Below are 57,671 nucleotides of genomic sequence, written 5' to 3'. Positions count from 1 at the left end.
TGGGGTACTTCAGGTAATGATGTTTTTGCTGTAGGCAATGTAGGCACCATACTCCATTATAATGGGAGTGCCTGGAATACGATGTCTAGTGGTATTAGCGAGGCATTGCAGGGAGTTTGGGGCAGTTCTAGTAATAATGTTATTGCCGTAGGTGTTTACACCCCCATCCTTAATTACAACGGGAGTAGTTGGATTGAAGTTACTTCAAGCCATTCAGAGGCTTTATACAGTGTCATAGGTAGTTCAAGTACTGATATGCTTGCTGTAGGGAATACCGGAACTGTGCTGTACTATAACGGAAACAATTGGGATTTTGTTACAAGATTAACTGATAAACATTTACATGGAGTTTGGGGAAGTTCATCAGGAGAAATTTTTGCTGTAGGTCAGTATGGTACAATCCTTAAACTCAGCTTATTAATGCCTTGTGTTACTACTAACAATCCAAGCAATATAACATCAACCACGTGTACTTTGAACGGCAATCTAAGTTCGCTTGGCACAGCTTCAAGCTGCAACGTCACATTCCAATGGGGAACAAATCCGGGTTCTTACACGGCAGAAACAGATAATCAAACTAAAACCTCAACTGGTACTTTCTCTGCAGATCTGTCAAACCTAACCCCCAATACGACATATTATTTCAGAGCTAGGGCAGTTGGAGATGATACTAGCTACGGTGAAGAAAAGAGCTTTAGAACATACGAATTGCCACCTCCATTCCTTTTTAAATGGGGCTCTTATGGGAATAATGATAGCCAGTTCAATCAACAGCAATGCCTTGCCATTGATACTACAGGGAATATTTACGTTGCTGATTTTGATAACAACCGGATTCAAAAGTTCAATAGCTCGGGACAATTTCAGACAAAATGGGGTTCGTACGGAATTGGAGATGGGCAATTTTATCACCCGGTTGGCATTGTCACTGATTCTAATAACTATATATATGTTGTTGACTGCGGTAACGATCGTGTGCAGAAGTTCAATAACTCTGGTGAATATATATCTCAGTGGGGAGGTACGGGTGATGCCAATGGCCAATTCAATCACCCTACAGGTATAGCAGTTGACTCAACAGGGGCTATTTACGTGGCGGATGCTGAAAATCATCGAATCCAGAAGTTTAACAGTTCAGGCCAATTCCTCACCAAATGGGGAACTGATGGCAGTGGCGACGGTGATTTTAACCATCCGTATGGTGTAGCAATTGATTCATCAAATAACGTATACGTTGTTGATGAGTTAATTAATCATCGTGTTCAGAAGTTTACTAGTGAAGGGGTATTCCTTAGGAAGTGGGGAATATTTGGAAATGGTGATAGTCAGTTTAAAGAACCGTGTGGGATAACTGTAGATGCAGACGACAAAATTTATATTGCCGATTATGCTAATCATCGCATCCAAAAATTCAACACCTCTGGGCTATTACTTTCAAAATGGGGAACTGAGGGTAGTGCCGATGGTCAGTTTGAATATCCTGTTGATGTAAAAATCTCTCCATCCGGAAATATATACGTGAGTGACGAGAATAACTGCCGGATACAGGTATTTGGTTATCTCGGGTTACCCCAAATACAGGTTAGTCCAACTATCATAAACTTCGATCCCTTAGTAGTAGGTTCATCAAGCGATCCGCAAATAATAACAATTACTGATAACAGTACAGCAGATTTATTAATTGGTGAAATTACTTTATCAGGGACAAACTCTGATCAATTCACGATAGTTAGTGATAATGCTTCTAATGAGACAATAATCCCAGGTAACTCAAGAATGGTGGCCCTGAAATTTAATCCAACTTCCACTGGTATTAAGTCTGCAATGCTCTCGATACAATCAAATGATCCAGATGAGCCTATTATTCAGGTGAATTTAACAGGAACCGCCTCTATATGGCGTACAATGATAAGTGGGACTTCAGACCCATTAAACAGCATATGGGGCAGTGCAGCAAACGATATTTATGTAGTGGGAAGTTATAATAGCACGGTTCTTCACTATAACGGTGAGAACTGGAGTTCAATATCAGGTCTCACTTTCCACGGATTTACACTCACTTTTTATGATATTTGGGGCAGTTCTGCAAATGACGTCTATATAGTGGCTAATAGCGGACACATGTTCCATTATGATGGTAGTGTCTGGACTTATATACCCAGAATGAATACAGAACATCTCTTCGGCATCTGGGGGAGTTCACCTAGCGATGTTTTCGTAGTGGGTAATAGCGGCACAATCTTACATTACAATGGCATATCTTGGAGCACTATGAACAGCGGAACTACGGCAGGCCTTCATGGCATATGGGGTGACTCTCCCAATAATGTTTTTGCAGTGGGGCCAAGCAGTATTATCCTGCACTATAATGGTACATCTTGGAGCCAAATGCCCAGTGGTACAGCAACAGCTGCTCTTAACGCTATTTGGGGCAGTTCAAGTAACGATATTTATGCAGTTGGCTCAAGTGGTGGAACGTTAGTCCATTTTGATGGCACCAACTGGAACTTAATGGACTGCGGTGCAACAACTACTCTTAACGATATTTGGGGTAGTTCCAGTAACGATATCTTTACTGTGGGGCATACTGGCACTATTATTCATAAAAATGGCAATACTTGGAGTCCAATGGCTAGTGGCACTGCAAATCATCTTAATGGCGTTTGGGGAAGTTGTGATAACGATGTTTTCGCAGTGGGGCAGAATGGCACTATTCTTCATTATGGGAGCGGTTGTTCAAATATTGTTGTGAGTCCATCCTTGATAATCTATAACCCAGTACAGGTAGGCACCGTAAGCAGTCAGCAGGCTACTACAGTTTCCAATACTGGTAAGGCTGACCTAATAGTGAGAACTATCACGCTATCGGGAATAAATGCCAATCAATTTAGTATTGTCAGTGATAATGCCTCAAACCAAACAATTGCCCCTGGGGAATCAAAAAGTCTAGGCGTTGTGTTTAGCCCAGATAAAATGGGAGAAAAAACGGCTATCTTGTCTATACCATCGAGCTCCCCCACTGATAATCCTGCAATGGTTACCCTCGTTGGATTGGCTACTAAGCAGCCACCTATTCCTGTGCCTTCAAGCACTGGAAAGGGAATGGTTACCTTTGATGTTGTTGAAGGAGCACTCATTATCGGTTTGACTCAAATTGCAGAAATTACCCTACCTGTTAACGGCAAACCCCCTTTGAATTTTACGTATGGTTTCTTTGATTTCAATGTGCTTGGTGTAGACCCTGGTGGCTCAGTAACAATAACAATCACATTCCCTGACAATATTCCAACCAATTGCCAGTACTGGAAATATAATAACGGGTGGGTCAATGTCACTTCTCTTGTAGGGGATAATGATGGTGATAATGTAATTACCTTGACGTTAACTGACGGTGGATTTGAAGATGCGGATGGATTGGTTAATGGCAGAATTCGTGACCCTGGTGGAATAGGATTTCCAGTTCAACAGACTTCTCCTGCACCAGCACAGCAAATCGATACTCCAACAATGATATCAACTACACCACACGGCGGATCAATGCCAACTGCTATACCGCTCTCACCTGCAATGCAATTGCCCAATGTCTATGTATCACAGGCAGCGATATCAGCATCTGAAGTTACTCCCGAAAACCCTGTATACGTAACTGCATATGTTGTGAACAAGGGCGGCGTTAGCAGGAATGTTGTCATTAAACTTGTGGTAAATGGGGAGGAAGAGAGCAGGCAGAGCCTTACCGTTGCCAGTGGTAATACCGTACCAGTTGCCTTTACTATTCAGAAAAGCCAGCCAGGAATCTATAATGTGACCGTAAATAATATATCTGCTGGCAGTTTTACAGTATCGGATAATTCGATAATTCTGTATTTCAGCATAGCCTGTCTTTTATTGGCTTTTGTGTTGGGTGTAATACTGATTTATAGGAAGTTTGCCATCTAACAAATGTTGTTAATCCCATATAGAGAAGAAGGGTGGAGGAATTATCTAAATGAAAATGCACACTGCCAATTATATTATTGATAGTCAGTTGCAATGGGCGGCTAAGGAGAAAATTACTCTGGAAGGCTACACAAAGAGGGTGGATGATAATCTTTTTAACCATGAACTTCATCCCGAAACCAGGAAGGAGTACCAAAGAGGAAAAGGGCATGAACTCGATGGTAAACAAGCACACATGAAAGCTCTTCACTCGTCTTCTGCCCTCGTAGTAAATGTATTCGATTATTGGCGACGTCAAAATAGGATTCAGGATATCGCGAGTTGCTGTGGTGCAGAAGGTGTTGTTACTAGTATGGAATTCGAAAAAACTCAACCTATAAAAGGAATGGAAAGAACACCGCCCCATTTGGATATTGAATTTATTGGCCCACTTCCACTGGCTATTGAGTCAAAATTCACCGAGACTTATCATAAGAAAACTCGAAGAGATAATGAGGATACCCACCTCGATATCTACCTTGATCATCATGCTATATGGTATAAGCTAACAAAAGTAAAAGCTTTAGCTGAGAGCATCTGTCGACGATCAGGGGCTAGAACTGATTTCGAATACCTCGATGTTCCACAACTCATTAAACATATATTGGGATTGAAGAGTAATTATCCCGACCGGTTTTCTCTTTTGTATCTTTGGTACAAGATAAACTCAAATGAGACCAAGCGGCATGAAGAAGAGCTGAAAAGATTCTCGGTTAGTATTATGGGTGAAATCGACTTCCAGACAATGACATACCAGGATTTATTCGATAGTATTAGGTGCTTACCAGATGTAGATCCATCTTACTTTGAGTATTTGAGGCAACGGTATTTCTCGGTTAAATACCCAGCTATCGACTAATCCGTATTTCAGTGTCTTTGGAATGTACTACCATTGAACAAACATCGGCATGACTACGTGGTCGTAGTTGTCCACGCCAACGGGTCTAATCACGCCTGGATTGGAGGGAGTGGTGACCTCCAGAGATACCTGCGCCTGCTTGACCACCGACAGCACGTCCGCAAGGTAGCGGGCATTGAAGGCTATTTTAGCCGCCTCCCCGTCCACCAGCGCGTCTATCTCGCCCACATTGTCGCCGATTTCATCGGCGCGCGCGGAGATGGTTATCTTGCCCGCCTCCACCGTGGCGCCGGGAGTAACGATGACCCTGGCGATACCGCTGCCGTCTCGGGCGAAGATGGCGGCCATCTTGATGGCGCGCAGGAACTCGGCCACATCGATGCGCGCCTTGGTGCCATATGTCTGGGGTATGAGCTGGGAATAATTGGGGAAGGTGCCCTGGATCAACTGCGAGACCATCTCAATGCCCTTGAGCTTGAAGAGCACCTGGCTTTTCTGCGCATTGAGCGTAATTTCTATCTCCTGGTCATCGGCGCCCATCAGGCGGTTAAGCTCGTGATAGGCCTTGGCCGGTATGATCATGGCCACCTTCTCTTTCACCGGCTCGGACAGCGCGGTGCGGTGGACAGCCAGCCTGAATCCGTCGGCGGCGGCCATGGTCAGCTTGCTGCCCTCGAACTCCGTCTGCACACCGGTAAGTACGGGACGCGACTCCTCCGTAGCGGCGGCGAAAGCAACCTGGCTGATGGCCTGCTTGAGATCCTCGGCCTTGACCTTCGTGCTGAAGCCGTCGCCCACCTGGGGGATCGGTGGGAAATCGGCTGCATCCAGCCCGTTGATCCTGGCCTCGTAACGGCCGCTCTTGAGCTCAAGCGTATGGTGCTTGAGGTTAAGATTGATTACATCGCTGGGCAGAGAAGCTACGAATTCGGTCAATACGCGCGCAGGAATGGTGATGGAACCCTCGTTCTCTATCTTTGCACCAATCCAGCAGCTGATGGCTATCTCAAGGTTGGTGGCAGCCAGCTTGAGCTGCTTTTCATCGGTGGATATAAGTACATTCTGGGTAATGGGCAGAGTCGTCCTTGATGCTACCGCCCTGCCTATGATGCCGAGGCCTTTATTCAGATTTTCCTGCAGACACGACAGCTTCATAGAATTCCCCCCGTAATCAATTTGACCTCAGTATACATTTCCCATTTTTCTAAGTCAATGGTAAAAATAATATATACTGTGTTCCAGACATTGTAAACAACGATATATAGTGGTATAAATACTTTCGATTTCTCGCCGGGCAAGGAGGTTTGTATGTATCCGCTACAGGGATTGAAGGTACTCGACTTTTCACATTCGGGTGACGGCCCGACCTGCGGCTTGATGCTGGCGCAGGCAGGCGCCGATGTGATAAAGATAGAATCCCACCAGGGTGATCCTTTCCGACAGGGCCCGACTGTCATAGCCTTTTATAACATTAACCGCAACAAGCGCAGCCTTGCGCTCAACCTGCAAACACCCGAGGGCAGGGAGATCGCCCTCAAGCTCGCCTCTAAAGCAGATATAATAATCGAGAGCTTCACACCGGGCACGGCGGAGAAGCTGGGCATCGGCTACAGCGAAATAAATAAGATTAATCCCCGCGTCATCTACTGCTCGGTCTCCGGATTCGGCCAGACCGGGCCCTACCGGCAGAAGCCGGCCTACGACCCTGTCATCCACGCCATGTCCGGCCTGATGTCGATTACAGGCGAAGCGGACGGCCCTCCGGTGCGTATACCATCCAATATTATCGGGCTCCCCACGGCGTTCCTGGCCGCCCACGGTGTGCTGCTGGCAGTCATAGCGAGGGAGAAAACGGGCAGGGGACAATTGATAGACGCATCCTTTTTCGACACCGCCGTCTATTTCATGTCTTCTTTCATCTCCGGCTACGCATTGACGGGATTTGTTATGCCCAGGATGGGCTCGGCCAATCCCGCCTTCGCTCCCTATCAGTGTTTTCAGTCGGCGGACAGATATGTTTTCGTAGGCGTTACCAACGATAAATTCTGGCAGGCCTTCTGCCAGGCGCTGGACCTGGATGACCTGGCACAACGTCCTGAATATTCAAGCGCGAACAGCAGGCTGGCGCACCGCGAGGAATTGGCGAACCAAATTGCCCTGTCCTTACGTAAATTGCCCTCCAGTGAAATAATCCGGAAGCTGGAGGCGGCCGGCGTTCCCTGCGCGACCTTGCGCGAGATACCGGAAGTGCTTGACGATCCGCAGGTGGCTGCCAGGCACATTTTTTTCGACATGGATTACCCGGGCGTTGGCAAAGTAAAGCTTGCCAATCTGCCGGCCTGGCCTTCGGATATTGAGCGAATAGAGGCTGTCAGAGCTCCGCTGCTGGGGGAACATACCGTTGAGATACTCGAGGAGCTCGGATATGACAGGGCCGGGATTGACGCACTTGAGCAGAAGGGGGTAATCTTAAAGAACTAATATCATGGATATCATACCTGCAATCGACCTCAAAGGTGGGAAATGCGTGCGTCTCTACCAGGGCGATTACAGCAAGGAGACGGTATTCTCGGTCGATCCGGTAGCCACGGCCCTCAGATGGCAGGAACAGGGCGCCGGCAGGCTGCACCTGGTTGACCTGGACGGCGCAGCAGCCGGTGAGGTCCGCAATACTAAGGCCATTGAGGACATCGTGAAAAATACCAGCCTCGAGGTGGAGCTGGGCGGCGGGATCAGACGGGTGGACGTGGTGGAACAGCTCATCAAGCTGGGCGTAAAACGCGTTATTCTGGGTACGGTGGCCGTCGAACAGATCGAACTTACCAAACGCATTATTAAGAGGTTCGGTGAAGCAATCGTGGTCGGTATCGACGCCCGCGATTCGTATGTGACCACCCACGGCTGGATGAAGATCTCCACCATGACTGTACTGGACCTCAGCCAGGCTATGGCCGCCATCGGCGCCAGACGTATCATCTATACTGATGTAAAACGTGACGGCACGCTCACCGAGCCTAATTACGAAGCAACGGCCGAGCTGGTGAGCAAACTGAAGATACCGGTCGTAGCCTCGGGCGGCATCTCGTCCATCGAACATATCAGGAAGCTGGCGGCGCTGGGCGCAGAGGGCGTCATTATCGGCAAGGCGCTCTATACGGGCGATATCGATCTCAAGGAAGCCCTGGCCGTATCCTGATCCGATATATCAGGCAGCAGCTTTTACAAGAGGAGCATTTTCTATGTTGAAATTCGACGAAAAGGGACTTATACCTGTTATCGTGCAGGACGTTAAGGACGGCACGGTGCTCATGCTGGGCTACGCCAGCAAAGAATCACTCAAACTGACCCTGCGAAAGGGCGAGATGGTCTTCTATAGCCGCAGCCGGAAGGAGATCTGGCACAAGGGCGGCACCTCGGGCAACGTGTTGAAAGTGAAATCAATCTCCAGGGACTGCGACTCGGATACCCTGCTGGTCAGGGCCGAGCCGGCCGGTCCCACCTGCCACACAGGTGAGCGCAGCTGTTTCTTCACAGGATTCAGCAAAGAGGACCTGGAGTAGAGTAGAGGAGTGAAGTAATCTTGTGCGTGATTACGGGTACACAGGATTGCCGCGCCCTGCGGGCTCGCAATGACGGGGGAAAATGCGGCTTACAATGAAATTACTCAGCGTGTGCGGCTCTCCCAGGAACGGCAACACCGAGTGGATGCTGAAACAGCTTCACGGCCTGGCCTTGGCGGAAGGCGCGGAATCGGAACTCCTGCTGCTGCGCAAGCTCGATATAAAAATGTGCAACGGCTGCCTGTCCTGCGAAGCCGGCGGTAAAAACAGAAAGGGGCTCTGCGCTATCAAGGACGACATGCAGGACATATATCCGAAGCTGATGCAGGCCGACGCCATCGTATTCGGCACGCCTGTCTATTTCGAGATGGTCTCAGGGCTGCTCAAGAACTTTATGGACAGGACCTGCCCCATCTGGCCCAGGCTGGAAGAAAAGCGCTTTGCCGGTGTAGCCGTTGCGGAAGAGGGTATCGGCACGGCCATCGATAACCTTAAAACCTATGCGGCCGTCTGCGGCATGAACTGGGCGGGCAGCGTTACGGCCCTGGCTAAAAAACCACGCGAAGTCGGCAAAATCGAGTTTATTGGCGAGCAGTTGCAGAAACTGTATCTGGCTTTAAAAGCGGGCGGGTTTGAAAACCCGCCCCTACATTATCCCCGGTAGCATACCTTCAGGTGCGGGCGCACGGTACAGTTGACATCCAGCCTCAAAATTTATAATATTGTTATATTATTATTACCTTAATCACAGGAGGCGGGAGCAATGGAAAATTCAAACAGGGTCGCGATCATTACAGGTGGAGGGAGGGGCATCGGGAAAGGCATCGCCCTGCATTTCGCAAAAAATGGCATAGATGTCGCGGTGCTGGGGCGCGGATATGACAAGCTTGAGCAGACTGTGGGTGAGATAAAAGCGCTCGGCGGCAACGGGCTTGCCATCAAGGCGGACGTCGGATTACTGCAAGATGTAGAATCGGCCTTCGATAAAGTGATCGAGAGGTTCGGGAAGATCGATATACTGGTCAATAACGCGGGCGTAGCGCAGCCGACCAACCCCATCACCGAGCTGGACCTGGCCTACCTTGACAACATAATCAACACGGATTTCAAAGGGGTTTACTACTGCAGCCGCAGGGCTGCCATGGAAATGAAGCCGCGCAAGAGCGGCTGCATTATCAATATCTCTTCCGTACACGGACTTGTATCGTTGCCCTGCATAGTATACGGACCGATGAAAGCGGCTGTTAACATGTTCACGCACATACTTGCCCGCGAGCTGGCCGGCTATATGATCAGGGTGAACTGCATCGCGCCGGGCTATGTTCAGACACAGATGGCTTCCGACCAGGGCGATCGAAACATCGAGCTATTCCTCAAAAACATCCCCATGCACGTACCCTTGATGGTTGAGGATATAGCTGAGCTTGCCTATTTCCTGGTCTCCGACAAGTCCCGCTACATCACAGGCGCTATCATAGCCGCTGATGCCGGCGTGACCAGCGACGGCGGGTGGCACGGATACGGCAGATAGCCGGCCTCTCCAGCTATCTACCCTTGAAATCGGGCTTCCTTTTCTCTTTAAACGCCCGGTTGCCCTCTGCCGCGTCCTCCGACTGATAGCATTTCTTGATCAGCCGGTCTATCTCCTGTTCGACATCCCTGTCCAGCTTCTGGTAATCGAAAAGCTGGTTGATTACGTATTTCGTACCCTGTACGGCCAGCGGCGCCTTTTCGGCGATCTCCTGCGCCAGCGCGTTTACCGTCAGGTCCAGCTCGGCACGTGAAACCAGCGCGTGAAGCAGGCCGATCTCTTTGGCCCTGGCAGCCGGCACGAAACGAGCGGTTAAAAACAGCTCCTTGGTATAGGGCACTCCGATCAGGTTGATCAGGCGCTGAATGGATTGGGGGTAATATACCCAGCCGAATTTTACGGGTGGAATGCCCATCCTGGCATTGTCCGAGGCAATTCTGAAATCGCAGGTTGTCGTAATGTCGCAGCCCGCGCCCAGTGCGTCCGCATGTATCCTGGCTATAATGGGTATGGGACAATTGAGCAGGCTGTTCAACGCATCCGCCAGCGCTTTATCGGCGACCTCCCTCCGGCTGTTAACAAACGTCAGATCCATACCGGCACTGAAGGCCATATCGCCGGCGCCCGTCAGAATGATGGCCCTCGTCTTGCCTTCTTTCACAAGCTCACTCAGACCGCTGGTGATTCCGCTCAGGACCTCGTAATTAAGGGCATTTCTTTTATCAGGCCTGTTGATAGTGATAGTGCAGATATAATCCTTACGTTCGATTATTAGCTCACCGGTCATTTCTTACTCCTTCTTTCTGAACTGTCGTGTATCTTTTTGTTGGAAAGCGAGGGGAGGCCCGTTTTTAAAATCCTGCTCAGTGCTGCGTAGGGGCTCATCTCGCCTTTTTCGATTTTTTCCCCGATCTTCTTAATCCCGGCGTCCTCCAGTAACTTTGCTTTAATTTCCTCCAGGACTTTCTGTTCCAGCATAGACTGGAATTGCTGCAGGCGCTGCCGTCCGCGCCTCTCCTCCAGCAATCCGCTGCTCTCAAGCATATGCCTGTGCTGCAGGATTTTATCCAGAAGCTCTTCTATCCCCTCGCCCTGATCCGCCCGGCACTTTAAAACCGGAATCTGCCATTGCTCCCGCTTTTTATTCAAATCAAGCGTTATATTCAGATTGTTGACCAGTTCATCGGCAGCGGCAAGGTCAGACTTGTTGACCACGAAGATATCGGCGATCTCCATTATGCCGGCCTTCATAGCCTGAATACTGTCCCCCGCGCCGGGCACCAGGACTACGGCAATTGTATCTACATGGCCGATGATATCCATCTCGCCCTGCCCCACGCCGACTGTCTCAAGCAGTATATAGTCCTTGCCGGCGGAGTCGACCAGGTCGATGATCTCACCGATCGCGCCGGTTAATCCGCCTTTCACACCCCTGGTGGCCAGGCTGCGTATGAACACCCCTGCATCGGTGTAATGTTTCTGCATGCGCACGCGGTCACCCAGTATCGCCCCTCCCTTGAAAGGACTGGTCGGATCCACGGCGAGAACCGCTACACTGAATCCCTTCTCCCTTAAAAGTGTTGTGAGACCGCTGATCAGCGTGCTTTTGCCGGCCCCGGGAGGCCCGGTGATGCCGATTCGATATGCCCTTCCGGTCTGTGAGGACAGCGATTTCATGATCTCGGGGACCTGAGGGCTGTCCCTTTCGATGAGGCTGATCAGCCTGGCCAGCGTCAGATCGTCCCCGGGCATGATTTCCCGCGTACCCTTCTCTCTCAAATGGTCATACCCTCCGATGTCCTGCTCCACACGCACCTATCCTCCCGACACATAGCCGTGGGGATCGAACATCCTGAGTAACGCAAGTTCCCGTTCGGCGGGATAGGCCAAGGAAGCAACTGATGAAGCTTTAATTACCTTCCAGCCGCAGTTATCCTGGATTTCATCCTGCTTACTCGCCGTATTATTACTGTCAGGCCCGATTATACAGCCCGTCAGCACAAATTTCCCGTCGGCGCCTTTCCGGAAAACACCCATATCTGTAATGAGAGTACTGACCCTGTCGCCCGGTGAAGTCAGGTAATCCAGCTTCTCGACGCAGCGCTTCTTCGATTGCGCCGTCACCACCATTACCTCTGCGGCGCCGCTGGTATTGTCGTTGTTTCCGCCCGACCCGCTGATATAAGTATCTGCGCCAACCCGCGTAGTGTTGATATTTCCTTTTTCATCGATTTGAGCGGCGCCTATTATGCTGAGGCACATTGCGCCCTCACCCGAAATAATGAATCCATACATCTCGCTGGTGTCGATCAGCATCGCTGCGGAAGTCACGTGGCGGACACTCAACGAGTTCGGATCGCCCGGCGCAGGCTGATATCCAAACACCCCCGAACCGAGTATCAGCTTTATATCGATACCGTCCTTCTTGAGCCGGTAATAGGCCAGCCATGCGGCAAGTCCCGGTATCCCGATACCGGCCAGTAGAACCTGATACCCGGCCTCTTTTACCCGCTCGGCGATTACTCTCGACGCGGCGATGATCATCGACTCCGTGCGTCCGGCATCCTTACCCGAATCCCGGGAGGGCTGGCCGCCTTCCCGATATGTCGTATCGAGTGCGCGCTTAAGGCCGAAGATACGTTCAAGGCCAAGCCGGTGTGTGTATTCTTCATGATCGCCGGCATCGTATATCCACTGTTTCAACCAGGCGTCCAGAGAATCAGGTTCCTTACTCACTTTTCTCTGCTCGAGCATGAAGTCGTAGTCTTCGCCGTAGCTGTCAACGCCCTCGATGCAGGAGAAATGACCTTGCGGATGAGCTCCCAGCGGACACAGCGAAACCGATTTCACGAGGTATCCCGGGATGCCGACCAGATGGGCGTGACGGCGTATGAAATCGGTGTCGACTATTTTTTCGGCCGTTACGATCACGCCCCCCTTTGCGGCCCTGGGTCCCCACAGCGTGTCCTGTGAAACAGGCGACAGGATGGTATTGCCGTATTTATCCGCAGCCAGGGCATGGACAATGGCTATATCCGTGTTCAACGCTTTAACCGCGCCGATCCTCCTGCTGCTGTCGAAGGGATCGGTTATCTCCGTGAAGCAATTGCTGTTTTCCGCTGCCATACTGCTTCCGGTGATGGACCTGGTGGGCATGAACCCCACTCCCAGCGCGCCCGCCATCAGCCTCTGCTGCATGGAATAGAGAGTCCAGTTTTCAATCGCCACCTTCCCTTCGCGGTACGCCCTCTGAATTACATGGCTGGGCGCAGGGTTGGGAGCGGCATAGGAACAACTGGTTGAGAGAAGCTTCTTGACCAGGCCGCAATGGACGAGGTTTATCGACAGGTCCCATGTCATGGTCATAACAAGAGTGAAGCCGGGGCTGCTACCTCTGTACTGCCGTATGATCTCGCAGACCGCCGCGTTGGCGTTCCAGCCGAGAAAGACGGACATGCCCGCTTTCAGGTTCTTTTCCAGCGCTTCGCGCAGGCTGACGACTTTATCCCGGCCGACCGGCGGCGAGGCGAACATCTGCTTGAAATATTCCTCGTCTTTCATCGCAAAACCAATTTTCTTAAACGATATATCATATCAGGTATACTTTACTTCACGGTCAAGTATTTTGGCCCGCGCTGCAAGTGAAGGAGAGCCGCTACTTCTTCAAAATATGGATGTTTACACAGCCCAGTCCTGTATTGTGTGCCATGGCCACTTTGGGATTGTTTGGTATCTGCAGGGCGCCGCCTTCGCCTCTCAACTGGCGGACGAGCTCTCCAATCTCGGCGACTCCGGTGGCTCCCAGGGGATGTCCCCTGGCTATCAGGCCGCCGTCGGTATTGACGGCTACCTGACCGTCAATCCTGGTTTTACCTTCCAGGAACCATTTCCCGCCTTCCCCTTCCTTGCAGTATCCCAGCGATTCGATGCAGATTGCGCCACCGCCGGCGAAGGGCGCATGGCACTGGACGACCTTGATGTCTCGTGGCCCTATACCGCTCTTCTCGTAGGCCTCCGTGCTCACCCTGCTGGTCAGTTTGCCCCCCTTGAAGTCGCCGCCGATGTGCGGTCCGGGCCCGCCCACCAGATCGTTATAATCCGGCGTACCGGCAACGCTCACAGCAACGGTGATAGCCCTGCTCGCTCCGTACTGTTTGGCCTTTTTCTTGCTGCAAATTATGGCCGCCGCCGCCCCATCGCTGATAGGGCAGCTCATCAGGAGAGTAAGCGGAGAGCAGATCATGGGCGAAGCCAGCACATCGGCCGTGGTGTATTTTTTCTGGTTGTGCGCATACTGGTTGAGCGACCCGTACTCAAAGCACTGGGCCGCCTCGGCCGCCAGCATCTCAGGAGTATCGCCGTACGTAAGCATTCTTCTTTTTATGGCCATGGCGATGCGGGCCGGCGTTACATCGAGCCCCATATAATGGAGATGATACTCCTTGTCCTGCTCGGGCACGCCGCCCGGGATCAGCCCCTTCCCCATTTTTTCATAGCCTGCCACCAGGACGACGTCATACCTGCCCGAGGCCACAGAGTAAAAGGCCTCCCTGAATGCGGCTGATCCGCTGGCGCAGGCCTGCTGCATCTGGCTGATGGGGATGCCGGTCCAGCCGAAACTCTGTACGATCATCCTGGCATCCGGGAAATGCCCCAGTTCGCTGCCTATGTATGCAGCCTGAATGTCCTTGAACGGGATGCCCGAGTCCTTAAGCGCAGCCTCAATGGGCACCTCAGCCATCTCCATAACAGACTTATTCGGCCACCTGCCGAAACGAAGAGTGCCCACTCCCATAACTACTACTTCATTCATAATGCCGTTTCCTCCGTCAAACTGAGCCGATTTAAGACTTAATAGTTAAGCAGCGGGCTTGAATTTGAAGGCTATGACGTCGTTGCCCGCTTCATCCTGCTTGACCTTGTCCATATAGACTTCCACCTCCATCCCGAAGTCCACCGCCTTAAAATCGCATTTATCGAGTATTGTGAATATATGGACGCCTTCCGGCATCTCGACTTCCGCCTCCATATAGGGCGGCTCTATAATTGTATATATGCTCTTCCTGTCTACCTGGCTGAAGGTAAAGACCTTGCCGCGGTCGCTCAGATTAAATACCTCTACATCGCCGGAACCGCATTTCCCGCAGTATTTCCTTTTGGGGAAGAAGGTCAGCTTGCAACTTTTACAGCGGCTGGCAACAAGGTGATATTTGCCGTCGCTGCCCATTTCGAACAGGCCTTCCTGCAAAGGAATAGTCTTTTTCTCTGCACCCGCTACATTTTCGCTCATTTTATACTCCCGCTTAAACGCGTAAGCTATTTCTTTTCTATCGGCGGCAGGTTGTTCTCTTTACGTGTCAGGTTAACGAGTTCGAAGTACCCGTCATACAGGCTGCGGTGCTGCACTCCTATCTCTTTGATCATCCTGCTGCAATCTATCTTATACATATGCCCGAAGGGACCGCTGTCATCAAAGGTGATCTTCATATCGGGGATAATCTTTCGGCCTATCTCCGCCATTTCGCCGTACGAGACATAGTGGCCGCCGACATGGTAGACCTCATGCGGCAGTTTCGGCGCAAACAGTATCCTGGCCACCATTTCAGCTATATCATCGACGTGAGCCAGAACGATGTACTGCTTGGCCGGATAGGGGAAAGGTATCTCGTTGCCCAGCGCTCCAGCCGTACCTATCAGGTTTACTCCCCGGGCGCCGATTCGCACGCCCGGCCCGTATACGCCGGGTATCCTTATAGTGACAATATCTGTCTTGAGCAGCCTGTTGTATTCATGTGCCAGGTGCTCGCACAAAAACTTGCCGATTCCATAACCCCTGTTGGGCCTGGCAGGGGAGTCCTCGTTCACTGGCTCGGGGCCGTCCCAGGGTATTCCGTGATACTGTATGGAACTGGGGTAAACAAATTTCTTTACACCGGCCAGGCGGGCAGCCTCAAAAATATGGAAAGTGCCGGTGTTCATGATCATCATCTGCTTATACAGGTCGCCGGCCTTCTCGGGGCGCTCGCTGACACCACGCTCCTCCGCCGAGAAGAACACCATATGCGCCACCCTGTCGACCTTGTACTTGCTCAGGACGTCGGAGATATTAGCGAAGTTTACTATATCGCCTTCGACCATCGTGATCTTGCCGGCCAGCTCACCCAGCCTTCCCGGCGTGAGCTTGGGCTCCATGCAAACCACTTCTTCACCGCGCTCCACCAGGTTTTTGATAACGCGGGCGCCGATAAAGCCCTTTCCACCTGTCACTAATATGGTCATCTCTCATTCTCCTTTGAATTTCTATAGCTTGAAAAGTTTTCTGGCGTTTTCGCCCAGTACCATATCTACTTCGGCTTTGGTGAATTCATATCCCAGGCTCTTCGCTTTCTCCGGCAACTCCTTGAAGTAGTTGACCCAGCCCGGCAGGAAACCCAGCGAACGGTAGCGTTTGCCCGAGGGATGGTCGCTGGCGAACAGTATATGGTCTGCGCCCAGGTTGTCCCTCATGCAGGCCAGGATCGGCACGAAATCATCCATATTCACAGCGCCGAAATTCCAGTTTGATAGCTCCAGGTAGCAGTTGGGGTGACCCTTGGCCACTTGTATGGCAGCCTCCCACCACTTGGGATAACCGGCATGGGCAATCACCACTTTTAATCCCTTATAAGCTTTAAGGAGCCCCGCGATGTGGCCGGGGTGGTTGTGGTTGGGTAAGGTGAAATCTGCGCCGGCCATATTGATGCCTTCGCCTGCGCGCGTATGGATCACTACCGGTATGTCCAGATCGGCGCATACTTTGGCCAGCGGTTTCGCCTCGTCGCTGTTCACCAGCAGGCTTTTGGTCGTGAACTCGCCGCATCCCTTCAAGCCGCATTCCTTAATCGCTTTGGTCATGATCTTGGCACAGTCCGGCCTGCGGGGATCAACATAAGCGCAGACGTAAAGCCTGCCTTTGTATTTTTTCTGGAATTCGCCAAAAAGCACCACCTGCTCTTCGTATGGAACGGCGGGTTCCTCACCGGTCCAGTATGTGCCGAAATCGGTCATCATGATGATGCTGGCATCCACGCCGGCCTTATCCATATTAGCTATATAGTCCGTGCCGTCCGGATCTGTGACTCCCTCCTCGATCTTGGGAAGGATCATCTCGGGCTTGCGTCCCGCCTCCTTCTTGGCCCACTCCTCGGCCGTATTACGGTGGAACGCCGTCGGCATGAATCCTTTGAACCAGAAATGGGTGTGAGCATCAACAATCATATTATGCTGTCCTCCATCATTATTAAGCTACGATTTGCGCTTCTCTAAAGGCAGTGATCTCCCGGGCTGAATAGCCCAGCGCCTGCAGGATTTTTTCCGTATGCTGACCCAGCGTGGGAGGAGGTCCCTGTACCTTTAAAGGAGTGTCCAGCAGCTTCCATGGTATCCCCGTGACCTTTATCTTGCCGGCGGACGGATGTTCAAGCTCTTCGACCATGTTAACTGCTTCAACCTGTGGTTCGCTGAACACGTCCTGCAGATTCTTGAATACCGCGCAGTAGCCGGACAGGCCTTCGACTATTTTTTTTATCTCTGCGGAAGTCATATTTTCAAGGGCTGATTCTATCACGGGCTTGAACTCCTGGGCATCGCGACCGATACCTACCATACGCATCCCCTTTTCCTTGAAATAGGGGTCTTCCAGCAGCGCTTCCAGTCCAACCTGCCTGCAGAAAGATTCCCAGGCGGATTGTATCTTGTCGGCCGCGATCGGCATACCGAACATAAGCGCACGGTCCCTGGTCCTGTATCCCGTCTCGGCATGATCATACGGGCCGGTGAAATGCCAGCCGCCGGGGAAATCCAGGTTGTAATGAGCCGTTATAACATATCCATACATCATAATCATATTCAAGAACATGGAACTGTCTATCTTCTGGCCGACGCCTGTTTTCTTCCTGCTGAACAGGGCGGAGAGTATGCCTATAAATGACCACATGCCGGTTGTGGTTGTCGCCATGTCCGCTCCCAGGCGCACCGGCGCCTCACCCATCTCACCCAGGAACCACTGGTAACCCGCCATGCCCTGTATCTCCAGCTCAGAGGCAGGCATCCCCGCATAGGGGCCGACGGGACCGAAGGGGGAAATCGCACAATAGACGAGCCCCGGATTTTCCGCGGATAGTTGAGCATATCCTATTCCCAGCTCTTCAGCTTTGCCTGGCCCGAAACTTTCGATCAGGACGTCTGCATCTTTGGCCAGCTTGCGCACTATCTCACGCCCCCGGGCTTCCTGCAGATTCAGCGCAATGCTTTTCTTGCCGCGGTTCAATGACAGGAAGAGAACGCTTTCACCGTTTTTCTTCTCTCCCAGGTGACGCGACCAATCACCGCCGATAGGCTCCACCTTGATAACCTCGGCCCCGCCATCGCTCAATTGCATGGCACAGAACGGGCCCGCGATTTCCTCGCTTAAATCCAGTACTTTAATTCCCTTCAGAGGTGTCATCGCTCAGATCCTCCCTCTACTTAACTTGTTTGCCTTTAGTTTGTTTATTCGACCCGGAAACCTCCACCAGGATTTCCCTCCTGTTCTTATCGGGCTTAACCGGCGCCGTGATTTTGATAGGTTTGAGTGGATTGCTGAACTTGAGAGGGAAGTTGGTGAACAGAGTCGGCCCCCAGGGGGTTTTCAGCTTCAAAATCATCTTGTTTTCCCTAAGATGAGGATCGTTGTAGATTTCATCCACCGAGTTAATCGGGCCGATGGGAACGCCGCTGCGCCGCATCAGCATCAACCACCATCTGGCAGGCTCCCGGGCAAATTTTTCCTCCAGTATGGGTATAAGCTCCTCTCTGTTTTTAACACGGTCCTCATTGGTAGCATATTTAGGATCTTTTTCAAGGTCGGCCAGCCCCAGCGCTTTGCATAACCTCGGCCAGTATTCTTCACGATGCACACTGACATTGACATATTTATTGTCGTATGTCCGGAAAGCCTGTGAAGGCACGATATTGGGATTGGCCGTCCCCATAGGCGATGGGCTTTTTCCGGTTGCGAAAAACTCCGCGATACGGGTCGTCTGGAGGGCCAGCACTGCTTCAAACTGCGACATCTCGATTTTCTGGCCGCGCCCGGTGACCTGGCGTGCCATTAATGCCAGCAACACCACTTGTACGATGTTAAGGCTGGTGGTATAGTCCACCGATGCGACATATCGAAACATCTCGCCCTGGCTACCCGGTGATCCATTCAGGCTGGCGAAACCTGAAGCGAGCTGCATCATAGGATCGTTGCTGGGCATATTTGCATACGGGCCTTTGGTCCCGTAGCTGGAGCTCGCACAGTAAATAATATTCGGATTCACTTTGCGAACGCTTTCGTAATCGAATTGCAGCTTTGCCATCGCGCCGGGCGGATGGTTTTCGATTAACACATCCGCGGTTGCGGCGATTTTAAGGCCGAGTTCCCGTTCGTCCTCTTTTTTAAGGTCGATGATGATATTGCGCTCGTTGAAATGAGCGGAGATATAGGTGGTGCCGGCGCCGCTCAACATGGTACCGACATGGTAAAGCCCGTCATACTTGGGCGGTTCGAAGCGGATCACATCCGCACCGAGGCTGCCTAACAGACAGCAAGCTATTGGCCCCACTCCCCAACCACCGACGTCCAATACTCTGATTCCGTTTAACATGGCTGCTACCTCCAGAAATGACGCTGCTGATCACTCGACGGCCTTGGTTTCTCTCAACTTTTGGATTTGGGCCACGGAGTAGCCCATCTCTGCTAATATCTCATCGGTATGTTCACCGGGCATGGGAGAGTATGTTTTGAACTGGGCGGGTGTATCGGATAATTTGAGCGGGTTGCCCAGCTGCTTTATCTTCCCCAGCACGGGATGCTCTTTCTCCATTATCATCTGCCTGCTCCTCAGTTGAGGATCGTCCATCGCCTCTTCTATGTAGAGCACCGGGCCGAAGAACACCTGCCTCTGTTTGGCCCATTCCCACCACTCATCTCGCGTTTTGGTCAGAAAGAGTTCCCTCATTATCTTGAACATCTCCTGACGGTCGGCATCATCTTTCGGCCATTGCCTGGCTATCAGGTCCGGCCGCCCTATGGCCTCGCAGAAGTTTTTCCAGAAAGGCGTTTCGATAAACTGGATGGTGATATACTCATTGTCTTTCGTAAGATAGGTGGAACAGTGCGGTTCGCCGCCGGTCTGAGGTGTGCAGCCCCGCCTCCTTTTTTCTCCTGAAACCATATACATCGTAGCATCAAACGAGATCAATGAGAAAACGCTGTCCAGGTAGGCGATATCCACCAGCTGCCCTTTACCCGTCCTCTCCCTGGCCTGCAGGGCAATGAGTATTCCTATCAGTGGATGCAATCCCGCGCCGGCAAAATCGGCAACCATGTTGCTGGGCCAGCAGGGCGGCCCATCTTTGGGGCCGATCAGGCTGAGAGCGCCTGAGATGGCCATGAAATTGGCATCATGCCCTACGATGTCCCTGTATGGGCCCGTTTGCCCGTATCCGCTGACCGCACAGAATATCAGCCGTGGATTAATCTCCTTCAAGGTGTCATACCCGATGCCCAGCTTCTCCATTGTGCCCGGCCTCGAATTTTCCACCAGGACATCCATCTTTTTGATCAACTTATAAATGACCTCTTTCCCCTGCTCCGATTTCAGGTTGAGCTTGACGCTGCGCTTGTTCCTGTCGATAAAGGTATATGCAGACATCGTTTGCGCAGCCGCTTCCATAGGAAGTGCCAGAACGTACCCGACGGGATCGACCTTGATCACGTCTGCGCCGAAATCACCCATATGCATGGCCGCAAAAGCAGGGGGATAGCCACGGCACAGGTCCAGTACCTTTATACCATCCAGTGCTTGAATCACAGCAATTCTCCTTTCACTAAAATTAAGCCTTTGCCGGTTTCTTCAACCCGTACCTTTCGTAATATTTGGCGGGGATCTTGTCCGGGTCCTTGTATATCATGTAGCGGCAGGGGTCCTTGCCAAACTCCCTGGGCGGCTCAATGATCCAGATGGGGTATCCTGTCTCCTCTATGGGCACTATATCCTGCAGCGCGCAGTGAACACAGTACACCGGGACATCGGTCATACCAAACGTCATTTTTTGGGCTTTCTTCACTTTGGCCAAATTCTTGGGAGGGTTATAGCTATTGTTTAAGATAGCCCTGCCACCGCTACCGCAGGGCGTCATCATAACCGTAACTTTCTCATCGTCTTCCTCTATCTTCAGCTTGGTCAGGTGCCCGCGGAAACCGGCGGCCAGCATCTGCACCTGGCGTTTAACGTTTTCCGCGCGGTATATCTGAGCCAGGATCGCAAAATCCTTGAAAACCTCATGCAGCACCTCATAGAGGGCCTCGTCACCCATACGGTTATAGACATAGCTCATCAGGGTGGCGATCCAATCCCGGAACCCTTCGTGCATGGAGTAGAATTCCTTGTACTGGCGACGGCTCAGTTTCTTGGCCTTCTGCAGATCACCCGCATCTATCGCTTTCTCAACCAGATCCGCTGTTTCAGTACCCAGCTCCTCGAGCTCAGCTTCGGTGAATAATCTATCGGCCATTGTCGTCTCTCCTTTATTTAACCTTTTCACAGTTTACTTCGCACAACTACCGAAAAGCGGCTTTTATTCAGTGACCCCTGCAAGTATTATTGACCCGGCTTGTATTAATTTAATATAATAATGTTATATTGTAATATTATTAATACATTGATGGCAAAATTCTATACCACATTCCTGGATTTGTCAATGTGGAAAACGGAGCTATGTGAATATGAGCAATAAAAGAAAATGGGTCGAGGACACGCTCAACCCGGCTTTAAAATCGGGTAAATCCCGCCAGGCCTCATATAAATCCAGCTCGGGCAGCGAGCTGGAGGTGCTTTACACGCCCGAGGATCTGGGCGGCTTCGATTATGAGCGTGATCTGGGCTATCCGGGGCAATACCCGTACACCAGGGGTATACATCCTGCAATGTACTGCGGCAGGTTATGGACGATGCGCCAGTATTCGGGATTCGGCAGTGCCCGGGACACTAACCAGCGCTTCCACCATCTTTTCAAACAGGGACAGTCCGGCCTCAGCATCGCTTTCGACCTGCCGACACAGCTCGGCTACGACTCGGACAGCCTTTATGCGCGCGGAGAGGTGGGCAGAGTGGGCGTCGCCGTGGACTCCCTGCGCGATATGGAGGTGCTGTTTGAAGGTATCGAACTTGATCAAATCAGCACATCCATGACGGTCAATGCCACCTGTGCGCCGCTGCTGGCCATGTATATATGTCTGGCTCAGAGGGGGGGTATCGACCTGGACAAACTGGACGGGACGGTACAGAATGATATTCTTAAGGAATATATCGCCCGCAACACTTATATCTTCCCGCCGGAGCCGTCGCTGAGACTGGTGGCCGACATTGCCGAGTATTGCAGTAAAAACCTCCCTCGCTGGAACTTTATCAGCATCTCCGGCTACCACATACGCGAAGCAGGCTCGACTGCCGCCCAGGAGATCGGCCTGACCATGGCCAATGCTATCGAGTATGTTAATACCCTGGTTAACCGGGGTTTGGACGTCGATTCGTTTGCTCCACGCCTTTCCTGGCATTTTCAGATACATAATGATTTTTTTGAGGAAGTCGCCAAGCTGCGCGCGCTGCGGCGTATGTGGGCCAGGATCATGAAGGAGAGGTTCGGCGCCAAAGATCCCCGCTCTTTGATGTTCCGCACCCATGTTCAGACGGGGGGAGTAACTCTTACGGCGCAGCAACCCCTCAATAATATCTCGAGGGCAACCATACAGGCGCTGGCGGCAGTGCTGGGCGGCGTCCAATCGATGGCAGTCGCGAGCTATGACGAGGCTATCTGCATCCCGACCGAGGAAGCGTCAACCCAATCTTTGCGCATACAGCAGATCATTGCCAGTGAGAGCGGAATTGCCGATGTTGTAGACCCGATGGGCGGCAGCTACTACCTGGAGTGCCTGACCGGCAGGCTTGAGAACGAAGCCAATAACATCATTGAGCAAATAGAGAAAATGGGCGGTGCGGCTGGCGCTATCAAAGCCGGTTACCAGACAGCTCTTATTCAGGAGGCCGCCTACAACTACCAGAAAGAGGTTGAAGAGGGCCGTCGCATCGTGGTCGGCGTTAATAAGTACCTGTCGCAAACGCCCGAGATATCACTGCACAGGGTTGGCGCTGCGGTTGAATTGGTTCAGAAAAAAAGCCTGGCCCAGCTCAAGAACAAACGGGACAACGAAGAAGTCACGCATTGCCTGGACCGGCTGCAAAAATCGGCCGAAGGCAAGGACAACATAATGCCTGCGCTGATCAATTGTGCGGCTGCCTACGTTACGCTGGGCGAGATGTGCGATGTGCTGCGCAAGGTATTCGGTACGCAGAAGGAATCCAATCTGTTTTAATAAAGGGACATGCAGCCTGAAAAATAAGGCGCCGGGGTTTTATAAAACCCCGACGCCTTCACTATTAATCCAACGCGCTTATGAATTTGGCCTTCAGGTCCAACCGGTGTTTTCATGTGGGCAGGCAGCCACAAAGCAATTTCAGGGAATGCTGTGACCACAATAACTCCGATTAAAAGTATTATCACGAAAGGTAAAGAGCCTCGGGCAATCTGACCCAGGGTCGATCCCGGAGCAAGCATTTGAATTGTGAAAAGGTTCATCCCTACCGGCGGTGTTATCAGGCCGGTCTCCAGAAGCAGCGTAACCGCAACGCACAACCAGACAGGATCGAACCCCAGCCCCACCATAATGGGGAAGATCACGGGCGCGGTGAGCACCATCATCGATATCGCGTCGATGAACATGCCCAGTACAAGCAACAGAACAGCGAGTATCGCCCAGATACCAAGCGGCGGCAGAGGTACATTTGTAACCGCCACGGTGAGCTCCTGGGTGGCGCCCCAGGTGTACAGGGCAAACGAGAATATTTGCGCGCCTATGATGATGAAGAGCAGAGGACTGCCAACGCGCGCCACATAAGATGCGCTGCCAAATATTGTCTTCCAGTTGAAATTGTGATTGATGGCAAGAAGTATCAGCGCAAAGAATACCCCGATGGCGGCCAGTTCAGTGGGGGTAGCCCAGCCTAAATACAGGCCGGCAAATACAACTACCGCCAGCAGCAGGATGGGCATCACATCAAGCAACGATTGGGATGCCACTTTGAGCGTGATCTTGACGATGCTGCTTCTGCGCGGTGCAATAGCCGGATTGATCAGAGCATTAACACCGATATATGTCATGAAGAGGAAACTCATGATCAGGCCGGGAATCACCCCTGCAATGAAGCACTCCGCCACCGACGTTGATGTCAGTCCGCAGTATATAATCATGGAAATGCTGGGAGGTATGAGTATTCCCAGTGTGCCGCCGGCGGCGATGGAACCGAATGTCATCTTTTTCTCGTAGCCCAGCTTGTCCAGCTCGGGTATCGCCACTGATGCCGCCGTCGCCGCCGTTGCAACGCTGGAGCCGCTGATGGCAGCCAGGATGGTGCATGCCAGAATATTGGTATGCAGCAATCCTCCGGGAATTTTACGCATCCAGAGGCCCATACCGCTGTAGAATCGAGTGCTTGCGCCCGATCTGATTATCATGTCACCCATAAGGATGTACAGCGGCGCCGAGACCAGGATAAAACTCGTAGCATTGGCCCACACGGTAAAAGCTGCTCCTTTGAGCAAATTGGGGTCAAACAGGAGAATGGCCACGATACCGGTCATTCCCAGCGCTGCAGCTATGGGAACACCGATCATTACGAGGATGAGTATGGTTGCAAACATGATCAGGCTGATAATCATTTGCTTTCCGCTCCAGAGGATTTGATAGGAGCCGGGACTGCAATACCATCGCTTCTCATGAACAGCATTTTATAGATCTCGAATATCGATGTAATAACAAAGAAACCTACTCCGATGACCAGTGTAGACTGCGGGATCCAGAGTGGCGTATGACTTAAATCAATGCTGACAGCTTTCAGGTCATATGAATCCCTGGCCAGCCCGTAACATATGTAAGTCAATGCTATTCCATAGCAAAGCATGATGATTAAAAAAGCCAGATCAAAGTAGTACTTTACTTTGGGAGGGAATCGGGTAAATATGACATCGACTTTGATATGCCCCCGCCTCCTGACCAGCATACCCAGTGGAAGCGCCAGACAAATAGCCATCATATATCCTGAATAATCCTGGCTTATGTATATACTGGTTTCGAATACCTTTCTCACCACGATTTCAATGAAAACGATGACAAACATGATCAATACACCTATTGAGGCTATCCAGAGACCCGCAACGGACAGCCGCTCAATTATCGTATCGATCGCAGATGCTATTTTCGTCATGGCTCATACACTCCCACTGGATATGCCGGTTAGTCCGACAGAACTACCGTTGGTTAGTATCTTTCCGAAGCCCCCATAGCTTCGAGGCACATGTTGAGTACGTCGTTGCCCTGCGGGCCTACCCGCTTGAGCCAGTTGGGCCATACATTTTCCTTACACAGGTTGCGGATGTACTGGTAATCTTCTTCATTGTCTTCGTTGAAGGTCATCTGGTTACCAAACAGTTCGTACAGCTTATAAGAGTCTTCTATGTTGGCTACGTTCAATTCCGCGCAGGCGGCGGCTATTTCCTCAGCCATGATCTGTTGCAGGTCGGGCGGCAGAGAATCCCAGGCCTTCTTATTTATTGTGAATGAATTGGCTGTTATTCTCGTATTTGACAGGTACACGTATTTAATAGCTTCGTACCATCCCCCGGCCAGCATAGCCTGCGGCGCAGATATCAATCCGTCGCACATACCCCTCTCTAATGCTGTAAATACCTCAGCGGCGGTTACCAGTGTGACGGAAGCGCCGAGGGCCCTGACCATGTCCGCTCCTTCGGCGGAAAACTCGCGTATTTGCATACCCTTGAAATCAGCCGGCTTTTTGACTTCCTTGGTCAGCCAGAAGGGCTGCGGTCCCCAGTGATAAACGCCGAGCGATACGGCATTAAAGTCCTGCATGGTCTTGTCCAGAACCGCGGCCTTTACCTTTGGGTTGCTCCAGACCTTTCCATACAGTGAGTATAATTCAGGCAGATCAACTTTATGCGGAGCCATATATTGAAGCTCGGGAGCGCCCAGCATCGGCGCATCGCCGGTACAATATCCGAATAGCACTTCGCAACCCTGAGCCAGTCCATCGCGCGCCACGCGCAGAGCGTCGCTCCCTTTGTATGGGGTCTCAACCCAGTTGACCCAGTCGATCTTGAGCCTGCCGTTGCTGCGCTTCTCTATATTTTCAAGATGTGGAAGAAATACCGTGTTGTTAATATGTATTGCCGCGGCCGGCACGGCCTGTACATATTTCCAGTGATATGTCTTTTCAGGAGTCTGAGATGCCGGCGATTGCCCCGGCTGAGCAGGTTGAGTGCATGAGACGATCAGTACAGTCAGAACAATAATTATGGTTAATAACAAAGTGCCTTTTTTTATCATGTTCCCTCCTTAAATCTCGTTAATTCAACCGCTGTAGTGTTTGATTTTTCGTACCTGAAAAAATAAATTACTGACTTTTCCGATTAACTCACCTCCTTGCGGTGTATAAGCAAAAGCTCAAGAAATTTTAAAATCCCCTGATACTACGGGTTAACCCACCGTGGTATATCCTCCGCTGATGCTCAGCGTCTGGCCGGTGATGAAAACCGCTGCGTCGGAGGCAAAGAAGGCGACGGCATTTCCAACGTCGGCAGGCGTTCCGAACCGCCCCAGCCCTTTGCCCATCGGATAAAGCTTTATAGCCTTCTCCCTGATACCTTTGATCATATCCTTGGCCTGCTCCTCGGTCATTCCCATCTTAACCATCATGCCTATCCTGCGATTGTCAAGGCCGGGATGGGGCACGGCGCCGAGGGCCAGGCAGTTGACGTTGATGCAGCTCTTACCCACCTCTTTGGACAGCGCCTTGCTGAAACCCATTACGCCGGCCTTGCTGGCCGAATAGGCCGCCTGCCTGGGCTCGCCGATCCTGCCTGCGTCGGAGATTATATTGATGATCTTGCCATACTTCTGACCGATCATGCCGTCAAGCACGGCCCGCGTGCAGTTCATGACACCGTATATATTTACATCGACATAGCGCTTCCAGAGAGCGCGGTCCACCTTGTCGAAGGTATTATCCATCGAGGAGGGGGAATCTCCCTCGGGCAAAGGAGCCGGGACACCGGCGTTGTTTACCAGGATGTCAATGCGTCCGAATTTATCCAGCGCCTTTTTGACCATTTGCGTGACCGAGTCGTAATCCGTCACGTCGGCCTGCAGCGCAATGGCTTCTCCACCAGCAGAGACTATATCTCTGGCAACCCTGTCGGCGCGGTCCTGGAAAAAGTCGTTCACCACGACTTTGGCCCCTTCCTTTGCCAGAGTGGCAGCTATCCCTTCGCCGACGCCCTGTCCGGCGCCGGTTACGATCGCCACCTTACCTTTAAGACCGAGATCCATTAGAGTCCTCCTCTAGTATTAATTTGGATTTACAGACCGAAAGCAAACCACCCGCCGTCCGCGGAGACGCCCGCATCGGCCGAAACGATGGCGCCGGTGATATGCCTGGCGTCATCAGAGATCAGGTAGTAAGCGAGTTTACCGATATCTTCGGGATACAGCGCCTTATGCATGGGGACGTTCTTCAGAAACGCCTCGAGATCGCCGGCGGACAGCCCCTGCGTCTTCTCCGTGATGACCACTCCCGGCCGGATGCAGTTGACCCGGATGGGAACGGCGGCCAGCTCGCGCGACAGGACTATGGTGAATTGCGATATGGCGGCCTTCATGGCGCCATACAGCGTGCCGGGCAGGGATACCAGCCCTTCGGTCGCGCCGATATTAAGGATATTGCCGCTTTTCTGCGCCTTCATCTCTTTGGCCGCTCTGCGGGCGCAATAGAAGGCACCCATGAAATCGATAGTGATTATATCCTCGGCCAGCTTCATGTCGAGATCGGTTATCGATCCCATCGGCTCGGTGATGGCGGCGTTGTTTACCAGTATGTCGACCTTGCCGAACTTCTCAATCACCTTATCGAACAGGCGCTCCACCTGATCCTGTACCGCTATATCGGTCTGAAAGCACAATATCTCAGCTTTGGAGGATTTCAGCTCCGCCGCCGTCTTTTCCAGCTTTTTCAAATTCCTGCCGGCTATTGCCACATCGATGCCGTTCTGCGTAAATACTTTAGCAATACCCTTGCCGATGCCGCTTCCTCCACCGGTGATCACAGCTACCTTATTTGACCTTGCCATTAACTTGCACCTCCCATTTAATATAAGACCTCATGCCACCTGTATGATCAACCGACGGCAGCCTTCATCCATGGTTCGACGCCCGGTAATGTGATGTTGAATCCCGTCGTGGCGGCAGTGATGCCCGAGTCGGCCGCAATTATGGAGCCGGTGATATACCTGGCGTCATCGGATGCCAGGAAATAAGCCAGTTTGCCCACGTCATCGGGGACCAGCGCTTTATGCATGGGGATATGCACCAGAAACACCTCGACATCGCGGTCGGAGAGCTCCTCCATCATCTCCGTAAGCACCAGCCCCGGGCAGATGCAGTTAACACGGATAGGGATGTCCGCCAGCTCGCTGGCCAGCAGCTTGGTGAACCTGTGCACAGCGGCCTTCATAGGCCCGTAGGCTATGCCCGGTAAAGAGATCAGCCCCTCTACCGAGCCGATATTGATGATGTTGCCGCTTTTCTGCTTCTTCATCTCCTTGACCGCCCGGCGGGCGCAGTAATAAACACCCCTGAAGTTGATGCCGACGATATCGTCCACCAGCTTCATATCGATATCGGTGATGGGCGCCATCGGCTCGGCGATGCCCGCGTTGTTGACCAGAATATCGACCTTGCCAAATTTCTCCAGCGTCTTGTCGAACAGGCGCTCAACCTGCGCCTGGATTGATACGTCGGTCTGAACGCACAATATCTCCGCTTTGGGTGATTTGAGCTCACCGGCCGTTTTCTCAAGCTTTTCAAAGTTCCTGCCGGCTATAACCACATCGATGCCGTTTTGAGTGAATATCCTGGCAATGCCCTTTCCGATGCCCCGTCCTCCCCCGGTGATAACAGCCACCTTGTTTGACCTCGCCATAGTCCTTTTTACCTCCCTTATACTAAATAATGAATCGGCACTAATTAATCGATATCAAGCAGCCTGCAATCCCAAATACACGAACAAAACGATAGTAATGTTGTATTGTATTATTGTTATATCATATTTACTTTAGATCATCATATAATAACAGCGCAGACTTGTCAATGATCTTTTGTGTAGGGAGATGGAAGGGCCGGGCGGGCGCGGCACTATTGCAGGTGGAGGCGCTTCAAGCGTCCGTCAGGTGCGGATGAAGGACGGCAGATGCTCGTTCATCAGGGGATCGCTGGGCCCGGAATGGCGGGATTGTGCCTGCTTTGAAAACTCTGTGTTAAGCCACTCGTAACCCTTGCCCTTCTTATGTCTCAGCAGCATATTGGTGTACATGTAACGATCGGCTCTGAACGTGGCTACTAAATATTCGATGGCCCTGCCGCTCTTTTCATATACCACTCTTCTCAATATCAGGCAGGGGTCCCCTTCGCGGGCCTCCAGGATAGCACCGATATAGCTGTCTACAGTATCAGCTTCAATGGTTTGAACGGCTTTTTTTATGACTATTTTCAGGTCGGTCTCCATCAGGTGGGTGAGCGTCTTGTTCTTTAACGCTTTTTGATTCAGCTTTTCGCCTATATCCAGGGGAAGGTAATTGAGCAGATGATACAGCGGCTTCTCGTTGGCCAGCCTGACCCGCTCTATGCGGATGATCTCTTCACCCTCGGGAATGCCCAGGTAATCGGTGATGGTCTTGTTGGCCAGCAGCCTGGAAAACCCGACGACCCGGGTCATGATCTTGATGCGCTTGGAGTCATGGGAGCTGATATCGACCAGGTCATTGCCCGTGCCCGACAGCTTGGGCAATTCGGCCCTCTCTATTTTCTCCGCCACGAACGTGCCCTTGCCCTGCTTCCTGACGATCAAACGGTCCTTTTCCAGCGACGCCAGCGCCTGGCGCACGGTAATGCGGCTGATATTGTATTGCTGAACCAGCAGATCCTCGGTGGGGAAAGGAGCACCGGCCGCTATCTCACCCGACAGTATTTTTTTACGCAGTATGGTATCAAGCTGATAATACAGTGGTACACCTTTCTCTCTCGTTAACATACCGCTTCCTCAATTGCTATTATCATATCATTACTACAACATTATACAGGAATCGCCAGAACAATTGTTATAACAATCATATGGGCGCAGGCTATTTACAAATTATTATTATAACATTATAATAATATAAAGAATTTTGCAACTTGCGTTGTTAAAGGAGCAGGGTAATGAGTGATGCAGTTACGGTAACGGAGTCCCTGGCGAAATTGGCTGCCTCGCTGAAGTACGAAGATCTTCCCAAAGACCTGGTTGACAGGGTGAAAATACTTGTTTTTCATGCGCTGGCCTGTACTTTCGCCGGCCGCAACCAGGATTTAATCGCGCCCGCCCCCAATTACCTCAGGAAGCTGAAGCTGGGCGGCAAAGCTTCAACTTTCGTAGACGGCATCAAAGGGCCGCCCTGGGAGGTGGCCCTGGTGAACTCGGTGATCGGACAGAGCACGGGCCAGGAAGACATGCACGCGGACTCATCCTGCCATTGCGGCTCGATGATCATACCCACGGCGTTCGCTGTGGGCGAGGAGCTGGGCAGCAACGGAAAGGACGTTATTACCGCCATCGTGCTTGGCTACGACGTCATCGGGCGCATCGGCATGAGTATGCTTTCACCCGATTTCTCCAAGAAATTCCGCCCCAGCGGGATGTTCGGTCCCTACGGCGCATGCATCGCAGCGGCTAAACTGTATAAGCTGAACGAGGAACAGATGGTCAACGGTCTGGGACTGGCGGGCACGCTGTCCTGCGGCAATATGCAATGGGCGATGGAGGGCACTCACGAGATCGTCTATCAAAACGGATTCGCCTGCCGCAACGGTATCTCGGCCGCTCTGCTGGGCAAAGAGGGGGCGAAAGCGTCACGGCAGGTGCTGGAAGGCTTTTTAGGCGCCTGGAACACCTACGGTAAACAGCCCCTGGGTGAGAGAATCACCGAAGGGCTGGGAAAATCGTTTGAAATAATGAAGGTGTTCTGCAAACCCGCCCCTGCCTGCGCCTACACCCAACCATCCGCCGCCCTGGCCCTCAGGATGGTAAACAAATATGATATCGATCCACAGGCAATCGAGAAAATAAATATCAAAACATTCCCCATGGGCAAGATGTTCCCCGGGCTCGATTACCAGGGCCCCTTCACAGACATCGCGCAGTCCAAGATGAGCCAGCAGTACTCGGTAGCCGCAGTCTTCATCTTCAAGGAGCTGGTACAATCTAACTATGAGAAATACTCGGATCCCCGCGTTAATAAGCTGACCGCCCTTGCCACAGTGGATGTCGACGACGCCATCACAGGCGCCTATCCCAAGAAACAGGGATGCGAGATCACCGTAACGCTCAAGGGGGGCAAGGTTATCCATGAGAAGATGGAAGACCTGGAGGTAATGAACGACGAGCGTGTGATTGCCAATTTCGAGATGCAGGCCACCCGCACACTGTCGAAAAAACAGGCCGCGGAGCTTAAAAACGCCATATCCAGCCTGGATAAGCTCGATAATATCGCTGGCCTGGTAAAACTTTGTATTAAGAAATAGGATGAATCATGGAGAAGGACAAGAAGATACGTGTACTGGTGGCCAAGCTGGGTCTGGACGGCCATGATCGCGGCGCCAAAGTGGTAGCAAGGGCGCTGAGGGACGCCGGCATGGAGGTGATCTATACCGGCATACGCCAGACACCGGGTATGATCGTCGCCACCGCCATTCAGGAGGACGTCGACGTCGTGGGGCTGAGCTCCCTCTCCGGAGCGCATATGGAGCTGTTTCCGGAGATTATCAAAGGCCTGGCTGAAAAAGGCAAAAAAAATAGCCTCTTTATCTGCGGGGGCATCATACCGGATGAGGACATACCGAAGCTAAAGAGAATCGGGGTGCAGGCGGTCTTCGGCCCCGGCACATCGACCAGAGACATCATCAATTATATAGAAGAACGTTTCAGGAACTGAGGAGGTACAGGATGGGCAAAGCATCACCGTACTGCAAGGTCACGTGTCTGGATTACGGCGAGGAGCAGGGATTCACGAACCTGTTTTACGCGGACAAACCCTCGGAGCAGTTCGTTTTCCCCATACCCGGTTTTTATCTCGAAACCGACACGGGAAGCAAAATACTGTTCGACACCGGCTGCAGCCCCGACTTCAAGCAGACGTGGGGACTGCTGAACGAATTCATGCCGTATGTCAGGCCGAGCTTCATGCTTGATCAACTGAAAAAGGTGGGGGTTGCGCCGCAGGATATCGATTACGTCATCATGTCGCATCTTCATTACGATCACGCGGGGGGGCTGTCCTCCTTCAGGGGTACAAAGGCCAAAATAGTGGTGCAGAAAACGGAGGCTCAGGTTGCCATGTCGGCGGTTTACACCAACCGCTCCGATGTGGCCTATGCAGGCTATATCAGCACCGATTTTCAGTTCTCGGATCTGAACTGGATGGTCATCGACGGCGACTATGACCTGCTGCCCGGCGTGCACCTGCTCTTCCTGCCCGGTCATGCCCCGGGTGAGATGGGCGCCCGGATCGAGACGAAAAAGAACGGCGATCTGATCATAGCCAGCGATGCGGTTTACACCGCCGAGAGCTTCGGCCCGCCGGCCAGGCTGCCCGGCGCCGCCATTAACCTGGATGATTACGTAAAAAGCGTTGAGAAAATCAGGCGCCTTGCCGGCCTGTACGAGGCAAAGGTCATCTTCGGCCACGATTCGGCCCAGAAACTGGCCATGTTCCCCGAATGGTGGGACTGAGCCAGCCTAACGCGTTTTTCTGGCGGCCATATAGATATCAGCCTCGATCATATTATTGTCTTTGAAAAAGTGGTGGGTGAAATACAGGTTGCCGTCGTTATCAAGCGATGGCTCGCCGGCAAATTGTGAGACAATCAATTCCGGCTTCTGCCACTGGCTGTCGGCTTTTTTCGCCCTGTAAATGGCGGGGGTGCCCATGTATGTGCGTGTAAACCACAGCTCATTACCATCCTGCGTCAGAAAGGGCCACCCGTCGGTTCCGCCCGAATTCACTTCGGACACGTTGACCGGCTGCTGCCACCGGCCATCTTTTAGAGAGGTGAGCCAGATATCATAGCCGCCCTGGCCGCCGGCGCGGGGCGAATGGAAATACATGGTTTTGCCGTCAGCCGTGATGTGCATCTCACCGATTTCGTATTCCAGGTTCAACTTCTCGCCCGCATTGGTAAAGCCGCTCCATTTACCATCTTTGAACGTCGCCGTCCACATGTCTACGCCGCGCAAATTCCCCTGGCGCGCGGATGCAAACCACATTTTATCACCCTGCACGAATGCCGCCCCATCCAGCGAAAGCTGGTTATTATCCTGCAGCACAACACGCTCCGCCTGCTGCCAGGCTCCCGCATTCTTCCGCGAAACCCAGATACCGGTCACACCGTCCAGCAGCTGCTTCTCCGGCGGTATCCCCACATCCGGCGTGAAGAAGAAATAAAGCGTCCTGCCGTCAGGCAGGATAAAAGCCGAGTCCTCGGCGCCGGCTGTGTTGACGGCGTCGGCCAGCGGCAGCGGCTGATCGAACTCGTCGGAATGCAGGATTGGCGGATGGGCATCGGTGGACGGTGATACTTTCACCGCACCTGCCGGAATAACCTCGGCGCGTGTCCGCATAACGGACGCGGCCTGCTCCTGTTGAGCACCGCATGCCGGGAAAACGCACACCAGCAAGATTGCACAGAGCACTACATACATTGTCCTCATCTAAACATACCTCCCATATTTACCTTGCCCGATTTGTCGTATATTCACCGTAGGGGCGTTACTTTAGCTGCGCCCGCACCCGGGCGGGCTTTTAAGCCCGCCCCTACAACTATTCCTGCGCAGCCCTTTCGGCGGCCTTTTTAGCCCTGAAACGCTCATTCATGCTAAGCAGCTGTTTGCGCAGGCGTATATTCTTGGGAGTGACCTCCACCAGTTCGTCGGCGTTGATGAAGTCCATCGACTCCTCCAGGCTCATTTTAAGCGGAGGAGTCAGCCTTACGGCGATATCGGCTGTAGAGGCGCGGATATTGGTCTGCTTCTTCTCCTTGCAGACGTTGACGGCCAGGTCGGTGGGGCGGGAGTTCATGCCTACAATCATACCTTCGTAAACCGGTGTGCCCGGATCGATGAATGTGATGCCGCGCTCCTGGGCGTTGTTCAGGCCGTAGGTCACCGACACCCCGTCCTCGGCGGCTACCAGCGCGCCGCTGCGGGTGGAGGATATCTCCCCTGCATACGGCTCGTAGCCCAGAAAAAGCGTGTTCATAACCCCTTCGCCTCGGGTGGCCGTTAGGTAGGCGCTGCGGAAGCCGATCAGGCCGCGAGTAGGAATGCGGTACTCCATGCGCAGGTTGCCGCGCCCGTCGTTGTGCATATCGGTCATCCTGCCCAGCCGTTTGCTGAGCATCTCGGTGAGCACGCCGATATAGTCCTCGCGCGTATCCAGTGTAAGCTGTTCAATCGGTTCGTGCAGCTTGCCTGCAATCTCACGTGTGATGGCCTCGGGACGCGATATCTCAAACTCGTAATCCTGGCGGCGCATGGTCTCCACCAGTATGGCTAAATGCAACTCGCCCCTGCCCGATACCAGGAACAGGTCGGGGCTGTCGGTATCCTCCACGCGCAGGCTGATATTGACTTCCAGCTCGCGATAGAGGCGTTCGCGCAATTGCCTGGAGGTGCAATACTTGCCCTCGCGGCCGGCGAATGGGGAGCCGTTGACGCCGAATGTCATCTTTACAGTCGGCTCGCCGATCTCGATGCGGGGCAGCGCCTCAGGGTGCTCCGGGTCGGCTACGGTATCGCCGATGCTGACCTCATCGAGGCCGGTAATGGATATTATCTCCCCGGCCGAGGCCTCCTCGACCGGCAGGCGGGTAAGCCCCATGAAGGTAAACACATCGTCTATTTCGTATTTGCGCGGGTCACTGTCAGCGCCGATGACCGCCAGCCCATCCTTCGGCCGGACGCTGCCCCTCAGTATGCGTCCTATCGCGTAACGTCCTTTATAGCTGTCGTAATCAAGGTTGGATACCAGCATGCGAAAGGGACCTTCGTCAACAGCCGGCGGAGGCACCTGTTTGAGTATGGCCTCGAAAAGCGGCACCATGTCGGTACCCTCCACTGCCGGATCGGCTGTGCATGTCCCGTTGCGGGCGCTGGCATACAGAACGGGGAAATCGAGCTGGCCGGCGTCGGTGGCGATCTCCAGAAACAGGTCCTGTGTCAGGCTGACCACCTCGGCTATGCGGGCGTTCTCGCGGTCGATCTTGTTGATAACCACGATGGGCTTGAGACCTTTCTCAAAGGCCTGCCGCAGCACGAAGCGGGTCTGGGGCATGGGCCCCTCCACCGAGTCAACCAGCAGCAGGCATCCGTCCGCCATGTTGACCACGCGCTCCACCTCGCCGCTGAAATCGGCATGGCCGGGCGTGTCGATGATATTGATCTTAACGCCGCGGTACATCACCGCTGTATTTTTAGCCAGTATGGTGATGCCCTTCTCGCGCTCGAGGGCATTGCGGTCCATAATCAGCTCGCCAACCTGCTGGTTTTCGCGGAACACCTTGCTCTGTTTGAGCAGAGCGTCCACCAGGCTGGTCTTGCCATGGTCGACATGCGCAATAATAGCTATATTTCTTATATCTTCACGGAATTTCGGGGACAAGTCGGTCTCCTGTGATGTAGTTATTTACGGAGCCTGGTGAGAGGCGTGCGGATGATACTGTATGTCATGTAAATCCTATATAATATTAGCACATCCGAAGCATGTGCACATCGTCAGATACGGCTAAAGCTAAAGATATGATTGAAACAAGGGACAGGCTGGACACGCGCATCGCCGTTATGCTGGCCGGCATGCGGCTGATCAATAAGGAATTCTACAGCATTAAAATATCTCCTGACGCCAACCGCCGAACAGTGGAGCGGGACAGCCGACTGGTCGCCGGGCGCAGCGAAAAAGTATTCAGCGTGACCGATGCAAGCGTGCATGATGGACTGCCTGTCAGGATTTACAGGCCGTCGAACCAGGCCGGTCTCCCTCTGATACTCTATATCCACGGCGGCGGCTGGGTGGTGGGCAGCATCGCAACTCACGACAGCATCTGCCGCAAGCTAGCCAACCGCTCAGGGGCTGTCGTGGTCTCAGTGGGTTACCGGCTGGCGCCGGAGAACAAATTCCCGGCAGGTCTTGAGGATGTCTATGCCGCCCTGCAGTGGGCTTATGAAAAGGCGGGCTCCTTTGGCGGCGACCCCGGCCGCCTGGCCGTGGCAGGAGACAGCGCCGGGGGAAACCTGGCCGCTGCGGTATGCCTGGTAGCCCGCGACCGGGGCGGACCACGCCTGCGCTTCCAGGCTCTGGCCTACCCTGCGGTTGATGCCTCGAACCGGGATAGGGAATCCTACCATCTCAACGGCAAGGGCTACTACCTGACCAAACAGATCATCGAACAGGTCATCCCTCTCTATATCAACAAGCTCGAGGATGTTTTTGACCCTTACGTCTCCCCGCTGCTGGCAAAGGATGTCACAGGCTTGCCGCCCGCGCTGGTGATCACCGCCCGGTTCGATCCGCTGATGAGCGAAGGAGAAGCTTACGCGACCCGTTTATCGGATTCAAACATTCACTGCAAATTACACAGATACGACGGCATGATACATGGATTTATGTCCTTCACCGGACTGCTGCCGCATGCGGGGCAGGCCATTGACGAGATGGCCAACGCCCTGTCTAAAGCGTTACAATAGACTGTTTTCCCGGCCGGTCCGGGCATCAAAACCAGGAGGATTCACATGCGTAAAGTGGTGATCGCAGGCGCCGGCATGACCAGATTCACCGGCAAGCAGCCGAGGACGGCCATAGAGCTTTTCGGTGACGCCGCCACGGAGGCAATTAACGAGTGCGGCATTAAACCCAAACAGGTGCAGGCCCTCTTCATGGGCAATTTCATGGGCGATTTCGAGGAAGGGCAGGCGCATGTTCAGGCCTTTGCGGCCGATTACCTGGGCCTGGCCGGCATACCGGCCAACAGGTACGAGAACGCCTGCGCATCGGCCTCGGCCGCAATACGCGACGCCTTCATCTGGGTGGCCTCAGGGCAGTACGATATCGTGCTGGCCGGCGGAGCCGAGTGCGCTACTAAAATGGGCACACCACTGGCCACGCGCACCTTCGCCATGGCCAGCGACAGCCGCTACGAATACGCCGCGGGGGTGACCTTTCCCGGCGTCTTCGCCATGCTTGCTCACCTCTATGCAAAACGCTACAACATACCGCTGGATACGCTCAAAAACCAGCTTTACCAGGTATCGATCAATTCGCACTACTACGGGGCGCGTAATCCCAGGGCGCAGTTTCAGAAGGAGCTGACCCTTGAGGATGCACGGAAAAGTCCTGTAATAGCATCCCCGCTGCAACTATCAGACTGCTGCCCCTTCACAGACGGCGCGGCCGCTCTGGTGATCACCTCGGAGGAGGCGGCCAGGAAGCTGACTAAAAAGCCGGTGCTGATCGCCGGTGTGGGGCAGGCGTCCGCCGGCAACCTGCTCAGCCAGAAGGAATTCCTGCCGCGTATAAGGTCCCGTGAGCTGGCGGCGCAGCAATCCTATAAAATGGCCGGCCTGGGGCCGAAGGATATCGGCGTGGTCGAGCTGCACGACTGCTTCAGCATCGCTGCGCTGATCGCGCTGGAAGGATTGGGCTTCTTCCCCTATGGAACGTCCGGACTGGCGGTGGAAAAGGGCGAGACCAAAATCGGGGGCAAGATAGCGCTTAATCCCTCGGGTGGGCTCAAGGCCAAAGGACACCCGGTGGGCGCAACGGGCGCCGCCCAGGCCTTCGAAATCGTAAGACAGCTTCGCGGTGAGTGCGGCGAGCGACAGGTGGAGGGGGCTAAAGTTGGTATGACCGACACGCTGGGTGGGGACGGCGGCACGCTGTGCAATATGATACTCAGGCGCGGCTGGTAATATAAACATAAGGGAGCAATGAAGTGGAAGCTAAACTCACTTTCAAAGAATATAACGAGAACCTCAAACAGGGCAGGCTGAGCGGACTTAAATGCGGCGGCTGCGGGGAGGTGTCGGCGCAGCCCAGGCTGATCTGCGCCAAATGCGGAGGCAGCCAGCTGGAAACCATGGAATTGAAGGGGAGCGGCGCCGTACAGACCTTCACAGTCAACTACGTGGCCGCCGAGGGACGGGAGCCGGAGGTGCCCTACATCGTGGTGATCGTAGAGCTGGACGAAGGGCCCTGGATCATGGGGAACATAGTTGGAATCAAGCCGGAGGAGGCCGGCATGGATATCATGGGCCGGAAAGTAACCATGGATGGATCGGCTGTTTTCGCCGGTGACAGGTACTCCTCGGGCGATATCGCCCGGCCGGTTTTCAAGCTGGTATCTTAAACAGGCGCATCCATAAGTGGCGTCGCTGCGTGATCATGTTAATTCTCAGTGTATATCACGTTTCATGATCTGTGCTATTTGTAAGACTGATATGCAGTAATTGATTAGACAGGCATTGACAGCTGGTGTAAAATGTGCTACTTAATAAATTAAATATATGAATGATCTACTTAGTATATCTGATATGTCTATTACATATTCGTTCATATTTTACCCTTTATTGAAGTTTGCCTTCATGCCTCCGAATCAATTAAAATATTGACTTTGAGCGTTATAAATAACGTATAAAGGAGTGATAAACAATGGGTAAGCTGGACGATCTATTCAATAAGTCCAAGCACCTCATAGATGTAGAGCCCTCTGATGCTCATTTTTGCCCGAAATTAGCTGTTAAGTATAGCAATAGGGGGAGGGGGAATCCACGTATAGCAGAAGGCCATTTCTATTCCGACGCTTCTGTGGAAGACGTTAAGAAAGCTATGCGCAAATTAAGGATCAATTAAGGAAATTAATAAGAGGTTGTGCAGAAAAGAAAGGCGTATGTGACATACGCCTTTCTTAACATAGGGCAAGCGTCAATTATCTGGGAGGGTAGATTTTGAGTCAATCAATCAGTTTTAGTGCTAGCGAGTCTGAAAAGTTGGAGAAAATATTCAAACATTACACGATATTGAAAGGTGGACTTATCTTCTTAGATCAAGTTGAACCTACTGGCTTATCATATGTACAACCTTATAATGAAATTCGCCATTCTGTTGATCACCTTTCAAGGGTTATATTATATAAATTAGGGATCCATGCACCAACAGATACCACAGATTATATCTCCAAACAGCTTGATAAAGCGTATGCTCATATGTATCGAGCTATGTACGACACATTGGATTTATTAGGACTTACTATCAAGGAATCGATATCGGTCAAGTTGGATCCTTTTTCAGTTAACACAAAACATACAGTTATGCCTGAGTTTTATACTAAAATACTTCCACGCCTGTATACAATTACAGAAAAGGAAATAGTGAGTTTACGTGAAACAAAGGATGTTGGCGATGATAATGAAGACAATGTCGTAGCTTTGAACGATTTAGTCGCAGAAATGGGGGGTATGTTAACCTATGTTAATAACCATATGCCTTCATTAAGCCAATATGAAGCAGGACAACACAAATCAGTGATAAAAGAGCGATGGTGGCAATTATTACTTGCTCTTATAGGTGGTGGGGTTCTAACTTGGCTAATTCCAAATATATGGAACGCTTTTCAGTATATTCCTCCTAAATAATCTTGGTTTATCAGTGTCAATCATGACTTACAAATCGATGTGGCACTACCCATATATATTTTCAATATAGTTGTGAATCAATTTTCCTTAAATACTCCGCGTATTTATTCAGCGCTGAATAGGCCCTGATGGCCTGCGTAAACGAGGAGTAACATGTCGTGCCGGTCTCCCGGGTTAGACGGGACGCCGTCTCCGTAATAATCTCTGCTTTTATAGGCAGGATGATTGTCACGGCCGTCGGCTTGTCGAATCGCTCTTTAAGCGTCATCATCTCACGGTAATAAGTGTCGAAGTGGTCCATGGCCCCGCGGGTGAGACCGTCGGTAATAACTTTGCCGCCGCTTCCGGCCCTGATATATTTCCATATCGATTGCAGCCCGCCGACCACTCCCAGCACTATCAGGCCGTCGATTGCCGGGCTCTCCAGCAGAGCCTGTACCATCTCGGCGGCATGACCCGTTACGCCGGCGACCGTATCCACGGGGTTGCCGTGCGACCACGTCGGCGGAAGGAAGGAGTCCAGTTTATCCAGCGTAGCCCGGTCAAGCCTGGCGACATCAAGCCCGCGCTGCGTGCAGGCATCTGCGGCCATCACGCCCCAACCCCCTCCCGGGGCTATGATCCCGACCCGGTTGCCGCGCGGCAGCGGCTGATTGTTGAATGCGCAGGCTGCATCCACCATCTCTTCCATATCTTCCACCCTGAGAGCGCCAGCCTGGCGCAGTAGGCCATTAATAATGCTGTCATCGCCCGCCAGTGCAGCTGTGTGCGACAGCGCGGCGCGCGCACCGGCTGCTGTGTTGCCCGCCTTCAAAACGATCAGGGGCTTACGCGCCGTTAGCTTCTTTGCTGCCTGCAGAAACCGTCTTCCATCCCTGATACCCTCGATATAGGCCAGCACGACCGAAGCTCTCTCGTCCCCGGCCAGGTATTCCAGGTAGTCCCCCACATTCAGCACAGCTTCGTTGCCGGCGCTGATAAGATGGCTTGTGCCCAGGCCGTGATCGTCCAGCCGGCTGGCTATCATGTCCGCCACGCTGCCGCTCTGCGCCACGATGGCCACCGAACCCCGGGTGGGATAGAACGGCATCATGTGGCAATAGAGATCAATATGCGTGCTGACCAGCCCCACACAGTTGGGACCGGCCAGCGCCAGTCCAGCCCGGCGCGCCATTTCGCTGATCTCGGATTCCAGTTCCGCCCCCCGCCCTCCGACCTCTGAGAAGCCGGAGGTGATCACGATGGCCGCCCTCACGCCTTTCTGAATACAGTCCTGCAGGACCTGTTTCACGCCGGCAGTAGGCACCGTGACGACGGCCAGATCGACCTCACCCGGTATGTCCGCCACTGATGAAAAGGCTTCCAACCCCAGCACGCTGCTCTCACGCGGATTGACAGGATAAATCCGACCTTTAAAACCATTGTGAACAATGTTGAAGAGCACGCGGTAACCGAACTTGTCCGGGCTGGCCGAGGCCCCGGCTACAGCAACAGAACGGGGATAAAGCAGATTTTTAATATTATCGGGCTGCATGGCATTACTCCTGCAAACGGAACGTGTTCGAGCGCAGCCGGCAATCTACGAGCCTGAATCTTTCCTCAGGATGTACTCCCGGACCACCTTGAGCGAGGCCTCCACAGCTTCCGGCTCGATATACTTGCTGAAATCGTTATGTGTGTGATACACCCAGTTCTGGTCGTAATCCTTGACCATAAAGCTCATAGCGCATAAATTAGTAGCCTCGATGCCGACCTCGCCGAAGGCCGCGGCATCGGTGCTGCCGCCGCCGGGCGACATGCGCGAGATGAAGGCTTTGTAGCCTTTCTCCCCGGCGATATCCACGCACTGCTGCGCCATCTCTTTCGACAGTGGGACTGTCGAATTCAGGTCGGCGTCGAAGAAGTTGAGACTGTTGAGCTTGTATATCGTATCCATGTTGAGCGCGTAGGTCTTTGTTTTCTTGAGCTCCTCCAGATGGCGTTTGATCCAGGCGCGCGCGCCGCGCAATCCGCACTCTTCGGCATCGAAGGATAGTATGATCAGCCGGGTGTGCTTGAGCGGATTGTTTCCCGCTCTCTTGTCATCGCCGAAAAGCCGGCCGATGCCGGCGGCAATGGCTACGGCTATCATGTTGTCGCCCGCTCCCGGCGCCACCTGGCCGGTGGTGAAAAACAGGAAGGGAATCTCGAATATGCCCAGTATGAGCAGCACCAGCGCCACCCACTGAGGGAGAATAATGCCGAAACAAAGTAGCACGCCGGCTGCCAGCGTCACCAGCAGGCCGACGAACAGCAGCAAGACCCCGCCCGCCAGCAGCGGTGAATAGAGCTTGGGCAGGCGATCCAGTATCTGGAAAACGTATGCGGCATCGTGATGGGCCGAGACGATGACCTGCTGCCTGACCTCGCCCGACGGCTCGATCGAGCCGTAGACGTTATAGCCTTTAGCTTTGGGGAACAACGGGTCCAGCAGGTGCCAGTACCTGACAAACTGCCCGTAGAAGACGAAGATGCCCAGCGCCAGGCCGGCAAAGGAAATCCAGACCAGGGAGGGGACGAAATACCACAGCAGCATGCAGGCGAAATAAAGCACGACCATGCCGGGTATATACTTGAGAAAACTGAGCGGGTGCGTGGTGATCTCCTCGATTTTAACCGAGCCGGGATCGCAGACTTTCTCGAACTCCCTGGCTATCCTGCGTCCGGCCTTATGGCAGGACTCGGTGCCGGTCAGGCGATTAGGATATCCCTCCACCACCTCGTCGGTGAAGGTAAAGGCATCCTTTACCTGCTGCGGACCTATCTCCGGCAGTTTATTGGTATCACCCATATTTCAACCTCCCTGTTTATTAAAAGCAGTTCAGAATCCAACCCAGGTGGTTATCTTGTCCACCGGCTCGCGCGGTGTGACCATGTCATTGACGGGAAAACCTGGATCGGCATAGCCGATAGTAATGCCGGCTACCAGCCTCTTGCTGTCGGGTATCTTGGCGAATTTCCGCCAGACCTGATCGTATAAAATACCCTGGTCGGCGATACAGGTCGCCAGGCCGTACTTCATGGCGGCCAATGCAATTGTCTGGCAGACCCCGCCGATCCCCAGCATATCCAGGTGATAATGCATCTCCTTATCGGCGCATATCACGATCTGGCAGGGGGATTCGAAGAATCGGATTCCGCGCAGCATCCATTTATGCCGTGCCTCCTTGTCCTCGCGCTTGATGCCGACGATCTTGAATATCTCGATAGCCAGGTCAACCTGGCGCTGGCGGTATATACCCTCGTATGGGTTGCGCAGCATATCGTTGGTGGGAATGGTATGCTCGTTGAACAGCCTGCCGCACTCCTCGCGAATCTCATCCAGCACCTTGCCGGTAGCTACCATGAACTCCCAGGGTTGTGTGTTCATGCCGGATGGCGTGCGAACGGCGGCCTCCAGCACCTTGTGTAGGATCTCTTTGGGCACCGGGTCCTTCTTAAATCCGCGTATGCTCCTGCGATTGTTGATGGCATCGATAACGTCCAAAGCATGCCTCCTTCCGATTGACAGTCCGGTTATTCTACTATGTTTGCAGAGTAAAATTCCAAAAAAGCGGGAAATAATGAACTCAAAATGTTAATATACCGTGAAATGAAAGTCATCGGTGTTGTGGGCGACATAGGCTCGGGCAAGGACGAGGTGCTCAAGCACCTGCGCAACAGGTACGGCGTGCCATATATCTCCACCGGCGATATAGTCCGGCAGATGGCACAACAAGAGGGAGTGGTGGGCACCAGGGAAAACCTCGCAGCCATTTCCAGGCGCTGCTTTACCGAGATGGGAAGAGGTTGTTTCGTGCGCATGGTGGGGCAGGAGATACAAAAACGGGGCTGGAAGGTGGCGGGCATCAGCGGCGTGAGGTCGCCGGAGGACGTGGCCGTCATGAAGGAAATGTTCGGCGACGGTTTTATATTGGTCAGGGTGGATATCAAGGATCCTGCTATACGCTTTGAGCGCGTCAGGTTGCGCGGCGAAAGTCGTGATCCGCTGACACTGGAGGCCTTCCAGGAGCAGGACAGGAATGAGGAGAATGAGTTCCAGATCAGCAGGGCGGAGGCCCTGGCGGATTATTGCCTGGACAATTCAGGCACGCTGGAGGAACTCCGGCGGCAGATCGATGATCTTGTCTTCTCAAAAAGGCTGCCCGTGGAATAAAATCCAGGTTGTTTTTCCCCCTGAAAGAAATAATTTGCTATGCTATATAAATTATACACGCCTGCCCTGAAGGCCGGCCTATCCCCGGCACAACACAGCGAAGTATATTAACTGGAAGGTGCGACCCTATGAGTAGAATTGGAAGCCTGATGGCCCTGATTATTGCAGCCTCCCTGGTACTTACGTCCTGCGGCGATCCCAGCGCTGAATATCTCAGGCAGGGAGATACATACTACGACCGCGGCCAGTTCGTGGAAGCCATCGCCGAATATACCAGGGCCATCGAAAGCAATCCCAATCTGGTAGCAGCCTATACGCACCGCGGCGCTGTATACAACGCCAGGGCGGAATGGGACCTGGCTATCGCCGACCTCAGCAAAGCCATACAGCTCGATCCCAGCCGGGCGGACAACTACCAGAACCGCGCTTTCGCCTACCTGGCCAAAGAGAAATACGAGCAGGCCATCGCCGACCTGGATAAGACTGTTTCGCTCGATCCCAAGGCCGTCATGGCCTTCACCAACCTGAGCTGGCTGTATGTGCAGAACCACCAGTGGGATAAGGCTATAGAGTCTGCCGGCAAGGCTATTGAGCTTAATCCCAAGTTGTACGACGCTTATTTCAACCGCGGAGCAGCCTACTATGCCAGAGGCGATATGATGAATGCCCTTTCCGATATGGATGCCGCCCTGGCTATCAACCACAACCTGGCGCCCGCCTATAATTACCGCGGCAAAGTGAACGTAAATAACGCCGATTTCACGCAGGCCATAACCGATTTCAACAGGGCCATCGGGCTGGACCCCGATATGGCCGACGCCTACAAGATGCGCGGGCTTGTCTATGTAGTACTTCAACAGCCGCAGAATGCTATGGCGGATTTGAACAAGGCCGTGGAGCTGGACGACAGCGATCCGATGGCCTACTTGTACCGGGGCCATCTGAATAACGCCAATGAGGATTACGATAAGGCCCTGGATGACCTGAACCGCGCCCTGGTGCTGGCATCGAGTTCGAAGACGCCGTTGGTAACGGGGGACCCGTTCCACGTAGATATCTCCAGCATGTACCTGGAAAGAGCGATATCCAAACGTGGAAAGCAATTACTTAACGATGCGGTGGAGGACGCTCAGAAAGCAGTTGAGCTCGACCCTGAATCAGCCCTTAAACATGCGACCCTGGGCGAAATACTTGTTACAAATGCCGACATAGAAAACGGGCTTGCGTCCATAAACAAAGCGATTGAAATCGATCCCACCATCCCCGAGAACTATATCAACCGCGCCGCAGCTTATGACATACTGGCCCAGCAGACTAAAAATCCTGGTTACTATACCCTGCTGGCAGCAGATCTGGAGAAGGTAATAGAGCTTTCCAAAGACCCGCTACAGGTCGAAGATGCCCGGGCCAGCATCAGATATATGCAGGGCAAGGGGTATATTCCGTAGGGGTGTTACGTAGGGGCGTTGCTTTAGCTGCGCCCAATTCGGGCGGGTTTAAAAACCCGCCCCTACATTGTCTCTTTGAAAAAGCCCGCGACCTTCTCCGCCATCAATCCCTCATAGCCTCCCCAGAAATGGTCGGGCCCTTTGATAATCTCGCACTTTTTAGGCTCCGCCGCCTCTTTTCCATACGCTTCGACATCACCGCACGGCACCATGTCATCCAGGCTGCCGCCCAGCATAAGCTTGGGCTTCAGGCAGCCTTTGAACAACGAGACAGGTGGGCTCTCGAAGTAGGGGGACACCAGCGCTATGGACTTCACCCGGGCATCGCGGCAGCCGACCGGGAAAGCCACTCCTGCGCCGAATGAGTAACCGGCCAGGCCCATCCTGTCTCCACTCACTCCCTTCGCCGATCCCAACCAGTCCAGCGCGGCCCCGACATCCTGCTGTTCCGCGACGCCGCCCCCATAGCTGCCCTGGCTCCCGCCCACCCCTCTGAAATTAAACAGCAGCGCAGCGATTCCTGTTTTCATCAGGGCATCGGCGATGGCATAGGTGACGTTGTTATGCATCGTCCCGCCATAAAGCGGATGAGGATGGCAGACAACGACCGCCGGCGCCGAACCACCGGCCTCGACGCTGTAAAAAAGCCCCTCCAATTTGATACCGCCGCAGGGGAAGACGATTTGTTGCGGCCTCATTCCTTCTTCTCCATTCTCGATCCCCACCATATCTTGAGCCGGGCCAGAATAGTCTTCTCGAATCCCTGCTCTGAAGGGAAATAAAACCGCTTTCCCTTCATGGAGTCCGGCAGGTTCTGCTGCTCTACAAAATGCCCCTCATATTCATGAGCATACTTGTAACCCTTGCCGTAACCCAGGTCCTTCATCAGGCCGGTGGGGGCGTTGCGCAGGTGCAGCGGCACGGGATCATTGCGCGTTGTCTCCACGTCCTTCTGCACCCGTCCATATGCCGTGTAAAGCGAATTGCTTTTAGGCGCGGTGGCCAGGTATACCACGGCCTGGGCCAGCGCCAGGTTGCCTTCGGGCAAACCGATGAAGTGCACGGCCTGCTGGGCGGCAACGCAGACCACCAACGCCTGGGGATCGGCCATGCCCACATCCTCTGAGGCGAAGCGTATAAGCCGCCGTACGATATAAAGCGGGTCCTCCCCCGCCTCCAGCATGCGTCCCAGCCAGTATAAAGCCGCGTCGGGATCCGATCCGCGCAACGTCTTATGCAGGGCGGATATGAGGTCGTAGTGCTGCTCCCCCGCCTTGTCATAGAGCAGGGCACGCTTCTGCAGGGACTCCTCGATATCTTTCAGCTCCACACTACGCTGCCCGTCCGCGCCGGGTTTGACCGCCTGTCCGGCCATCTCAAGGGCGTTGAGGGCCACTCGCGCATCGCCGTTAGCCATGGTGACCAGCGTGCTGCGGGCGTCATCGGCAAGCTTTATCTTGAGCCCGGCCAGCCCGTTCTCGGCGTCCGCAAGCGCCCTTTCCACGATGGCGCCTATCTCCTCATCGGACAACGCGTTGAGCGTATAAACACGGCAGCGAGAGAGCAGCGCCGATATGACTTCGAACGACGGGTTCTCGGTGGTGGCGCCGATAAAGGTCACCTCGCCGTTCTCCACGTAGGGCAGGACGGCGTCCTGCTGGCCCTTGTTAAAGCGGTGTATCTCATCGATAAAGAGTATCGTGCGCTGTCCCGTCTGTTTGCGCCTGCGCCTTGCCTCGTCGATGACCCTCCTGAGGTCGGCCACACCCGCGGTCACGGCGCTCATAGGAACGAAAAATGAGCTGGATACATTGGCGATTACCTGAGCCAGCGTGGTCTTGCCGCTGCCGGGCGGGCCCCATAGTATGATGGAAGGCAGCTGGTCCGACTCTATGGCCCGGCGTAATACCTTCCCTTCGCCGATGATGTGCTGCTGCCCCACGTACTCGGCGAAATTGCGGGGTCGCATACGCGCAGCCAGCGGCATGGAATCGTTGGAAAGGGGACCCGGCGCTGACCCGGCGCCTTTATCACCCTTCAGGCCGGGCGAGCCGAGGTCGAAGAGGGTCATGGCTCCTGCGTCTCTTTCTTCTTGAGCTCCTCGACCTGTGCCGAGGCCCTCTCGTAATAGTCCTTGACTTTATCAAGGTACGTGATGCGCGAGGCTACCAGCGTCACCGCCGCGTGGTCCTTCACGCCATAAAAGTCTCCTCCCCGCACCTCACCATTATTGGTTAGCTCACGCATGCGGTTGCCCACTGACCGCGTCATATTGATATTGGCGTTTTTACCGGGCACACACAGCAGATACAATGCCTTGCGGGCGTCCTCCAGCCTGCACTGTATGGAGAAGTGGCTGAGGGCGGAGCTCAGAGCCTCCATGGCCTTGATGGTCTCCTCGCCCTTGCTCTCGAAGTGGTCTCCCCGCCTGAAAAGCGCCAGCCCCGCGGGCGATATCTGCGCCCGGCCGTAACCGATGGCGCTCCAGCCATTGAGCGATTGGATGATGTCGCCAATGCCGATGTTGCTGGTGCCCAGGAATTTGGGATCGACCTTCTCGCTGGCGCGCAGTAAATCGAAAAAGGGAGATACAATCTCCCTGTTGAGAGCATCGTTGCCCGCGGCCGACTTCACGCTGGCCTCGGACATCACCTTTTCGTTGTCAAAAAGGAAAACCGCGTCGGATGCTTTATCGATGGACTTGAGACAGAGCGCCGTATTGTATACGCTGGAAGGCACGTTGCCTTCGGCGGTCGACGGCAACACGATCAATGCATAGACGGGTTTATTGACATAGCGCTCCTTCAGCTTCCTGGCCAGAATCGATATGCCGCCTGAGCCCACGCAGCCCGCGCTGGCGGCCACCAGCATGAAGGCATCCGTCTCGAAAAACTCTCCTGCGCGCATGGTGGCTATAATGCGGTCGCCGTTGGCGCGCATCAACTCCGCCCCCACCTCGGTTTCCCTGCCCGGAGCGGTTATGGCAGGCACCTGAATGGTGAGCAGTTTATCACCCACCTTGCGCAGGGCCGCCAATCCGGCCACATCGTCATTAATGGCGTATGACCTCACTATCACATCCACGCCGGTCTCCGCCCTGGCACGCTGGCCCAGCCTGACGAATTCCGCGGCTATATTGCAGCCGCAATCTCCGATACCTATTACTACCAGCTTCATACTTCTGATATATACCTTAACAGATAGCTGCGGGTATAGCAACCGCTTTTTACCTGTATCGCCTGACCTGGAAACGATAGAGTTTGATCGGCTCCGCCGGGGATATGCCGGCCTTCTGGCGGCAGATGTCTATCTGCATGTCCACGCTGTCCACACCCTCGAGGTCGGGCAGAAGCAGACCGCGGCGGCGTCCGGCCTCTACTATTACCCCGTACTTCTTCGCATCCAGCTGAGCCTTATCATCCACCGGCTGCGGAGACGTCAGCACATCGACACTGTACTCAACCTGGTCTAATTCGTCAGGCCTGACCGGACTAAAGCGAGGGTCCCCGGTTGCGGAAGAGATGGCGTTCTGAATTATCTCCTGCGCCACGCTGGGCTGGGTCGGCTCGAAGGTGCCGATGCAGCCGCGCAACTGGCCGCGCTTCTTAAGGGAGACGAAAACACCGGCACGCTCCTTCATTTCGGGAGCAAGCTCATCCGGCTCCACCATACGGCGGCCGTTGACGTAACCCTCCACTGCCTTTCTGGCCAGCTTTGCCAAAGGATGCATCTCTTGCTTCATTTTATACCTCTTACCTGCCGATTATTATTCCCGCGTATCCCACCACACTGCTATAGTCCCCCGAAGTATCGCCGCTGGTCTGGTATTTGACCAGCTCCGCCTTGTCTGCGCCCATCTCGAGCGCCGCCGCAATCAGGCTGATAACGGGGGCATAGCCGCACATGCTGATATCATATTGGCCGATGCGCCTGACCAGCTCATCGGCATCCAAACTCAGAATAGCTTCAATGGCCTTCTTATCCTTGGCCTTCGCGCTCTCATGCGGTTCATAGTGCGTCATATCGCTGCTGGCCACTATAACCGCCGCCTCCTTCCTGGATTTAAGCGTCGCGGCTATAGAGCGTCCTATCCCCTGGTAAACCTGAGGCGCAGCCTGAGCCAGCACGATGGGCACTATCTTCACATCCGGCTTGAAAAATTGTAGGAACGGCACCTGCACCTCCAGAGAATGCTCGTAGCGGTGAGCAAGGGTATCCTCCTCAAGTCCTTCCGAGGCGGCCAGTATGGCCTTTGCCAGCCCGGAGTCTATCGGGACCTCGCCCAGCGGCGTGCTCCATCTGCCACCCGTAGTTATGCTCAGCGGTTTCCCCATTCCCCGGTGGTTCGGACCGATGATAATAAATGTGTCCGTGAATTTTATTTGCGAAAATACCGCGCCCGCCACGGGGCCGGAGTATATAAAACCTGCGTGAGGCGATACGACACCGACGACATCCTTCCTCTCCATCCTGGGATCGGTCATCTCACTGATCATGTCCCGCAGTTCACCCGGCCGGCCCGGGTAGAATTGGCCGGCCACGGCAGCTTGCCTGGTCATTCTCTCACCCCCTTATACTGGTCCTGATATTGAGGTCAGCCCCGCAGACGGCGCAGCAGGATCCCTTGACCGCCTTTAAGCTGATGGAATAGCCTCTGCGCTCAATGGCCAACGCACCGCACTTGTAGCAGACCGTGTTCTCGTATGCATGGCCCGGCACATTACCCAGATAGACGAAGCGCAGGCCCGCCGCCCGCCCGATATCATGCGCTCTTTCCAGCGCCGCCAGCCCGGTCGGCTGAAGGTGCGACAGCCGGCGGTGGGGATGGAAACGCGTAACATGCCACGGCGTAAGCTCGCCCAGCGCCTCCCTGATCCAGCCTGCTATCGCCTTGAGCTGCTTATCATCGTCGTTCATGGACGGTATGACGTTGGTCACGACCTCCACGTGCATATTCCATTTATGCCTGGCCCTCTCGGCGACATCCAGTATTTTTCGCCAGTGCCTGACCTTCGCCAGGTCGCGATAGAGTTTGTCGGAGAAGCCCTTGATATCGATACGCCAGGCATCCAGATAGGGGCCGAGCATATCCAGGGCCTCCGGAGTCATATAGCCGTTGGTCACATACACTGTATAGAGGCCGCTTTGATGAGCCAGCCTGGCCGAATCCAGCGTGTATTCAAACCAGATGGTTGGCTCGTTATAGGTCCAGGCCAGACCGGCGCAGCCGTTTTTAACGGCGGTTTTTACGGCGTCCTGCGGGGATATCTCACGCAGATTGTACCTGGCAATACCGGGATCTTTGATGCAGGCGATCTCCCAGTTCTGGCAATGGATGCAGTGGAAATTGCAGCCGATCGTGCCGAAGGAAAGCACGGAACTGCCGGGGAAAAAATGAAAGAGGGGCTTTTTCTCGATAGGATCGGCGGCCAGCGAGGATACCATGCCGTAATTCAGCGGCTGCAGAGACCCTCTTTCGTTTCGCCTTACTCCGCACACGCCCGGCTTGCCGGGGTTGATAAGGCAACGCCACAGGCAAACGTTGCAGCGCACCCGCCGGTCGTCCAGCTTATCGTAGAGCAGGGCCTCCGCCATGACTCATCCTCAGGCTAATTATAGCACGTGAGTAATGCCGCGGCGGGTGATATTAATATAGTGGTGGGCCGGAGCTCCGGCCCGCCACTTAAATTGACAGTTATCCGGTATAAAACATCAGGCGGTCGCTGCAGGCGCAGCAGACTTGCCCTTTCCCAGTTGTACGAAGCTGAAGATTATCAGCATTATGCCGAAAAGCACCAGGTAGAAAGCGATAACCCACATCAGCGCCAGTGCGCCGGCCACCGGGTTAGAAAGCAGGATGCAGCCTATGATGATGGAGAGTATGCCCCCGGTTAAAATCCATCCCTTGCCGGGCAGGGTCTTCCATTGAGCGATAGCGTAAATGATCTCAAATATACCGGTTATCAGAGCCCAGAACGCGATAAAATAGAGCAGGAATATCGCCGTCATGCCCGGCCATACAAACACTATTATCCCGGCCAGGATGCCGGCTATGCCCTCGGCAAAAATCCACCACCTGTGATTGGTTTGGGGATGGGTGAAAAAGAAGACCAGGGCGAAGATGCCGTCGACCAGAAAATAGGCGCCCACAAAAGCCACCAGCAGCAAGATAGAGAAAATGGCGGGCATTACCAGCAGGATGATGCCCAGCGCCAGCGCCAGCAGTCCCCGTATGAGGTTGAGCCACCAGTATTTAGCCATCATTTCCATGACACTACCTCCTTTACATTACAGGCTAAATCTACCATAGCTATATATATTGCGCAATAGCCGTTTCGTACTTCCAGCCCCCACACAGAACGCATTATGCCTTAATCTCTTTGAACGCGCACAATACTTTGACACCCAATTCGGGCTTCTGTTAAAATTCGACACCGGGTGGACTCAGGGATTGACCCCACACGGCAGACAGCCGGCCCGGGCATTCACTTCAAGCAAGCAAATCCGCCGCAGCATGCGGACTTGCCGCCGGGCCGTTAAATAACTTAAAGGAGGCCCCCATGAAAATCACTCTCAGCGTAATCAAGGCGGACATCGGGGGATGGGTGGGGCACTGCAGTATGCATCCGGATCTTATGGCCGAGGGCGAGGCGTGCATGGCCAAAGCTAAAAAATCAGGCCTCCTCATCGACTACTATGTCACCCGTTGCGGCGATGACCTGCAGTTCATCATGACGCATAATAAGGGCGTAGACAATCGCAAGATACACGAAATGTCGTGGAACGCCTTCCAGCGGTGCACCGCCGTTGCCAAGAAATTAAAGCTTCACGGCGCAGGACAGGACCTGCTGTCCGATGCCTTCTCGGGCAATGTCAAAGGACAGGGCCCCGGCGTGGCGGAGATGGAGATAAACGAGCGCGAGGCTGAGCCGATCATCGTCTTCATGGCGGACAAGACCGCCTCCGGCGCCTGGAACCTGCCCCTCTACGAGATTTTTTGCAATCCGTTCAACACCATCGGCCTGGTCATCTCGGCCAATATGCATGGCGGCTTCAAGTTCGAGGTCCATGACGTCAAGGAAAGCAAGCGCATCATGTTCAATTGCCCCGAGGAGATCTACGACATGCTGGTCTTCATCGGCGCGCCGTCACGCTACACGGTTAAGTCGGTTTTCTCCCGCGAGACCGGTGATATAGCGGCTACCTCTTCCACACAGAAACTGTCGCTCATCGCCGGGCGCTATGTCGGTAAGGACGATCCTGTCTGCATCGTACGGGCCCAGGGCATCTTCCCTGCCGTGGGCGAGGTGCTGGAACCCTTTGCCCGCCCGCACATTGTGGAGGGCTGGATGCGCGGCTCACATAACGGTCCGCTCACCCCTGTCAGCGTAAAAGAGTGTAATCCCACGCGTTTCGACGGCCCGCCGCGCGTCATCGGCGCCGGCTTCCAGCTTGCCGAAGGCAGGCTGGTTGGTCCGGTTGATATGTTCGATGATGTGGCTTTCAACAACGCCCGCCAGCAGGCTATGGACATGGCCGATATGCTCAGGAGGCATGGCCCATTCGAGCCTCACAGGCTGCCGCTGGACGAGATGGAATACACCACCATGCCCCAGGTCATGAAGAAGCTGGCCAAGCGATTCGAGAAATTATAGATCGGTATATGCCCAGGCTGCTGCTGGCCACAACCAATAAAGGCAAGGCTGCCGAATACCGGGACCTGCTCAAGGGCCTCGACTTCGATATAGTAACCCTCGACCAGGCCGGCATCAGCAAAGAAGCCGACGAAAGCTATAACACGTTCGAAGAGAACGCCCGCCACAAGGCCGAGTTTTATGCTGAATTGGGCGGGCTTCTCACTTTAGCCGACGATTCCGGGCTGGAGGTGGACGCCCTGGGCGGTGAGCCCGGCGTACGCTCGTCCCGCTATGCCGGCGACAACGCCACCGATGCAGACAGGGTGGATTTCCTGCTCAGCAAACTCGAGGGCGTCCCACAACCAAAGCGTACGGCCAGGTTCCGCTGTGTTATTGCCGTGGCCCATCCGAGCGGCGCTGTTGAAACGGTCGAGGGTACCTGCGAGGGATATATAGCCATGAAGCCCAGGGGCAGCAACGGCTTCGGATATGATCCGGTCTTTTTCCTGCCGGAGTATGGCAGGACCATCGCGGAGCTTTCGCCGGAGATCAAGAACCGGATCAGCCACCGCGGAAGGGCGGCAGCGCTGGCACGCGGCATCCTGATAAAGATTGCGGCAGCCTGATACCCCAGGCCTGCAGCCGGGTAGAGAGAAAGCCGCCGGCTAACCTGGCAAATCCGCACAGATTGATCTCAAACAACAAATAGAGCTACAATCTTTATTGCAAATAATTCGCATTAGCATTAAAATGTCAGCAGTGAAACTGGATAAAAAGATATTAAAGAAACCGGGCAGCAGGCTCACCAGCCAGCGCAGGCTGATATTCGATATCATAAGCAGAGGCGGGAGCCACCTGGCCGCCGCCGAGATATACGCCCGAGCCTGGCGCAGAATGCCGGGCATCAGCCTGTCAACCGTCTACCGGGCTATCGGCAAATTCAAGGAGTTGGGCCTAGTCGAAGAATGTCATCTCTGCCAGGAGCACCATCACTACGAGCCTCTGCAGAACGGCGGACACTTCCACCTGGTGTGCCTGAGCTGCGGCGCTGTTATAGAGTTCGAATATCCCCTTGTCAAACGCATACGCAAAGAAGTGGCCAAGGCCCGGCGCTTCGACATCGTCAACGCCGAGGTGAACCTGAGCGGCTACTGCCCCAGGTGCCGGAGTTAAGTATGGAGAACGCGGTAATCTCGCTCTCAAACATGCGGGACGGCCAGCAGGCGGTGGTGTCTGCGGTGGAGGGCGGACGGGGGCTGGTGGAGAAGCTGACAGCCATGGGCATACGTCCGGGCAAGCGCATAACCCGCTTCTGCTCGATGTATCTGCGCGGACCGATCACCATCCGCGTCGATAACGTGCAGCTCTCACTGGGCCGCGGCATCGCAGATAAGATTTTCGTGATTCCGGACGGGCTCGTTGATGAAGATACTTCTTGCAGGTAATCCGGGCGCGGGTAAAAGCGTCCTTTTTTCACGCCTGACAGGCTCACTGGTGACCTCCGATAACTTCCCTGGCACTGCTATAGGGTTTTCCTCCGGACATATGCGCGTGGCCGATCAGAACGCCGAGGTCATAGATACACCCGGCGTTTACTCTCTGGAAAGCTCCGGCCAGGCCGGCGAAGTGGCCAGAAAAATGCTGAGGGACGGGGACATCATTATCAATGTGGTGAACGCCACCAACCTGGAACGCGACCTGTACCTGACCCTCGAGCTCCTCGAGGAAAGAATCCCCATTATTGTCGCCCTCAACGTGTGGGACGATGCCCGGCATATCGGCATCGAGATTAATGTTGCTGAACTTGAACAGATGCTGGGTGTGCCTGTGATCCCCACTGTGGCCACCACTGGTGAAGGTATCAAGTACCTGGTGGAGAGCATTCCGCGGGCGGTGATGCGGGCCAATCCCGCCGCCACCAGGGAGGAGCGCTGGGCCCGCATCGGTGAGATTATCGGACAGGTCCAGAAGGTCACCCACCGCCACCACACGTTTGGAGAAACGCTGGCCGACGCCACGGTCAGGCCGCTGCCGGGGACTATCATCGCGTTACTTGTCGCTATGGCTGTTTTCGCTTTCGTAGTCTATGGCGGCGAGGCAATGTTCAAGTTTATTGCCGACCCCATTTTCAACGTATTCTGGCTGCCTGTGGTGTCGGTTATAAGCAGCCTGACGGCCGGCGTGCCGCTTCTGCATGATATCCTGATAGGCCGGCTTTTCGACGGGCAGATCGATTTCATAGAATCCTGGGGGCTGCTGACCACGGCGCTGTATGTGCCATTCGCTCTGGTATTGCCCTATATCATTACCTTCTATTTCGCAATGGGACTGCTGGAGGATACCGGCTACCTGCCCCGCCTGGCTGTGATGATCGACACTCTCATGCACCGCTTCGGCATGCACGGTTACGCCATCATACCCACCATACTGGGATTCGGATGTAACGTGCCGGCCATGCTGGCCACGCGCGTGCTGGAAAGCCGCAAGGAGCGGTTCATCGCCATGACGCTGATCGCGATTGCCGTGCCATGCGCCTCGCTGCAGGCCCTGATATTGGGACTGGTGGGACAGCACGGTTTTCAGTACGTTGCCATCATTTACGCCACACTCCTGGCCGTCTGGATCATTATCGGTATCATACTTAACCGGGCGGTTAAAGGTTTTACACCCGAGCTCCTCATCGAGATACATCCTTACCGCCTGATGCCCTGGAAAATGATGATGGAGAAGCTCTGGATCAGGGTGCGCGGCTTTATCGTGGAGGCCGTCCCGATCATGATCATAGCCGTCCCCGTAATCAACGTACTCTACCTGATCGGCGTCTTCCAGGCCATCACCGATTTCACGGCTCCCGTGGTAAGCGGATTGCTGGGACTGCCCAAGGAAGCTGTAGCTGCCATTTTCGTGGCCTTCTTCCGCATGGACGCGGCGATGGCGCTGCTTGCGCCCCTCGAGCTATCCGCCAAACAGCTCATCGTCAGCAGCGTTGTGCTTGTTATGTTCTTCCCCTGTATAGCTACCTTCACGATCATGTTGAGGGAGATGGGATGGAAGAGCCTGCTCATAGCCCTGGGAATAATGCTTCTCTCCGGCCTCACAGTCGGCGCGCTTCTCAACCTGCTCCCCATATGAAAAGGCCGGCAGTTTCCCCTTCCCTGCCTGCGAAATGATATCCTATATAGTCGAATAAATAGCGCCAGTACAAAGGAGTGTCTCCATGTCAGATAAATACCAGGTTCTCTTTCAACCCATCAAGATCGGTAAGCTGGAGATCAAGAACCGGCTGTCCGTACCGCCTATGGCGACGGGCTTCGCAGCCGATGGAGGCGGGGTTTCCGACAGGCTGATCAAATACCACGAGGCGCGCGCCAGGGGCGGCTTCGGACTGATTATAATCGAGGTGACCGCTGTGGATGGTGAAAGGGGGTTGGGCAGCGGACACCAGCTTTGCCTGCATGACGACAACCTGATAACCGGTTTCAAGAAGCTGGCCGACGCAGTACATAAATATGGCGCCCGGATCGCGGTCCAGCTTTATCACCCGGGCCGCTGCACCTTCCCGTTCTTTATCAATAACAGGCAGCCCATAGCTCCCTCGCCTATACCCGATCCCATCGTAAGACAGGTGCCGCAGATGCTCACCATCTCCGAGATAAATGACCTGGTGGAGAAATATGCGCAGGCCGCCCGGCGGGCGCAGGAGGCGGGCTGCGACGCCGCCGAGATCCACGGGGCCCACGGTTACCTTATCGCCCAGTTTATGTCGGCCTATGCCAACAAGCGTACGGATGGATACGGAGGCGGGCCCGACGGATTCCTGCGCTTTCCGCTCGAGATCGTCAAGCGGGCCCGAGAATTGGTCGGTCCGGACTTTCCCCTGCTCTTCCGCATCAGCGGCGAAGAGGCTGTGCAGATGGGGCGCACCGTCCCTGAGAGCATCGAGATGATGAAGAAACTGGTCTCAGCCGGCATCGACGCCGCCGATGTTTCCATAGGCGTATACGAATCCGGCCACCTGACAAGTGCGCCCCCGGATATGCCCCAGGGATTCAACTCGCAGACATCACTTCAGTTCAAGCAAGCCCTTGATGTACCCGTGCTGGTAACCGGCCGCATCAACGATCCCGCTGTCGCCCGGGAGATCCTCGCCTCCGGCAAGGCAGATATCGTGCATATCGGCAGGCAGTCGCTGACCGATCCGGATTGGCCTGCCAGGGTTCGCGATGACAGGGAGCAGGATATCGTTAAATGCCTGTCCTGCAATGAGGGCTGCATAGAAGGGCTTGCCATCTGGCTAAGGCCTTCTATAACCTGTATACAGAATCCGGCAGTCGGCAGAGAGGAGCAATACTCTCAGCCTGAGACATCTTCCCCTAAAAAAGTGCTGATAGCAGGGGCCGGGCCGGGCGGCCTTGAAGCAGCCAGAGTTGCAGCTCTGCGCGGGCACAAAGTGACTCTATACGAAAAGGAGGGCTACCTGGGTGGCCAGGTCAA

The 57,671-nt window shown here is 53.8% G+C and carries 54 protein-coding genes and 1 pseudogene (2 of these 55 only partly in view); 24 read left to right on the top strand and 31 right to left on the bottom strand.

Annotated elements, in window-relative coordinates:
- Window positions 1-3,939, top strand: the 3' portion of a protein-coding gene (locus WC359_08705) for a choice-of-anchor U domain-containing protein (protein ID MFA5400504.1). Its footprint begins 1,356 nt before the window's first position; 3,939 of the gene's 5,295 nt are visible here — the last part of the coding sequence; its start codon lies beyond the left edge, outside the window; it ends in the stop codon at window positions 3,937-3,939.
- A gap of 49 nt (window positions 3,940-3,988) precedes the next feature.
- Window positions 3,989-4,837 carry a hypothetical protein gene (locus WC359_08700; GenBank protein MFA5400503.1) on the top strand — a complete coding sequence of 283 codons (849 nt, stop codon included), beginning with the start codon at window positions 3,989-3,991 and terminating at the stop codon, window positions 4,835-4,837.
- A gap of 27 nt (window positions 4,838-4,864) precedes the next feature.
- Here WC359_08700 and dnaN read toward each other — a convergent pair whose 3' ends face one another.
- Window positions 4,865-5,992, bottom strand: a complete 1,128-nt coding sequence (gene dnaN, locus WC359_08695; GenBank protein MFA5400502.1) for a DNA polymerase III subunit beta — start codon at window positions 5,990-5,992, stop codon at window positions 4,865-4,867.
- A gap of 153 nt (window positions 5,993-6,145) precedes the next feature.
- Here dnaN and WC359_08690 point away from each other — a divergent pair, with 153 nt between their 5' ends.
- The 5 genes and pseudogenes from WC359_08690 (at window position 6,146) to WC359_08670 (ending at window position 9,928) form a co-directional block, all read left to right on the top strand.
- Window positions 6,146-7,318, top strand: a complete 1,173-nt coding sequence (locus WC359_08690; GenBank protein MFA5400501.1) for a CoA transferase — start codon at window positions 6,146-6,148, stop codon at window positions 7,316-7,318.
- Window positions 7,319-7,322: 4 nt separating this feature from the next.
- Window positions 7,323-8,033, top strand: a complete 711-nt coding sequence (hisA, locus tag WC359_08685; GenBank protein ID MFA5400500.1) for a 1-(5-phosphoribosyl)-5-[(5-phosphoribosylamino)methylideneamino]imidazole-4-carboxamide isomerase — start codon at window positions 7,323-7,325, stop codon at window positions 8,031-8,033.
- A gap of 43 nt (window positions 8,034-8,076) precedes the next feature.
- A pseudogene (gene hisI, locus WC359_08680) lies at window positions 8,077-8,367 on the top strand (phosphoribosyl-AMP cyclohydrolase).
- Between the two features lie 124 nt (window positions 8,368-8,491).
- Entirely contained in the window at window positions 8,492-9,061 is a 570-nt protein-coding gene (locus WC359_08675) for a flavodoxin family protein (protein ID MFA5400499.1), read from the top strand.
- A gap of 99 nt (window positions 9,062-9,160) precedes the next feature.
- Complete coding sequence (locus tag WC359_08670; GenBank protein MFA5400498.1) at window positions 9,161-9,928, top strand: SDR family oxidoreductase; 768 nt, start codon at window positions 9,161-9,163, stop codon at window positions 9,926-9,928.
- Window positions 9,929-9,941: 13 nt separating this feature from the next.
- Here WC359_08670 and WC359_08665 read toward each other — a convergent pair whose 3' ends face one another.
- From WC359_08665 to WC359_08615, 11 genes are all read right to left on the bottom strand, one after another.
- A complete protein-coding gene (locus WC359_08665; protein ID MFA5400497.1) occupies window positions 9,942-10,715 on the bottom strand; it encodes an enoyl-CoA hydratase-related protein in 774 nt (257 codons plus the stop codon).
- A complete protein-coding gene (gene meaB, locus WC359_08660) occupies window positions 10,712-11,743 on the bottom strand; it encodes a methylmalonyl Co-A mutase-associated GTPase MeaB (protein ID MFA5400496.1) in 1,032 nt (343 codons plus the stop codon). The genes WC359_08665 and meaB overlap by 4 nt, the downstream gene beginning before the upstream one ends.
- Window positions 11,744-13,489 (bottom strand): CoA-transferase, encoded by a 1,746-nt coding sequence (locus WC359_08655; protein MFA5400495.1) that lies wholly within the window; start codon window positions 13,487-13,489, stop codon window positions 11,744-11,746.
- Window positions 13,490-13,583: 94 nt separating this feature from the next.
- Entirely contained in the window at window positions 13,584-14,741 is a 1,158-nt protein-coding gene (locus WC359_08650) for a thiolase family protein (GenBank protein MFA5400494.1), read from the bottom strand.
- 45 nt (window positions 14,742-14,786) lie between these two features.
- A complete protein-coding gene (locus WC359_08645; protein MFA5400493.1) occupies window positions 14,787-15,218 on the bottom strand; it encodes a zinc ribbon domain-containing protein in 432 nt (143 codons plus the stop codon).
- Window positions 15,219-15,244: 26 nt separating this feature from the next.
- Entirely contained in the window at window positions 15,245-16,207 is a 963-nt protein-coding gene (locus WC359_08640) for an NAD(P)-dependent oxidoreductase (protein MFA5400492.1), read from the bottom strand.
- 21 nt (window positions 16,208-16,228) lie between these two features.
- Window positions 16,229-17,185 (bottom strand): amidohydrolase family protein, encoded by a 957-nt coding sequence (locus tag WC359_08635; protein ID MFA5400491.1) that lies wholly within the window; start codon window positions 17,183-17,185, stop codon window positions 16,229-16,231.
- Window positions 17,186-17,207: 22 nt separating this feature from the next.
- Window positions 17,208-18,413, bottom strand: a complete 1,206-nt coding sequence (locus WC359_08630) for a CoA transferase (protein ID MFA5400490.1) — start codon at window positions 18,411-18,413, stop codon at window positions 17,208-17,210.
- 16 nt (window positions 18,414-18,429) lie between these two features.
- Window positions 18,430-19,599 carry a CoA transferase gene (locus tag WC359_08625; protein ID MFA5400489.1) on the bottom strand — a complete coding sequence of 390 codons (1,170 nt, stop codon included), beginning with the start codon at window positions 19,597-19,599 and terminating at the stop codon, window positions 18,430-18,432.
- Between the two features lie 30 nt (window positions 19,600-19,629).
- On the bottom strand, window positions 19,630-20,808 hold the full coding sequence (locus WC359_08620; protein MFA5400488.1) for a CaiB/BaiF CoA-transferase family protein: 1,179 nt from the start codon (window positions 20,806-20,808) through the stop codon (window positions 19,630-19,632).
- 22 nt (window positions 20,809-20,830) lie between these two features.
- The gene (locus tag WC359_08615) at window positions 20,831-21,511 is read right to left on the bottom strand and encodes a hypothetical protein (protein MFA5400487.1); all 681 of its coding nucleotides are present in this window, start codon (window positions 21,509-21,511) and stop codon (window positions 20,831-20,833) included.
- Between the two features lie 211 nt (window positions 21,512-21,722).
- Here WC359_08615 and WC359_08610 point away from each other — a divergent pair, with 211 nt between their 5' ends.
- The gene (locus tag WC359_08610; GenBank protein MFA5400486.1) at window positions 21,723-23,369 is read left to right on the top strand and encodes a methylmalonyl-CoA mutase family protein; all 1,647 of its coding nucleotides are present in this window, start codon (window positions 21,723-21,725) and stop codon (window positions 23,367-23,369) included.
- On the opposite strand, the gene WC359_08605 is transcribed toward WC359_08610, so the two are convergent.
- The 7 genes from WC359_08605 to WC359_08575 form a co-directional block, all read right to left on the bottom strand.
- Window positions 23,366-24,772, bottom strand: a complete 1,407-nt coding sequence (locus WC359_08605; protein ID MFA5400485.1) for a TRAP transporter large permease subunit — start codon at window positions 24,770-24,772, stop codon at window positions 23,366-23,368. The genes WC359_08610 and WC359_08605 overlap by 4 nt on opposite strands.
- The gene (locus WC359_08600) at window positions 24,769-25,317 is read right to left on the bottom strand and encodes a TRAP transporter small permease (GenBank protein MFA5400484.1); all 549 of its coding nucleotides are present in this window, start codon (window positions 25,315-25,317) and stop codon (window positions 24,769-24,771) included. The genes WC359_08605 and WC359_08600 overlap by 4 nt, the downstream gene beginning before the upstream one ends.
- A 53-nt stretch (window positions 25,318-25,370) precedes the next feature.
- The gene (dctP, locus tag WC359_08595) at window positions 25,371-26,456 is read right to left on the bottom strand and encodes a TRAP transporter substrate-binding protein DctP (GenBank protein MFA5400483.1); all 1,086 of its coding nucleotides are present in this window, start codon (window positions 26,454-26,456) and stop codon (window positions 25,371-25,373) included.
- Window positions 26,457-26,606: 150 nt separating this feature from the next.
- Window positions 26,607-27,458, bottom strand: a complete 852-nt coding sequence (locus WC359_08590) for an SDR family NAD(P)-dependent oxidoreductase (GenBank protein MFA5400482.1) — start codon at window positions 27,456-27,458, stop codon at window positions 26,607-26,609.
- 29 nt (window positions 27,459-27,487) lie between these two features.
- Entirely contained in the window at window positions 27,488-28,255 is a 768-nt protein-coding gene (locus tag WC359_08585) for an SDR family oxidoreductase (protein ID MFA5400481.1), read from the bottom strand.
- Between the two features lie 47 nt (window positions 28,256-28,302).
- Window positions 28,303-29,106: a glucose 1-dehydrogenase gene (locus tag WC359_08580; GenBank protein MFA5400480.1), complete on the bottom strand. Its 804-nt coding sequence runs from the start codon at window positions 29,104-29,106 to the stop codon at window positions 28,303-28,305.
- Window positions 29,107-29,349: 243 nt separating this feature from the next.
- Window positions 29,350-30,213: a GntR family transcriptional regulator gene (locus WC359_08575; GenBank protein ID MFA5400479.1), complete on the bottom strand. Its 864-nt coding sequence runs from the start codon at window positions 30,211-30,213 to the stop codon at window positions 29,350-29,352.
- A 167-nt stretch (window positions 30,214-30,380) separates the two neighbouring features.
- On the opposite strand from WC359_08575, the gene WC359_08570 reads away from it, so the two are divergent.
- Genes WC359_08570 through WC359_08560 form a run of 3 tightly spaced genes read left to right on the top strand, consistent with a single transcriptional unit; the run spans window position 30,381 to window position 32,946 of the window.
- Entirely contained in the window at window positions 30,381-31,739 is a 1,359-nt protein-coding gene (locus tag WC359_08570) for an MmgE/PrpD family protein (protein MFA5400478.1), read from the top strand.
- A gap of 8 nt (window positions 31,740-31,747) precedes the next feature.
- Window positions 31,748-32,149 carry a cobalamin B12-binding domain-containing protein gene (locus WC359_08565; protein ID MFA5400477.1) on the top strand — a complete coding sequence of 134 codons (402 nt, stop codon included), beginning with the start codon at window positions 31,748-31,750 and terminating at the stop codon, window positions 32,147-32,149.
- Between the two features lie 11 nt (window positions 32,150-32,160).
- A complete protein-coding gene (locus WC359_08560) occupies window positions 32,161-32,946 on the top strand; it encodes an N-acyl homoserine lactonase family protein (protein MFA5400476.1) in 786 nt (261 codons plus the stop codon).
- A 6-nt stretch (window positions 32,947-32,952) separates the two neighbouring features.
- Here WC359_08560 and WC359_08555 read toward each other — a convergent pair whose 3' ends face one another.
- Window positions 32,953-33,924 (bottom strand): hypothetical protein, encoded by a 972-nt coding sequence (locus WC359_08555; protein ID MFA5400475.1) that lies wholly within the window; start codon window positions 33,922-33,924, stop codon window positions 32,953-32,955.
- Window positions 33,925-34,033: 109 nt separating this feature from the next.
- Window positions 34,034-35,872, bottom strand: a complete 1,839-nt coding sequence (gene typA, locus WC359_08550) for a translational GTPase TypA (GenBank protein MFA5400474.1) — start codon at window positions 35,870-35,872, stop codon at window positions 34,034-34,036.
- A 101-nt stretch (window positions 35,873-35,973) separates the two neighbouring features.
- Between typA and WC359_08545 the strand changes: the two genes are divergently transcribed.
- The 5 genes from WC359_08545 (at window position 35,974) to WC359_08525 (ending at window position 39,897) form a co-directional block, all read left to right on the top strand.
- Complete coding sequence (locus tag WC359_08545) at window positions 35,974-36,954, top strand: alpha/beta hydrolase (GenBank protein ID MFA5400473.1); 981 nt, start codon at window positions 35,974-35,976, stop codon at window positions 36,952-36,954.
- Window positions 36,955-36,999: 45 nt separating this feature from the next.
- Window positions 37,000-38,175, top strand: a complete 1,176-nt coding sequence (locus WC359_08540; GenBank protein MFA5400472.1) for a propanoyl-CoA acyltransferase — start codon at window positions 37,000-37,002, stop codon at window positions 38,173-38,175.
- A gap of 23 nt (window positions 38,176-38,198) precedes the next feature.
- Window positions 38,199-38,612, top strand: coding sequence for a Zn-ribbon domain-containing OB-fold protein (locus WC359_08535; protein MFA5400471.1), 414 nt, complete (start codon window positions 38,199-38,201; stop codon window positions 38,610-38,612).
- A 302-nt stretch (window positions 38,613-38,914) separates the two neighbouring features.
- A complete protein-coding gene (locus WC359_08530; GenBank protein ID MFA5400470.1) occupies window positions 38,915-39,115 on the top strand; it encodes a hypothetical protein in 201 nt (66 codons plus the stop codon).
- Window positions 39,116-39,210: 95 nt separating this feature from the next.
- Window positions 39,211-39,897, top strand: coding sequence for a hypothetical protein (locus WC359_08525; protein ID MFA5400469.1), 687 nt, complete (start codon window positions 39,211-39,213; stop codon window positions 39,895-39,897).
- A gap of 61 nt (window positions 39,898-39,958) precedes the next feature.
- Here the strand turns inward: WC359_08525 and WC359_08520 are convergent, their stop codons facing one another.
- Genes WC359_08520 through WC359_08510 form a run of 3 tightly spaced genes read right to left on the bottom strand, consistent with a single transcriptional unit; the run spans window position 39,959 to window position 43,423 of the window.
- Window positions 39,959-41,431, bottom strand: coding sequence for a CoA-binding protein (locus tag WC359_08520; protein MFA5400468.1), 1,473 nt, complete (start codon window positions 41,429-41,431; stop codon window positions 39,959-39,961).
- A gap of 45 nt (window positions 41,432-41,476) precedes the next feature.
- Window positions 41,477-42,727 (bottom strand): M28 family peptidase, encoded by a 1,251-nt coding sequence (locus WC359_08515; GenBank protein ID MFA5400467.1) that lies wholly within the window; start codon window positions 42,725-42,727, stop codon window positions 41,477-41,479.
- A 30-nt stretch (window positions 42,728-42,757) separates the two neighbouring features.
- A complete protein-coding gene (locus WC359_08510; GenBank protein MFA5400466.1) occupies window positions 42,758-43,423 on the bottom strand; it encodes a nitroreductase in 666 nt (221 codons plus the stop codon).
- 87 nt (window positions 43,424-43,510) lie between these two features.
- Here WC359_08510 and WC359_08505 point away from each other — a divergent pair, with 87 nt between their 5' ends.
- Both WC359_08505 and WC359_08500 read left to right on the top strand, forming a co-directional pair.
- A complete protein-coding gene (locus tag WC359_08505; GenBank protein ID MFA5400465.1) occupies window positions 43,511-44,092 on the top strand; it encodes an AAA family ATPase in 582 nt (193 codons plus the stop codon).
- A 128-nt stretch (window positions 44,093-44,220) separates the two neighbouring features.
- The gene (locus tag WC359_08500) at window positions 44,221-45,540 is read left to right on the top strand and encodes a tetratricopeptide repeat protein (GenBank protein MFA5400464.1); all 1,320 of its coding nucleotides are present in this window, start codon (window positions 44,221-44,223) and stop codon (window positions 45,538-45,540) included.
- Between the two features lie 62 nt (window positions 45,541-45,602).
- Here WC359_08500 and WC359_08495 read toward each other — a convergent pair whose 3' ends face one another.
- From WC359_08495 to WC359_08465, 7 genes are all read right to left on the bottom strand, one after another.
- Window positions 45,603-46,238: a CocE/NonD family hydrolase gene (locus WC359_08495; protein MFA5400463.1), complete on the bottom strand. Its 636-nt coding sequence runs from the start codon at window positions 46,236-46,238 to the stop codon at window positions 45,603-45,605.
- Window positions 46,235-47,527: a replication-associated recombination protein A gene (locus WC359_08490; GenBank protein MFA5400462.1), complete on the bottom strand. Its 1,293-nt coding sequence runs from the start codon at window positions 47,525-47,527 to the stop codon at window positions 46,235-46,237. Before WC359_08490 ends, WC359_08495 begins: the two co-directional genes overlap by 4 nt.
- Window positions 47,528-47,607: 80 nt before the next feature.
- Entirely contained in the window at window positions 47,608-48,717 is a 1,110-nt protein-coding gene (locus WC359_08485; protein ID MFA5400461.1) for a hypothetical protein, read from the bottom strand.
- A 49-nt stretch (window positions 48,718-48,766) separates the two neighbouring features.
- Window positions 48,767-49,282 carry an AmmeMemoRadiSam system protein A gene (amrA, locus tag WC359_08480; GenBank protein ID MFA5400460.1) on the bottom strand — a complete coding sequence of 172 codons (516 nt, stop codon included), beginning with the start codon at window positions 49,280-49,282 and terminating at the stop codon, window positions 48,767-48,769.
- 10 nt (window positions 49,283-49,292) lie between these two features.
- Window positions 49,293-50,099 carry an AmmeMemoRadiSam system protein B gene (amrB, locus tag WC359_08475; protein ID MFA5400459.1) on the bottom strand — a complete coding sequence of 269 codons (807 nt, stop codon included), beginning with the start codon at window positions 50,097-50,099 and terminating at the stop codon, window positions 49,293-49,295.
- 4 nt (window positions 50,100-50,103) lie between these two features.
- Window positions 50,104-51,135, bottom strand: coding sequence for an AmmeMemoRadiSam system radical SAM enzyme (gene amrS, locus WC359_08470; GenBank protein MFA5400458.1), 1,032 nt, complete (start codon window positions 51,133-51,135; stop codon window positions 50,104-50,106).
- Between the two features lie 117 nt (window positions 51,136-51,252).
- Window positions 51,253-51,810 carry an HdeD family acid-resistance protein gene (locus WC359_08465; GenBank protein ID MFA5400457.1) on the bottom strand — a complete coding sequence of 186 codons (558 nt, stop codon included), beginning with the start codon at window positions 51,808-51,810 and terminating at the stop codon, window positions 51,253-51,255.
- Between the two features lie 290 nt (window positions 51,811-52,100).
- Between WC359_08465 and fbp the strand changes: the two genes are divergently transcribed.
- From fbp to WC359_08435, 6 genes are all read left to right on the top strand, one after another.
- Complete coding sequence (gene fbp / locus WC359_08460) at window positions 52,101-53,195, top strand: fructose-1,6-bisphosphate aldolase/phosphatase (GenBank protein MFA5400456.1); 1,095 nt, start codon at window positions 52,101-52,103, stop codon at window positions 53,193-53,195.
- A gap of 8 nt (window positions 53,196-53,203) precedes the next feature.
- A complete protein-coding gene (locus WC359_08455) occupies window positions 53,204-53,803 on the top strand; it encodes an XTP/dITP diphosphatase (GenBank protein ID MFA5400455.1) in 600 nt (199 codons plus the stop codon).
- A gap of 124 nt (window positions 53,804-53,927) precedes the next feature.
- Complete coding sequence (locus WC359_08450; GenBank protein MFA5400454.1) at window positions 53,928-54,350, top strand: Fur family transcriptional regulator; 423 nt, start codon at window positions 53,928-53,930, stop codon at window positions 54,348-54,350.
- Between the two features lie 2 nt (window positions 54,351-54,352).
- Window positions 54,353-54,622 carry a FeoA family protein gene (locus WC359_08445; GenBank protein ID MFA5400453.1) on the top strand — a complete coding sequence of 90 codons (270 nt, stop codon included), beginning with the start codon at window positions 54,353-54,355 and terminating at the stop codon, window positions 54,620-54,622.
- Window positions 54,600-56,309 carry a ferrous iron transporter B gene (locus tag WC359_08440; protein MFA5400452.1) on the top strand — a complete coding sequence of 570 codons (1,710 nt, stop codon included), beginning with the start codon at window positions 54,600-54,602 and terminating at the stop codon, window positions 56,307-56,309. The genes WC359_08445 and WC359_08440 overlap by 23 nt, the downstream gene beginning before the upstream one ends.
- Window positions 56,310-56,394: 85 nt before the next feature.
- Window positions 56,395-57,671 carry the 5' portion of an NAD(P)/FAD-dependent oxidoreductase gene (locus WC359_08435; GenBank protein ID MFA5400451.1) on the top strand. It continues 664 nt past the right edge of the window, so only the first 1,277 of its 1,941 coding nucleotides appear in the window; the start codon lies at window positions 56,395-56,397; its stop codon lies off the right edge, out of view.

Source organism: Dehalococcoidia bacterium, from assembly GCA_041653995.1.
Taxonomy (GTDB): domain Bacteria; phylum Chloroflexota; class Dehalococcoidia; order GIF9; family UBA5629; genus CAIMUM01.
Note: the sequence above shows the minus strand (reverse complement) of the source record. Positions and strands in the feature narration are given on the sequence as shown.

Excerpts from the sequence above, each read along its gene's own strand:
- WC359_08490 (MFA5400462.1), bottom strand. The coding sequence starts at position 47,527 with ATGCCGCTGGCTGCGCGTATGCGACCCCGCAATTTCGCCGAGTACGTG.
- WC359_08625 (MFA5400489.1), bottom strand. The coding sequence starts at position 19,599 with ATGTTAAACGGAATCAGAGTATTGGACGTCGGTGGTTGGGGAGTGGGG.
- WC359_08505 (MFA5400465.1), top strand. The coding sequence starts at position 43,511 with ATGTTAATATACCGTGAAATGAAAGTCATCGGTGTTGTGGGCGACATA.
- WC359_08575 (MFA5400479.1), bottom strand. The coding sequence starts at position 30,213 with ATGTTAACGAGAGAGAAAGGTGTACCACTGTATTATCAGCTTGATACC.
- amrS (MFA5400458.1), bottom strand. The coding sequence starts at position 51,135 with ATGGCGGAGGCCCTGCTCTACGATAAGCTGGACGACCGGCGGGTGCGC.
- WC359_08605 (MFA5400485.1), bottom strand. The coding sequence starts at position 24,772 with ATGATTATCAGCCTGATCATGTTTGCAACCATACTCATCCTCGTAATG.
- WC359_08465 (MFA5400457.1), bottom strand. The coding sequence starts at position 51,810 with ATGGAAATGATGGCTAAATACTGGTGGCTCAACCTCATACGGGGACTG.
- WC359_08600 (MFA5400484.1), bottom strand. The coding sequence starts at position 25,317 with ATGACGAAAATAGCATCTGCGATCGATACGATAATTGAGCGGCTGTCC.
- WC359_08440 (MFA5400452.1), top strand. The coding sequence starts at position 54,600 with ATGAAGATACTTCTTGCAGGTAATCCGGGCGCGGGTAAAAGCGTCCTT.
- WC359_08640 (MFA5400492.1), bottom strand. The coding sequence starts at position 16,207 with ATGACCATATTAGTGACAGGTGGAAAGGGCTTTATCGGCGCCCGCGTT.
- WC359_08645 (MFA5400493.1), bottom strand. The coding sequence starts at position 15,218 with ATGAGCGAAAATGTAGCGGGTGCAGAGAAAAAGACTATTCCTTTGCAG.
- fbp (MFA5400456.1), top strand. The coding sequence starts at position 52,101 with ATGAAAATCACTCTCAGCGTAATCAAGGCGGACATCGGGGGATGGGTG.
- WC359_08515 (MFA5400467.1), bottom strand. The coding sequence starts at position 42,727 with ATGGGTGATACCAATAAACTGCCGGAGATAGGTCCGCAGCAGGTAAAG.
- WC359_08690 (MFA5400501.1), top strand. The coding sequence starts at position 6,146 with ATGTATCCGCTACAGGGATTGAAGGTACTCGACTTTTCACATTCGGGT.
- WC359_08450 (MFA5400454.1), top strand. The coding sequence starts at position 53,928 with ATGTCAGCAGTGAAACTGGATAAAAAGATATTAAAGAAACCGGGCAGC.
- amrB (MFA5400459.1), bottom strand. The coding sequence starts at position 50,099 with ATGACCAGGCAAGCTGCCGTGGCCGGCCAATTCTACCCGGGCCGGCCG.
- WC359_08610 (MFA5400486.1), top strand. The coding sequence starts at position 21,723 with ATGAGCAATAAAAGAAAATGGGTCGAGGACACGCTCAACCCGGCTTTA.
- WC359_08635 (MFA5400491.1), bottom strand. The coding sequence starts at position 17,185 with ATGATTGTTGATGCTCACACCCATTTCTGGTTCAAAGGATTCATGCCG.
- WC359_08555 (MFA5400475.1), bottom strand. The coding sequence starts at position 33,924 with ATGAGGACAATGTATGTAGTGCTCTGTGCAATCTTGCTGGTGTGCGTT.
- dctP (MFA5400483.1), bottom strand. The coding sequence starts at position 26,456 with ATGATAAAAAAAGGCACTTTGTTATTAACCATAATTATTGTTCTGACT.
- WC359_08675 (MFA5400499.1), top strand. The coding sequence starts at position 8,492 with ATGAAATTACTCAGCGTGTGCGGCTCTCCCAGGAACGGCAACACCGAG.
- WC359_08540 (MFA5400472.1), top strand. The coding sequence starts at position 37,000 with ATGCGTAAAGTGGTGATCGCAGGCGCCGGCATGACCAGATTCACCGGC.
- WC359_08585 (MFA5400481.1), bottom strand. The coding sequence starts at position 28,255 with ATGGCAAGGTCAAATAAGGTAGCTGTGATCACCGGTGGAGGAAGCGGC.
- WC359_08580 (MFA5400480.1), bottom strand. The coding sequence starts at position 29,106 with ATGGCGAGGTCAAACAAGGTGGCTGTTATCACCGGGGGAGGACGGGGC.
- WC359_08665 (MFA5400497.1), bottom strand. The coding sequence starts at position 10,715 with ATGACCGGTGAGCTAATAATCGAACGTAAGGATTATATCTGCACTATC.
- amrA (MFA5400460.1), bottom strand. The coding sequence starts at position 49,282 with ATGAAGCAAGAGATGCATCCTTTGGCAAAGCTGGCCAGAAAGGCAGTG.
- dnaN (MFA5400502.1), bottom strand. The coding sequence starts at position 5,992 with ATGAAGCTGTCGTGTCTGCAGGAAAATCTGAATAAAGGCCTCGGCATC.
- WC359_08500 (MFA5400464.1), top strand. The coding sequence starts at position 44,221 with ATGAGTAGAATTGGAAGCCTGATGGCCCTGATTATTGCAGCCTCCCTG.
- WC359_08670 (MFA5400498.1), top strand. The coding sequence starts at position 9,161 with ATGGAAAATTCAAACAGGGTCGCGATCATTACAGGTGGAGGGAGGGGC.
- WC359_08495 (MFA5400463.1), bottom strand. The coding sequence starts at position 46,238 with ATGAGGCCGCAACAAATCGTCTTCCCCTGCGGCGGTATCAAATTGGAG.
- WC359_08530 (MFA5400470.1), top strand. The coding sequence starts at position 38,915 with ATGGGTAAGCTGGACGATCTATTCAATAAGTCCAAGCACCTCATAGAT.
- hisA (MFA5400500.1), top strand. The coding sequence starts at position 7,323 with ATGGATATCATACCTGCAATCGACCTCAAAGGTGGGAAATGCGTGCGT.
- WC359_08590 (MFA5400482.1), bottom strand. The coding sequence starts at position 27,458 with ATGGATCTCGGTCTTAAAGGTAAGGTGGCGATCGTAACCGGCGCCGGA.
- WC359_08485 (MFA5400461.1), bottom strand. The coding sequence starts at position 48,717 with ATGAAGCTGGTAGTAATAGGTATCGGAGATTGCGGCTGCAATATAGCC.
- WC359_08655 (MFA5400495.1), bottom strand. The coding sequence starts at position 13,489 with ATGAAAGACGAGGAATATTTCAAGCAGATGTTCGCCTCGCCGCCGGTC.
- WC359_08615 (MFA5400487.1), bottom strand. The coding sequence starts at position 21,511 with ATGGCCGATAGATTATTCACCGAAGCTGAGCTCGAGGAGCTGGGTACT.
- WC359_08700 (MFA5400503.1), top strand. The coding sequence starts at position 3,989 with ATGAAAATGCACACTGCCAATTATATTATTGATAGTCAGTTGCAATGG.
- WC359_08630 (MFA5400490.1), bottom strand. The coding sequence starts at position 18,413 with ATGACACCTCTGAAGGGAATTAAAGTACTGGATTTAAGCGAGGAAATC.
- WC359_08545 (MFA5400473.1), top strand. The coding sequence starts at position 35,974 with ATGTGCACATCGTCAGATACGGCTAAAGCTAAAGATATGATTGAAACA.
- WC359_08565 (MFA5400477.1), top strand. The coding sequence starts at position 31,748 with ATGGAGAAGGACAAGAAGATACGTGTACTGGTGGCCAAGCTGGGTCTG.
- WC359_08560 (MFA5400476.1), top strand. The coding sequence starts at position 32,161 with ATGGGCAAAGCATCACCGTACTGCAAGGTCACGTGTCTGGATTACGGC.
- WC359_08520 (MFA5400468.1), bottom strand. The coding sequence starts at position 41,431 with ATGCAGCCCGATAATATTAAAAATCTGCTTTATCCCCGTTCTGTTGCT.
- WC359_08570 (MFA5400478.1), top strand. The coding sequence starts at position 30,381 with ATGAGTGATGCAGTTACGGTAACGGAGTCCCTGGCGAAATTGGCTGCC.
- WC359_08455 (MFA5400455.1), top strand. The coding sequence starts at position 53,204 with ATGCCCAGGCTGCTGCTGGCCACAACCAATAAAGGCAAGGCTGCCGAA.
- WC359_08445 (MFA5400453.1), top strand. The coding sequence starts at position 54,353 with ATGGAGAACGCGGTAATCTCGCTCTCAAACATGCGGGACGGCCAGCAG.
- WC359_08650 (MFA5400494.1), bottom strand. The coding sequence starts at position 14,741 with ATGAATGAAGTAGTAGTTATGGGAGTGGGCACTCTTCGTTTCGGCAGG.